Genomic DNA, 57,671 nt, shown 5'->3' on the forward strand with positions numbered 1-57,671 from the left:
CGAAGCGGCATAGACATAACCAAGGTCGGCATGGCCGTCGCCACGGCGGGAAGGAGTGCCGACAGCGATGAACACGACATCGGCTTCGGCAACAGCCGGCGCAAGCTCGGTCGTGAAGGAGAGGCGACCTGCCTTGACGTTGGTTTCGACCAGCGCATCGAGGCCCGGCTCGAAAATCGGGATGATGCCTTGCCTAAGCGCCTCGATCTTCTCTTCTGCCTTGTCGACGCAGATCACCTTGTGACCGAAATCGGCAAAGCAAGCTCCAGAAACAAGCCCGACATAACCCGAGCCAACCATGACGATGCGCATAAAGCTGCCTTCCTATCAAATTATGCCAATCGATCGGTAAGACTTTTCGCCGACAGATCGATGACATCGCGTCCGGCAACACAAATACCGGCTACGCTTCTTGTTAGGGCAGCTATTACCCGCGTCCGAACTCATCGACAATGCGGATGATGTCGTCTTCCCCCAGATAGGAACCGGTCTGCACCTCGATCATTTCGAGCATGATCTTGCCGGGATTGGCGAGGCGGTGGACTTCACCCTGCGGAATGTAAACCGACTCGTTTTCGCGCACGATCTTGATCTCGTCGCCGACAGTGACTTCCGCCGTACCCTTGACGCAGATCCAGTGTTCGGACCGGTGATGGTGCTTCTGCAACGACAGCTTCTTGCCCGGTGTGACGAACAGCCGCTTCACCTGGAACCGGTCACCGTTGAGGATCGACGTATATCCACCCCAGGGGCGATAGGAGGTCGGATGGGTCTGGGTCAGTGCTGCGGTGCCCTTGGTCGATCCCAGAAGCTTGACCAGCGAGCCGACACTCTGGCTCTCGTCCAGCTTGCCGACATAAACGGCGTCCTCGCTGGCGATAACGGCAACGCCATCCAATCCCTGAACTGCGAGATGGCTGGTGCGCGACATCACGAGCGAATTGCGGGTGTTGACGACCGTGGCATTGCCGAGCGCGACATTGCCGTCGGTATCCTGCTTGCCGAGCTTCCATACCGCATCCCAGCTTCCCATGTCGGACCAGGAGAAGGAGGAGGGGACGACCGCAGCATTGGCCGTCTTTTCCATGATCGCATAGTCGATGGAAATGTCGGTCGCCTTCCCAAAGGCCTCGGCATCGAGCCGCACGAAGTCGAGATCGTTCTGCGCCTTGGCAACGGATGCAGCCGCCGCATCGGCCACAGCCGGTGCATATTTCTGCATTTCGGAGAGAACCTGTGCGGCACCGAACATAAAGATGCCCGAGTTCCACAGGAAGCCGCCGGCGGAGAGCATGGCGGCGGCCTTGTCTGCATCCGGCTTCTCAACGAAGCGTTTTACAGCCTTGGCGCCGTCGCCAAGATCCTTGCCGACTTCGATATAACCGTAACCGGTTGCCGGCTCGGTCGGCATTATGCCGAAGGTGACGAGCTTGCCGGCCTTGGCAGTCTTGAATGCGATGTCGATCGCTTCCTGATAGCTTTCGCCGGAGACGATCTCATGATCGGAAGCAAGAACCTGGATGATGGCGTCATCTCCGAATTTCTTCATCACGAATGCGGCAGCAGCAGCGACGGCCGGTGCCGTATTGCGCGCCGTCGGCTCCAGCAGCACGCCGGAGAGCTTTATGTCCAGTTCCCGGGCCTGTTCGGCCACGAGAAAGCGAAAATCCTCGTTGGTGATGACGACAGGAGCTTCATAGTAGCTGCTGTCGGAAATGCGCTCCAACGTCTTCTGGAACAGGCTGAGATCATCGGTGAACTGGATGAACTGTTTTGGCGCGCTCGCACGCGAAAGCGGCCAAAGACGTGTTCCCTTGCCACCCGCCATGATTACCGGAATGATCTTGTCAGTCATGCTTGCCCCGCCTTGTGCCGTTCTGTGTTCAGTGCCGGAATTGTCTTTAAATCTTGCGTTCGGTCGCAAAGCGCCGGATCAGCGCCAGGCCATCTTCAAGCAGCGCCGCAGCAGCCTCTTCCGTCCGCGCCTCGACATAGCAACGCATTTCGGGTGCATTGCCCGATGGACGCAGATGGATGATGCGGCCGTCCTCAAGGGTGACCCTCAAACCGTCGATATCGCTTTGCTTTGAAACTTTGCCGAGCGACGACAGGAAAGTCTCAAGGTTTTTGTCCGATTGCCTGAGATATTCCATCAGTGCGGAACTCGTCTCGATCGGAAAATTTTCCAGCCGGTCCGCCATGGCAACCGGCATCCGGAAATCCTCTGCCAGTTGCGAAAGGCGCAGTTTCTTTTGCGCGGCAAGCCAGAGAGGCCCCAATATGGGAAGAAAGCTGTCGCGTGTCGGCAGCGGGCGGATTGATCCGCTCGACAGGGAGAAGGTGGAGGCGGTCAGCAGGCCGCCATTGGCCTCGAACCCCATGACCTTCTCGCGCCCCGCGGCCAGTGCCTCGCTCATGCCGGCAATGACGAAGGGAGAGCCCACCCGCGTGCGAACCACGCGGAAGCTGCCGTTCGCCTCGATGCCGGAATTGGACGTGACCGGTGTCACGACAACGTCTGCGCCGAGGAAGAGGGAGGAGATCAGTCCGAGCAGGTCGCCGCGCACCGGCTCGCCGGTTTCATCGGACAGGAGAGGGCGGTCTCCGTCGCCATCGGCTGAAACGATCGCGTCCAGACCATGTTCCCGAACCCATTGGCGCAGCGACGCGATCGTCTCAGGTGAAACCGCCTCGGTATCGACCGGAATGAAATCCTCCGAAAACCCGAGTTCGACAACCTCGGCTCCGTAGTGCCGGATCGCTTCGACCAGCAGGTCGCGTGCGACGGTCGAATGCTGATAGACGCCGATTTTTAGTCCGGTGAGCGCGCCGGCCGGCAGGATGGATAAGACACGCTTGGCAAACAGCGCATTCGCAGCTTCGCTTCTGTCGGCTGCCGTGCCAGGCGTTGCATCGATCTCGGCATCACCCAGTTCGGCGGCGATCGCCGAGATCTGCAATTCGTCCTGTTTGTCGATTTCGCCGTCGGCGCGATAGAACTTGATGCCGTTACGATCGGCCGGAATATGGGAACCGGTGATCATCAGCGAAGCAGCGCCGATCTCAAGTCCGTAAAGGGCAAGTGCCGGTGTCGGCAGCGCTCCGCAATCGAGTGGGACCAGTCCCGCGCGCTCCAGCGCACCTATGCAGGTTGCGGCGATGGACGGGCTGGAAGGGCGGAAGTCACGTCCAACCAGAATATGATCTCCGGTCTTCGCAAGCCCGCTTCTGATCAGATGGGTCGCGAATGCCTGCGCATAAAGTGCTGATGCACGACCTTCGAGATCGGTAACCAGGCCTCTCAGTCCGCTCGTGCCGAATTTCATTGCCAATCCATCATATTGTAAGCTTCGTATACTTAGACGATACGCTAAGATTTTGCCCGACTTTCAGAAAATATATTTAACGCCTGAACTCTGCGACGGTTATCAGCAGAATACCCACCGTCAGCCGATTCAGCCTGAAACTTGCTTCGCAAAGCGGATGATAATGCGCATGGGGCGATTATGGCTTAGCACAGTTGCGCGCCAGGCCATGCTCAAAACCCGTTGCCGCCTTTGATTTCGGAGTAGACCGTTCCCGCCATGATTGAGATATCCATCCACAGAGAGAAATTCTGGACATAGTGGAGGTCGCAGGCAATGCGCGCCCTTGCCTTGGAGGCACGATCGGTCGGTCCTCTGAGGCCGCGCATCTGGGCAAGGCCGGTCATGCCGGGGCGCATTGTGTGCCGATCGTGATAGTCCGGCACGAGTTCTTCATAGGGTATGCCGGCCGCAAGCATCCCGACAGCGTGGCAGCGAGGGCCGACAAGCGACATGTCCCCCTTCAGCACGTTCAGCAATTGTGGCAGTTCGTCGATATTCAGGCGCCGGATGACCCGCCCCACTCTGGTGATGCGTGGATCATCCCGAACGGTCTGCGCAACTCCTGAGTGGTCGCATTGTTCGATATACATGGAGCGGAATTTATAGATTCTGATAAGCTTGCAATCTTTGCCCCATCGGTTCTGCCTGAAGGAAACCGGACCTTTGCTCTCAATCTTGATGAGTAGGCAGACAGTCAGCAGCACAGGTGCCAGAATTACCAGAGCATTGGCCGAAACTATGATGTCGATGAGCCTTTTGGCCACGAAATGCCAGTAAATCCTGGTCCGTAGCTGGTTCAACCCCAATTGCGATGCCGCGCTATTGGGAGATAATGTTTCGGGTCCGTCCAACTGTAGGATATTCACCGGATTCACCGCAAAAGTATATTATGGATCAACTTTATATTGATCTAATAGCGCACAACTATCGCGCTGTCAGCGAAGAAATTAAAAAAAGGTTAAATACGATGCCCGTTGCGATGTATATGCACGCGTGTGGGCTGCACTTAAGTGAACAATCCCAAGTAATATCGGTTGATCCGTGCCTGTTTATAGTGGGTCAGGGCGCATCCATCTCTCTCCTGGATGCGCGGTTTGCGTGCGCCTATGCCGTCCGTACGCCTTTGTTTTCGGGAGTTGTTGTGTGAATTTGCAATAACGCTGGGCGGGAAATGGTGCAACTTTGGCGTTATTGTCCGGAAGGTGTCTCGTTACCACATGTAAAATATGAACCCGATGACGAGTGCCCACATCGCCAGCGAGATACTGAAAACCAGGAGATAGTTTTTAAAACGCCTTGTCATGATTCTGATCATGCCTCGGCTTTGGCGATGGTTAAAACGCTGTCAAATTATATGGTTGATGTTCCTTTAATTGCGGCTGGCGCCAGACGCGCCGTTTCGGGAATGTGCATTGAAACAATACTACCTGCCTGTGGATGAGCGTTCCTGATCGACCCTTTCGACTGGCAGCTCGGGCGGGAGGGCGAGTTCGGCGACAGGTCGGCATGTTTCGTCGGCGAGTTCTTGAGGCTGAGCAGATCGGGCAGTCTCACTCGGCCGGCCGAATTTCTTACAGGAGGATCGCAAAGGACTGCGTGGTGCTTTTATCACCATCACCAAGATGGCTCGTTGCAGCTGCTTTCGGCTTGCATGGTGATGCGCACGGGTTTTTTAAGTGTATAAAAAATGCTTTGCTCTACTGTCGTCTATGCTTTCGTTACATCGACGTATTCGATACAAGCTCACGTCTGTAGCCGTGGCCGACAGTATGGATGCTGATTTCGACACTGCTGGCGGGTGCGGGAGCTTATGAGCTGTCTTGATGTCTATTGCGAAAGCGACCGGGCACAGGGCGAAGGGGCCTGAAGGGGATGATGTCGGAACTTTCGCTGGAACGAACCGGCATCAAGGGGCTGCGCTACATGCTGGTCTTGCTATTCTGGGGGCCGATCGTGATCGGGCTCCTGAATTACGGTGCCGTCGAGATCCAGACGGTCGCGCTAATGGTCGTGCCAGTCTTCTCGATGATCGCCGTTGTGTCGATCATAAACGGCATATCGGAGCGAACCAGGGTTGCCTTGGTTTCGGCTCTGGTTCTCATCATCATGGCTTTTGCGTGGGTTGCGCTACAGGTGACGCCCCTGCCTTCAGTTCTGTTCGCACAGCCTGCGTGGCAGGATGTTGCCGGCATTTCGCCCTCCGTCAGCGCCAGCATATCGCTTACGCCGGGAGACGACTGGCCATCTGCCTTGCGGATCGCTCTGCCGCTCGGGATATTTGTGCTCGCCTTACTGTTGTTCGACACTGATGATCGTGCAGTCGGAGCTGTCAAAGCCCTTGCGGTATCGGGTGGGATCGTTTCTGTCCTGTCTATCCTCCAATTCGAGATTGCGCCGGGTGCCTTGCTTTTCTGGCCCAAGATTGCCTATCTGGATAGCCTCACCGGCTTTTTCGTCAATCGAAATACCGCCGCCACCTACTTTGGTCTGATCCTCCTGCTGAACCTCGCCTTGCTTCTTCACGCGCTAGGTGATCCGGGGATCGGTTTTGCCGATTTGCGGCGCTGGTGGTACCGCGACAGCAAGTGGCGAGCGCTTGGTTATGGGCTGTGGTTTTCGACCTCGCTGATTGCGCTCATGTTGACTAAATCTCGCGCTGGTCTTCTTTCCTGCCTCGTTGCAATAACCTGCCTCCTTGTACTCCGGCTGTTCCGCCGGTCTAAAAGACAAAGAGTAGGACGGCCGTTTTCCGCACCGCGCATCGCGCCGTGGCTGAAGCGCAGCCTCCAATTGGTCGCCATCTTGCTGATCTTGTTGTTCGTACTTCAGATTTTCGGCGGCAGAACATTGTTGCGGGCCGAGACGCAAGGGGTTGGCGATAGCCGTTACTGCGTCATGCCGGGCATCTTGTCTGCAGTCGCCAACCAATTTCCCTGGGGGGCGGGCCTTGCAAGCTTTGAGGATGTTTTTCCCGGTTACCGCGATCCGGCTTGTGGCCTCTATGGTATCTGGAGCCGGGCGCATAACTTCTATCTGGAGGGAATTTTTACATTCGGCCTGATGTTTGTGATGATGGCGATGGTGGCATTTCTGATGTTGCTCCGCTTTTTCTGGATCGGCTTGCGGCAGCGGCGTGGGCTGCGCTTTGGGCCAGAGATCGGCCTTTCTGCTCTTTTACTTGTCGCCATCCATTCAGCCTTCGACTTTTCACTGCAGATCTCGGGAATGGCTGTCATTGTCGCGGTCCTGCTGGCGCCACTCGTAACAATCAGCCTGAACCCGCCAGGAAAATCATCATCGGCATGATGTCCGCGATGGTTGTGAAGGGTGGAAATGTCAATCCTTGTTTTTTTTGTCGAAAATTGAGGACTGTTATTTCGCTGTGTTTTTCCCGCTGAGTTACTGGCAGAAAATCGGTTGCTGCTGCGATCAGGAATGAAGGTGATGCCTGTTAACTAAGCTTTTGAACATTTCATCGCCCAGTTGTTGTGCGGGATTAACTTAAGTGTAACCATTCGTTATTCGTGTATTTGTAATATGTTGCGAGGGCGCAACAGCTCGTCGGCAAGAACTACTTGTTTCAATTTGGTCGGGCAACCGGTCTGGCCAGAGCTGCTGGTTCATGCATATTGGCGACGGGTTCCAGGGGATAAAAAGTGAAAATCAAAGCCGCCGCTACTTTCTTCATCATGTCGACGACGGCATTGACGAGTTGCACATCCTTGCCGAGCTCCGGCCCGGCAGTGAAAGATGTCGAGGCGCAGGCGACGGCGAGGGTAACCTCTGCGAAAAAACCGCAGGCTGTTGGCATCGACTATGCTTTGGTCGATCTCAACAAGACCGTCCTGAATTTTGTCCAGTCGGCAACCACCACCTCGCTCGTTGGTGGCTTCGGTGGTGGGCGTGGTGGCGCTCCGAGCCTGCCTCTCGGTGTTGGTGACATCGTTCAGGTTTCCATTTTTGAATCGCAATCTGGCGGTTTGTTCATCCCCAACGACGCAGGCAGCCGTCCCGGCAATTATGTAACGCTTCCGCAGCAGACGATCGACCGCGATGGCACGTTGAGCGTTCCTTATGCTGGCCGTGTTCGTGCTTCTGGTCGTGCTGTTGAAGATGTCCAGCGTGACATTGAAGACGTTCTCGCTAACCGCGCGATCGAGCCACAGGTAGTCATAACGAAGGTTGAAAGCCGTTCGGCACAGGTTGCCGTTCTCGGCGACGTTCGCACTCCGTCGAAGATCGAGCTTACGGAAGCTGGCGAACGCATTCTCGACGTCCTTTCGGAAGCCGGTGGCTTGAGCGCGCCGGGCGTCGAAACATATGTGACGCTGCAGCGGCGTGGTAAATCTGCGACCGTACAGTACGATCATCTCGTGGCGACGCCGTCTGAAAATATCTATGTTGCTCCCGGCGACACGATCCTCGTTGATCGCGAGCGTCGTACCTATCTGGCCTTCGGTGCATCCGGCCTGAATGGTCGCTTCGATTTCGAGGAGTCGAATCTGACTTTGGGTGAAGCCCTCGGCAAGGCCGGCGGGCTTCTTGATGCACGGGCTAACCCGGCTCAGTTGATGCTCTATCGCACTGTGGAAAAGAGCTTCCTGTCCAAGCTCGGTGTAGATACGGCGAAGTTTGCGGGGGACACCGTTCCTGTCATCTTCCGCGCCAATCTTCGTGATCCCGCTGCGTTCTTCGCGGTACAGAAGTTCCCGATGCAGGACAAGGACGTCATCTACGTATCGAACTCCGACTCCGTGGAAGTCCTGAAGTTCCTGGAAATCCTGAATTCTGTCACGTCGACTGCTTCCGGCGTAACGTCCGACGCAGTATCCACGCGTGATGCTATTCGGGACCTAAACTGACGTAAATATTGGGTTTCTATCGTTATTAACTTTGGCTTAACCTTTAACTTGATCGTGGCATGTATCCGTGCAAAAGCTGCAGTCGAAGTGCCTAAGGTGGAGAAGTATAATGCGTGCTCGTTATATCAATAACATCACTAAAGTCGCCGCTGCAGGTGCGATTATCTCGGTAGTATTTGGAGTCGCGGGCGCCAGCGCTCAGACAAGCGCTCCGGCTGCAGGTTGTTTCGTTGAGCCGGCCAAGCTGCCGAACGCCGATATTCAGGCCTTTCTCGATGCTCCTGATGCATTGCTGACCCAGTTTCCATCAGGTGGCCTCACCCTTTCCAGCCAGGTGCGCTCTCTTGCCGGTTCCAGCGCCGATGCGCTCGCGCCGCTTCTGGCTCTTGCCAAGCAGGCCAGCCCATCCCAGGCCGCCGCGATCGGCGCCGGTCTCGCGCGCGTGGCTCGTTCATGCGTTGCGGCCGATCCTGAATATGTTGCCCAGATCCAGGCCGCAATTGCCGATGTGGAAGTGGCCGGGCTTGAGACTGCATTTACTTCAGGTCTGAATGAAACACAGACCGCGGCGCTCGGCGGAGGCGCTGGTGGCGGTGCTGCGGCGGCCGGCGGCGCATCTGCGATCGGCGGAGGAGGGGCCTCCGACGGTGCTGCCGGCAGTTCCGGTGACGGCTCGACTTCAACGCCGACGACCGTGCAGACGTTCAGTCTGCGAAACGTTACTTATAACGGCGAGATAAGCTGCTCCACTCCGAACTGCTAAGCTATCCCACATCGAGGTCGTCAATTGCAGCTCCATAACCGGGACTTTCAGAGAAACTGGCGGGTTGACGACACGGATGACGATAATTCGCCCCGTGGCATAGACTTCGAGGCGATTTTCGCAATAGTCCGCCGGCAATGGTTGGTTGTTGCCGTCTGCATTGCTGTGGCGCTCGCTCTCGGCGTCGTGAACATCATCACCGCCGTGCCGCTTTACACTGCTAGCACGAAGATTCTGATCGACCGTGGTAACAGCGAGGTCGTCCAGCAGCTTTCCACCATCGGCGGTGTTACCGATGACGAGCCGACTGTCCTCAGCCAAGTTGAGTTGCTGATGTCGGATACCGTGGCTCTGACCGTGGTGGACAAGCTCGATCTGTCGAATGATCCGACATTCATGACCGCAAGACCCTCGTTGATACAGACGATCATGGGAACAGTGCGGTCGCTGGTAACGGTGACCGGTTGGCTTGGGTCCAAACCGGCTGAAATCCCGACAAGCGAGGAAAAGCGCCGTGCGGCCGCTGATGCGGTCCTTGCCAATATGAGTGTGATGAGGGTGGATCGCACCTACGTTCTGGAAGTAAGCTACAGGTCTCCATCTGCGGATATGGCAGCGCGCGTCGCGAACGCGATCGGTGACTCTTATCTCGTAGACAAGCTGAATTCGAAATATGATGCGACGCGTCGTGCAAGTGATTGGTTGCAGGATCGCATTGCGGAACTGCGCCAGAAGGCACTGGACTCCGATCTCGCGGTTCAGAAATTCCGTGGCGAGCATGGACTCGTTGCTGCTGGCAGCGTGCTGATGTCCGATCAGCAGTTGTCGGAATTGAACAGCGCATTGATCGTCGCTCAGTCCGATACGTCCAAGGCGCAGGCACGCCTTGAGCGCATCGAGAGTATCATTGCATCGGGCCAGTCCGATGCAATGGTGACCGACCTGCTCGACAATCCCGTCGCCAATGAACTGCGGCAGAAATATCTTGCTGCATCCAAGCGTGAGACGGAAATTTCCGACCGGCTGGGTTCGAACCACATTCAGGCTGCTCGCCTGCGTAGCGAAATGGCCGAATATCAGCGGCAGATGTTCGCTGAACTCAATCGTATCGCCGAGAGCTACAAGAGCGATCTCGACGTTGCCGTTGCGCGCGAGAAAAGCCTGACGCAATCAGTCAGCCAGGCCACGGGCGTGAGCGCGACCGCCAACCTGACCCAGGTTCAGCTGCGTGAACTCGAGCGCGAGGCAGAGACCTACAAGAATCTGTATCAGACTTTCCTTCAGCGGTATCAGGAAGCAATCCAGCAACAGTCTTTCCCTGTTACCGAAGCGCGCATTATTACCAATGCAGTGCCGCCGCCAGGCCCCAGCCATCCGAAGAAGCCTCTCACTCTTGCACTTTTCTTCCTTCTGGGGGCCGCTGCAGGTGCGGGCGTCGGAGGCTGGAGGGAATATCGGGACCGGTTTTTCCGTACCGGAAAACAGGTCCAGGATTACCTGGGCCTTGAATTCCTAGGTATGACGCCGCTTGTTCCGAATGCAGCAAACCCTGCCAAGAGCGGCGTCCAGCAAAAGCCGGGGCTCATTCAGAAAACAAGCCCGCTCGTGACTTATGTGGTTGAGCACCCGTTGTCACCGTTTGCCGAAACTCTCAGAAGCGCAAAGATTGCCGCTGATCTTCGTTTTTCGGATAAGCCCTGCAAGGTGATCGGCATCGTGTCGTCACTGCCGGCCGAAGGAAAGTCTGCGATCTCGATCAACTTCGCCGAACTTCTTGCTCGCCAGGGCAGCAAAACGCTTCTGATCGATGCTGACCTTCGCAATCCGGGTACTACGCGAGCCATTGCACGGCATGCCGAAGCAGGCTTGCTGGAAGCGCTGCTGGACGGTCAGGACCTCGATCGCCTGCTCTTGAGCGACGATGCAACCGGCCTGTCGGTATTGCCGGCCGTAGTGCGCCAGAGAACGCCGCACTCTTCCGAACTGCTGGCTTCGTCAGGCATGCGAGGGCTGCTGAAGAAGGTGAGCGAACAGTACGATTATATTGTTGTCGATTTGCCGCCGCTCGGCCCTGTCGTGGATGCGCGCGCAATTGCAGATCGCATCGATGGCTTCATCTTCGTGGCGGAATGGGGCGCGACGGCGCGCCGGGTTGCGATCGAAGTCCTAAATGCAAATCCGCAGGTACGGGACAAATGCATCGGTGTGATCCTCAACAAAGTCGATCAGGATCGATTGAAGCTGTACCACGACTATGGCTCCAACGATTACTACTACTCCCGCTACTCCCGCTATTATCACGAGTCTAATTAAACCACATGCATCGTGGAAGAAGCCCTGCGCTTGTCGGCATCCTCCTCGCGCTGTCGATCTTTGTCTTGTGGCTTTCCGCGACACAGATCTCGCGTTTTGTCCGCTTCGGTGCGCTTTTGCCGATGGCTCACCGCCTTGAAAGCGGCACGCCAACGGCAACACAGGCGGTCAGGGAGCTGGTTCCTGTTGCGGAGGGTGTAAGGGAAGCCGGCATCTGTCAGGGGATATTCGTCAAAAGCGGTTACACCATTTTGCTGGCGGAGCTTGATACTGAAAACCAGGATACCGGTTATGATAGCTGGGTGATGGCCATGGAGCGCGCCGAAGCCTTTGGTCGCCACGCACTGGGTTGTTTACCTACGAATGGGGACTTCTGGCTTAAGTTGGCCAGATTGCATCAGGCGACCGGCGAACAGCCGGGCGAAATGCTTCAGTTTCTGAACAATTCCCAGCTATACGCACCGGCGGAGCCACAGGTTCTGGCTGCGCGTTACGCTTTTTATGGACATCTCACGGAGGCAAGCCTGCAACTCGTCGGCGAAATTATTGCCAATGATGTCCGGGCGATATGTTCTGCCAGTGGCAACGATATGCGTCGTTTTCTGGCTCCGCCTTCACAGGCGGTTCAGCGCGTCATCAACGACGTGCAGCCCCAGTGTGTTATTCCGAGGAAGCCGGTCTGAAGCCTGCTCAGCAGGCGCGACTGGGTCAAAAACTGAAGGGCCTGCCCGAAACTTGCAATCCGTTACGAGATGAGTGCAGGCGTGAAAACAGCCCGCCAAGACCTTGCGAGCGAATCCGAATGGACGTTGAAGGCGTCAGATGTCGTACCACAGGCGAGGATTGTCACCGGACTGGATCTTGATCCATTTCAGATCCGTCTGGTTCCAGGCCCTGACCGCCGAGCTCCGGTTGTCGAGCACCAGATCCCCCTCTGATGTGCGAACGACAAGTACGGCATGGCCTTCTCCGGCACGGGTTTTCGCAACTGCGATACGAAGGCTTCTGGTCGGCCATCCGGCCTTGATCAGCTGATGACGTTTTGTCAGCGCAAAGTCTTCGCAGTCGCCCGCCGTGACGTCCTGTGCCCACACGTCGTCGCCGTCATCGTCATTCTGCGCGATGATCGTTCTGTTCACCGTGGAGTTGATGCGCAGCAGTTCGGCCCGTAACGCAGGGGTCAATGTGACTTCCGCATCGCCGCGGCCTGCATCGCAGCTTCCACTATTGTCCTTGCAGAAGCGCACAAAAGCGAAGGGTGCCAGGGTAAACTTTGTCGCAGTGATAAACTGGCTGGGAGGCGCGCTGCGCAAAGGGCGCGCAAGTCCCGCGGCAGGGCCGGCGAAAGCGCTACCCACACCGAGGGCCGATGATATCAGCAAAGCAGCCAGAACAGTCTTGGCAAGCATGATGCTCTCCGACGAAAAGTACCTGGGATCGTTATCTGATCCCGCCTTCTCAAGGGTGTACCACCTGCGATTTTCTGTCTGTTTAAGTGCAATGCTCGAATTTTAGCGAACGGTTGCTAATGGTATCAATTCGGACCGGGCCAATACGTGGAGCCGAATTTGCGAGATGCTACTCGTCTGGCTCAAACCATGTCGGCTTCAATATAATAAGCCCAATGACAAGGGGAACCATGATCGCCGCACTAAGCCGCTGTGGCCACCCGTGCAAATTCGATCCTGCTTTCTTTTTATTGCCGTTAGCGGATGCTCTTTCGAGGTGAAACACCGCCATTGATGCCTCCCGTATTTTTATTAGTAAGTCATAATGTAATTGACGGTCACAATCAATGGATGCGCGTTTGTTCCGCGCTTGCAATATATTGATGGTAAACAACGACCTGTTCCTGCCCGGTATATGGTATGCCAGAGACAGGCATCTCGTTGGGCAAACCCGTTCAGGATTTGCGGCAGAGTGCTATGTAATCGTCGGCGATAGTATCCCAGCGAAGCGTGTCAGCGACCTTGATGGCGCCATCTTCGGCTTTCCGTCGCCATGCGCTGAGGTCTTCGCGGCGGAACTCGATGATAGCCGCGGCAATGCTTTCGGGTGTCACCGCATCCTGTATCAGCTGGCCGGCGAGCCCTCGCTCGAAAAGCTCATCGAGACCGCCTGATCTCGTGCCGATCACTGGTCTTGCCGCAAGTGCGGCCAGAACTCCGACGCCGCTCTGGGAGTTGAAATTCTGATAGGCGAGCATGAAGCAGTCGACTGTCGCGATGAGATTGGGAAGCGCTTCATCCGGCAGGAAACCTTCTCGGACATCGAAGCCAGCAGGGTCTTCGGCGATGGCCGCAAGGCATTCGTCCCAGTAGCCAGGCTCCTGTTTAAGCGGCTCGCCTGCAAGCACAAGGGTTACATCCGATCCGGCACGACGCGCCAGAGCGACCCCCCGAATGACCTCAAGCACGCTTTTGTTCCGCCTCAGCGAACCGAAGATGAGCAACCTGCCGGAGCCGGGAAGCGGTGTTGCCTTGCCGACGGTAAATGGACCGTGCGGGATCACGTGAATTTTGCTGTCGCGAATGCCGAAATCTTGGATTAGCGCGTCTCTTGCCGCCGGCGTCAGAGTAACCAGCATCGTCGACAGACGATATGATAGCGCATGGGCGCCGCGTTCGATCCCGCGAAGTGCTTTGGGAAGTGCCCAGGCGTGTGGTTGCGCATCGTGCACAATGAAGATCACTTTCGCGCCCGTCAGGCGCAGGATTGCAAGCATCGGCAGCGTGAAGAGCAGCGGCTCAGGAATTGTGAAGATGAAATTGCGTGTGGTGAACCTGAGCTTCAGGACGGAAAAGACGCTGAGCCCGATGCGGGAGAGGGACGCGACGATCCTCTTGATCTTCGGGTGATCTCCCACTAGTTCGCGTGGCTGGGCGATGCGGGTAAGATTAGGGTGTCTGGGATCACGTTCAGCGGGATCTGCAAGTGGCGCGACGAAGGCGATGGTTGCACCTTGCTCGGCAATCGCTTGAGCCAGCATCTGGGCAACCCATGCGGCACCTGATCTCCAGGCCTTGGTCATCAGGCAAATCTCAGGCATGCAGGTCCTCGGCAATAGGGTTCAATTCGACTTGGGTTTATATCGCTGCGATCTTCAATGTCTTGAAATTAGGGCAGGGTGGGAAGGAGAAACCCGTGCGGCGCCTGATCAGCTTGGGCTCGCGGCAGAACTCGTCTGCACGGAAGTCTGGAGGCGTGACGGTGTGGCCTCCACCGGAGCGATCCGATGTCCGAACCGCTTGCGAAGCCCCATGATGGGCTTCTCGAGCAGATAATAGGACAGGATGGCAAAAACGAAGGCGATCGCGAATTCAACCCAAGAAATGATTGCGTGGGGTAGCAATTCGAGCCAGGCCGAAAAGAAGAAAACGACGGCTCCATGCCACACATAAAGCGAATAGCTCAAAGCCCCGACCCAGATCATAACCGGAAGATTGAGGACGCGGTTGAAAAGCGGAACCGGCTTGGCGAAGATAACCGATGCCAGGATCGGCATGAGCGCAAGGCCTTGGAAGGTAAACCGCCACGTATTCTGGAAATAGCTGTCGCGAAGGGCAAAGGTTGCCAGCATGATGGCCACCGAGACGAAGAACACGGACCTTCTGGTCATGAACGTGATCAGGCGGCGGCCCCAGTCAAACTCCGGCAGGCAGGCAAGGATCGCGCCGAAGGCGATGGAATCGAACCTTGTTTCTGAGCGCTGGTATAGTTCGAGCGTATTGACGATGCCCGGCTCGTTATAGGCATAGATGAGCCGCAAGCAGAGCGCGATCACGCAGATCGCCAAAGCCAGCATCAGCATTTTCCTGGCCTCACCCCGCATCAGAACCAGTGCGAGCGGAGCAAAAAGATAGAAGTGCTCTTCCACCGATAGCGACCAGAGTATTCCGACGGGCAGCGTCAGCGGGTAACCCATATGATCGTAGTGGATAATCAGATAGTTCACGAAGTAGAAAAAGACCGATGCGACTTCGACTGGAACGACAGGCTGTCCGCGAAGCATCATGGTGGTCGCGGTGACGCAGACATAGACGATGAGGACGGGATAGAGGCGCAGCACTCGGCGGATGTAGAAGTTTTTGAGGCTGATACCGCCCGAATTCTTGTTCTCGGCCAGCAGCAGTCTTGTGATCAAAAAGCCGCTGAGCACAAAGAAGACCTTCAGACCGATCGCGCTTATTCCGACAAGGCTTGAAGGAAGCAGCATGTGGCCAATCAGGACCAGCAATATGCTGCATCCACGTACGCCGTCGAGAGAGGGGACATTTCCGGAGCGTGCTGGCCATTCCGCAGGTGAAAGATGCAGTCTGCCAGTCATATTTGGCGTGCCCCGAGATTAAAATCGTGAATATATTTCGATGGTCCCAATAACACGGAAAGGATGAGGCACCCTCTTCAGTCTTCAGGCTCGCATATCACGACTACACTAAATCATAATGCGGGGATACGACAGTAGTGTCGTCGAAGGCGTTAAATATATGGTTAGCGGTGGAAAAGACCTCATCAGCATAACCGGCCTCCGCGAAAGAGAATGTTTCGTCGCCGAAATTCGCCCCGGCTTGATCGTCGAGCGCAAAGGCATATGTGTGGGGGGAGGTTTCGTCGCCCGCCGCTGAGCTTTCGAAATAGGCGGCATCGACGCTGTCGCCGGCCACCAGGAAGCTCATTGAACCAGAACCGTCATTGGAATGACTGTCGAACTTGGTGTACGCGACGAGCTTCCAGGAGGCATCATAGAGGCTGGTCGATGACGGATGACCCTGCTGCTCGGCTGTGAAAACCTGAACCTCGTGCGTTCCGTCATGGTTAGCCATCTGGATCTTCGAAATCTTGCCATCCGAGTCATAATCGGTGCGGGACTGCAGCTTCCAATCGACATAGACTTCGACCTGTTTGATGTCGTCGGTACCTGGAACGAAACTCGTGAGGGTGTTGAGGCCGTTCTCGCCAGCGACGTTCACAGCAGTCGTCCGTCCGAGGTCATCGAAGTAGCTGACGCTGACGAGCTTCCATGAGGCATCATAGAGGGTCGTGGATGTCGGATGATCCTGCTGTTCGGGCGTGAAGGTCTGAACCTCATGCGTGCCTTGGTTATGATCCGTCTGGATTTTCGAAATCGAACCGTTCTCGTCGTAGTTGGTGCGGGACTGTAGCTTCCAGTCGACATAGACCTCGACTTGCGAAACGGCATTGGTGCCGGCAACGAAACTCGTCAGCGTATTGACGCCATTGTCTCCGGCAGCGTTGATGACGCTCACCCGACCATTATCGTCGAAATAGGTGACGCTGATCAGCTTCCATGATTCATCGTAAGCGGTGGTGGAAACGGGGCTGGTCTGGTGCGTGTCGTCATAGTTCTCGATCGTCCGGCTGCCGTCTGCCTCAACATGCTCGACCGTGGTGATGAGCCCCATGGCGTCATAGGCATATTGGACCGATGAAACCACCACGCCATTTTCGATGACGACGGTGGAATCCACGAGCGCAGAACCCGGTGGCGCATATGTACTCGTCGTCTGTCCGGCCTCGCTATAGGTCGTGAGCGAGGCGAGCTTTCCTTCCGCAGTCAGATGTTGCGACTGCGACAGCGCATCGCTTCCGCTCTTGTAGGAGGTAATCGTCTGGCCGCCATCCGCTTCGTAGGAAACCTGCCGCGTTGGATATCCCTTGGAATCGTAGCTCGTCGTACCCGAAACCGTCCAGTTCGCCGCATATTCCGTCACGGATTGGATAATGCCAGTCTTGGCGTTGAAGGTTGAAAGGTCGTGGCTGCCGTCTGCATTGTCGACCTGCCGCCCGGTCAGGTTTCCGGAGGCATCGAAACTGTCGCGACTGACGAGCGTCCATGAGCTGTTATAGACCTCGATCTTGGCCAGAACGCCATTTTCGTAAGTCTCGCTGATATGCTGCCCGTCGATATGCTCGGTTACATAATTCAGGCTACCATCCGCGTGATAGCTGGTCTCCTGATAGGTTTCATGGGCGCCTGGCTCATAGAGCTTTTCGATCGTGATGCCGGTCGCATCGGTGACGCTTTCCTGAATGCGTTCGTGATCGGAATTGTAGACCGTTTCGGTCGCCGGGTAGGACTTGCCAGCCTCGCCGTAAACGGTAACGGTTATGCCTCCATCGACCGCGATGACCGCTTTTGAGCTCAGGTTGCCATCGGCATCGAAAATGCTGCGAGACAAAAGCTGGCCGCCCTTGGTGAGGACGTCGCTGAGCGTGACTGTTTTGCCATCCTGGGCATAGACATCGTGACGGACGGTCCCATCCTTGAGGACCGTCTCTGTAACGACCGCACCGGTATATTTTTCCAGCACGTCCATTTGAGGTACGTCCAGAACACCGAGGTCAGGCTGTACAGTGTAGATATATGTCGGGTTCGCCGTTCCCGCGACCCAGTAGGATGCGGAGGTCCAGACGTCGTCATTGGCCTGCAGATAAGCCATCATCTTGTCGAGTGCTTCGAGCGCCTGCGGATTGTCCGCTACGCCGAATTCGCCGAGATAAAGCGAAACGCCGTTTGCACGTGCCCATTCGGTAATGGCAGTCAGTCGTTCCACGCCGATATCTGCCGAAACGACCCACTCATGCTGGCCGGAAGTGTCGTCGAGATACTGATGGACCTCGATTGCGTAGTTGTTGGCGGGGTCGACGATGGCGCCCTCGGCGCCGATGATCTTGGCGTTGTCGCCGCTCGTCCAGCTCCACGCTCCGGTCCAGCCGATGCCCGGCACCAGCACTTGCTGGGTGGCGCCGGTCTCGCGAATGGCGGAGATCGCAGCGTTGCTGATGGAAAGCCAGTCGCTGGCATTCTCCTGTTGCGGCTCGTTCATCAGCCCGAAGCGAACGTTGCTGTCATCCGCAAATTCGCTGGCGATCTTGCTCCACAGGTTGACGAATGACGAGACCGGGACCTCCGGGCTGCCAATCAGCTGGTCGTTGTATTTTCCGTAATTATGAACGTCCAGGATGACGCTGATGCCTTGGGAGGCCGCATAGTCGACGACCTGATGGATGCTTTTGAGAAGATCGGCGTTGAGAGGTCCGCCGAGCGAATTCTGCATCGTCTCCCAATTGAAGGGCAGTCGGATGTTTGTGAAACCCTTAGAAGCGAAATAATCGATCTGCGATGTGGTTGGCACCATGTAGGTGCCATCGAAGACCCAGTCTGCTCCCCAAAGATTAATACCAAGATCCATCATCGATACCCCTTTTAAGTATGGGGGTGTTTTACGGATCCGCTTTCACTTTCAGGCAAAAATAAAATTTAGAATTTTATCTATCTGGTCTTTATTTGGGAATTTACGGGGTTTTATGTCGGGAAACTCCCGGAGATGGTAAATATATACTACCTATCCTTATTGTATATTTGTGAGGGGCGGTCGCATTTGGACGAGTGTATCAATTTAATATTGCAGCCAATTGAAACAGGCAAACGGCTTGAACAACTGCCTCAGACCGTAGCCATTTTGCGCTTCCGCTCAATGTTCCGACCTCCGGAAAGTTGCTTGAGTACAAATCGCCCTGCAGGCTTTTCCAGCAACATATAGGAAAGATAGCTGATGATTACGGAAGTGACTATTGCGGTCAGGGCGAAGGTGATGGCCAAGATCATGCTATCCGATCCCAGATAGTTTTGCAGCCAACGCTGAAAGATGATGTGAACTGCGCTCAGTATGAATGGGTGCACCAGATAAAGCGAATATGATGCATCGCCTGTTGCGACCAGCCAGGGTAGGGGCCGTTTTGCCAGGGACGTTTCCATGTTCAGCAATCCCAGCAGGAAAAAAGCAGCGGGAATACCAAAGACGATGAAGTTGATGCCGGAATTCTGCAGTCTGATCTCTGCGTAGAGAAGAGCTGCTACGCTGAGCAGCAAGATTGTCAATGCAGCCGAAAAGCTGATCTTCCAGCGCTGCCATATCGCTGAAACTGCCATTCCCATGACGAATTCGAGAAGAATTGTACTGGTAAAGCGGCTGACGGCCGCCCATGAACTGTCAGCGAAAAGACCGATCAGTATTGCAATCGCGAAGAAGGCCGAAACGGCGAGAAAGCGTGCTCGGCGATCTGCAAGAAATAGGCTGAACGCGAAAGCGATGTAGAAATACATTTCGAGATTGAGCGTCCATCCCTGCAGCAGGATTGGGTTCATCAAGCCACGGTGATCCGTATACGGAATGAAGAAATAGCTGCCGAGCAATGCCTTCGTGCTCAGTTCTATATTCGGCGTGAATGCTGGAGCAGCAAGCGCCATGAGCACAAGCAGTGTCGTATAGAACCAATAGGGTGGGACGATCCTCGCTATGCGTCGACGGAGGAAATCAGCTGGGGACTGATCCTTCGATGTCTCCCACATGATGAAGCCGCTGATGACAAAGAATATATCGACACCAACGCCGCCGAAATGGGTCGTGGAAGCAGCCTGAAATGCCGAAAAACCGGAAACATGCCCGGTAACCACAAGTAGAGCGGCTACTGCGCGAGCATATTGCACCGATATGAGCATGGCAGAATTCCGTTCTGTGTTGAATTACTTGTCTATAAAATAGCGCTTGGCGCAACCGGGAAAGGAAATCGCAAGTTCTCGTTTCGGTTCATGATGATGGTATCTGGCGGCCTTCGGCAAGGCATATAAGCATAAGAAGGCTGTGAGAGACACCGCCTATAAGGTTTAATTACCCGAGCAAGCGCGTTTTAGCGTCTTTTGGAAAACCTATCCACGTTTATCGCATCCATTGATGCCGTTCGGAATTAACAATCACGGGACTTATTTCGAGACAATTTATTCTCTCATGGTAATACTGGGGAATAGCTCAATGGATATCTTATGACAAAACTTGCTGTCGTCGTTTTGAACTGGAATGGTTGGTCCGATACGAATGCTTGCATCGAGAGCCTGATCGGACTTGAGAACGAGAATTTGCACATCTACGTCTGTGATAATGCATCCTCCGATAATTCGGTGCGCCAGATACGGGATTGGATTGGTCTGTCCCTCGATCGCTTGAACATGCTTCGCGAAGCATCTGGCAGAACGGCTTTTGAGCTGCGTGATCTGTTCGACCTGCCGTCCAGCGTCGATACCGGCAGCATTCCCGAAGTCGACGGCAAAAACAGTTTGACGCTCCTTCAGACTGGGCGAAACGGCGGATACGCTTTCGGCAACAATGTCGGCATGCGCTGCGCGTTGAAGGACGGCTGCGATTATTTCTGGGTTATCAACAATGACACGGAAGTCGAGCCGGACGCTCTGACCTGGTTGTGCAAGCGGATGGAGGCTGACCCCGAGATCGGTATCTGCGGGTCGACGCTCGTTTATGCGGGACAGCGCGATACGATCCAGACATGGGGCGGATCCAAATTCAGGCCACTGCGTGGCTGGGCCTTTGCACTGGGCGCTTTCGCCAAACGCGACGATCCCATCGATGCCACAGCCGTCGAGGCGGATATGACCTATGTGAACGGCGCTTCAATGTTCGTCAGCAGGGTTTTTCTCGAGCAGGTTGGTCTGATGAAGGAAGACTATTTCCTCTATTGGGAGGAAATCGAGTGGGCGACGCGTGCCAAAGGGCGGTTCCGGTTGGGGTATGCACCCAGGTCCGTGGTTTATCACAAGGTCGGCGCATCGATAGGCACGCACGACACCGAAGGGCAATCATCGCCTTTGTCCGAATATTACATGATCCGTAACCAGCTTCGGTTTTGCGCGCGATATTCCAGGATTTCGCTGCCCTTCGTGGTCCTCGATATCGGTCGTAATGTCATTCGTTCTTTGCGTAGAAAACAGACCAAACGACTGGTCACGCTGATGCGCGCCCTTTTTGGCCTGCCGTTTGTTCCCGCGAAATAAGTGGATCGCCTGCCGACACGGATCCGACAGCATGTCTCCTGAAAGTGTCGCAGCTTTCGGGATAAAGACATGCGCAAGTAAAGAGTTAAAGCACGGCACGCGAATCTGAAAGATCGCGACGTGTTTTAGCGTTTCTCCGCGCCGACCGTGAGCGCACGGAGTGTCGAGGCTATCGTCGAAACATAGCCCTCACAGCTATGGCGCTCCTGTGCCAGACTTCTCGCCTGGCCGGAGATGGAAGGGGCGTTCGCTGCCTCTGCTATCAGGTCGGTGATCGCTTTCTTCATTGCGATGGCATCACCCGGCGCGACAAGACGAACAGGCCCGCCATCCTCCAGATAGCCCTCCAGTCCCTCTGTCCCGGTAACGACAACTGGACGTCCGGAAGACAGGGCCTCCATAAACCCCTGTACCCCTGCGGCATAGGTATTCGGGAATAGGCTGACCACCACGACATCGGCATCGCGATAAAGCTGGCGTAACTCCGGCCAGGAGTAGAATTTGCGCGTCATGTTCTCCGGCAGCGTCGCCGGAAATGCGCGAGAGAGCACGCGCGTGTCGGCCGAATAGCCGCTGATCTTGACGTCGATATCAAGGTCGGCAGTGGCAGCGGCAAGTGTGCTGTAATCGCGTCTTTCCAGGCCGACGCTCATCACCAGGGGGCGTGCCTTGTCGGGCGAAACCGGACCGGGGGTAAAAAACTGCGTATCCGTCTGGTCCCAGACGAATTTGACCCGGTCCTCGCCCAGTTGCAGATAGCGGCGGAGAAACGAGACCTGGGGTTTGGAGACGGCGAAAAACACCGAAACCCTGTTGCGCGCCCTCAAAAGCGTGAGAGCAAGCTGCTTTTTTCTGCTGTCGACCGAATGGTTCATGATCGTCACATGCACATCGGGCGCGCCGCCGCAAAGTGCTGCAACGGGAAGGCCGACATCTTCACCGGTGCAGAATATTGCGTCACCGGGGCGCACTTCGCGGCGTAGCTTGCGCGCGATCGCCCACCAGAGGGGAGACATGCGTGTCAGTTTGCCGACGCTCTTGTCGAGCCAGTCCGGCCTGACGTCCGAGCCGTCATGGACGCGTGCACCAAGTTCACGCTGCAGCTCCGCCATGGAGTTGCCGGGGTTCAAACCTTCTTCGGCACTTTTCGCAATCGCGGCGAGGTCCATGGGGCGGTTGAGGACGATGTGAAAAGCCATAGTGAAAAAAGTCCTGATCTGGTCGGTGGTTTTCAGGCAGCCAGCAGCTTTCCGTAAAGCGCGATCATGCGCTGCATGTAGCCGTCGATGTCGAAATGCTGGGCATAGAGCGCCTTGCCATTTTCCTTCAGGCGGTCGCGCAAGGCCGCGTCGGTCGCCATCGTCAACAGTGCGGCAGTCAGCCCGTCGACATCGCCGGGTTGAACGAGCAGGCAGTCGTCACCGTTCTTCATCATTTCGCCGATCGAGCCGACGGGTGTCGCGATAACCGGCAGGCCGGCACTAAGGGATTCGATGATCGCCATCGGAAACCCTTCCTGATAGCTCGGCAGCACGAGCGCGCTGCGAGAGCGTAAAAGCCCGTGTACATCCTTGCCGGATACCCAGCCGGTGAAGTCGACACGCCCGGTAATGCCAAGTTCCTCGGCCTCTGCCTTATAGCGGTCGATCTGCCCGCCGCCGGCAAGAGTGAGGCGGATCGGATGACCGTCAGCCTTCAGTCGTGCCACAGCCTGCAGCAACTCGCCCACGCCTTTGCGGGGGGAGAGGTTCGCAACGATCAGGAAATGCCATGGGTCGACGGTATCCGCTCCCACCCCGACATTCTCCGCCGCGTTGAAGCGCACGGTCACCTTTTTAGGGTCGAGATCCATCTCGTCTGTCAGCAGGTTGCGCCAGACTTCTCCGAGCACGATGTTGATATCGGCTCCATGAACCATCCGGCGTACGAGGGATTTCATCCGTGGCGAGGCCTCACGATAAAACGGCACCAGTTCCGCGCCGTGATGGTGAAGCACAACACGCATGCCGATCAGTCGACCGAATATCTGGAAGATCCCCTTGCGAGGAAAACTCATCCGCTCCGAGACCTGGAGATGAAGTATGTCGGCTCTTCCCGAAAGCCTGAGCGCAAGGATTTTGACAAGTCCAGCGGCAATGTAGAGCGGTGACCACGCGATCGAACCTTCTCCCCGCGGGTCGATGGGTTCTACGTGAATATCCCGGCGATTGTCCCTTATCCATCGGGTCATCATACGTGTGACGGAACCGATGCCGCCTCCACCTTTCACGCCGCCGGTCGAGACGATCACCACGCCGCGGGGTGCTGGTCCGACACGAGTAACCTCGGCGTCCTGAAGCGATGCTTCGAGCATCCCTTTATACTTCATATCTTGAAGCCCCGAAATAAAGGTGATCCCGGTTTGGGCCGAGAAGTGGAAGGGATGGTTATGAAACGGGATATACTATCCGTTCGCCTTAGCGGAAAGTCTATTATTCTTTGTGCAGGGGAAACGACTATTCTCAGTTAACGCACGAGGTCCCGGCATCTAGTAACGCTGACGAATTCAGTTTTCCCGCATTGCCCGTTCCATCTGGTCGCTGATTGGCTTGATAATATAGGCGAGGGCAGTTCGCGGCTCCGCTTTGATATAAGCTTCTACCGGCATGCCGGGAATGAGCGCCAGCTCGCCAAGCTTCGCTCGTTCCTGTGGCGAGATCGCGATCCTTGCGGAATACCAGGTCTCGCCGGTCTGCTCGTTGACGCTGACATCTGGCGACAGGCTTTCAACCCGGCCCTCGATCTCGGACGTGGTTCTCTGGTTGAACGCCGAGAAGCGCAACCGTGCAGCCTGTCCGATTGAAACCTGGTCGACATCGTTCGGCTTGATCCGCATGTCGACAGTCAGCATGTCCCGGGTCGGAACGATATTCATTGCGGTTTCGCCGGGGCTGAGAAGTCCGCCGATCGTATGTGTCGCCAACTGATGGACGATGCCATCGACCGGAGCGCGAATATCGAGATGTTCTATCTGGTCTTCGAGTGCCAGCCGCTGCTCGGCGAGTTTTGCAAGTTTACCGTTCATGTCGAGTAGATCGGTAAGGACTTCGGCACGGCGATCCTTGTCGAGCTGCCCGATCTGCAGCTCGATTTCAGTGATCCGTTTTCCGGCCGTGGCCTCATCCGACAGAAGCTGGCTGCGCTCGCCGCTGAGTTGTGCGACCATGCGCTTGGAATCCGCCAGCCGTGAGAACTGTACCAGCCCTTCCTTGGCAAGATTTTCGATCTTCTGCGCCTGCTGCTCACTCCACGAAGCTTCTTCCGCATTGGAAATAAGCCGTTGGCGTGTGCCATCCCGCTGCTGTTCTATCTGTGCAATCTGCTCTTTCAGCTGCGCCGTCTTGCTATCGATCTGTTCGCGTCGCGCCTTGAACAGCGAGGTCTCGGATTTCAAGCCTTCGATGAACTGCCTGTCTTCCAGTCGGGCGATCTGTTGCATCGGGTCGATAAGTTCTTCGACACCGTCGCGCTCGGCAATCAACCGCAAGCGTCGTGCGTCCAGCTGATCGATTTCCTTGATCGTCGCAGCCAGAGTGGTGGAGACCTCCACGCCGTCGAGGCGCAAAACTATGTCGCCGGCGCGAACCAGTGCGCCGTTGCTGACGCGTATCTCGCGAACGATGCCACCCTTACCATGCTGGATCTTCTTCGTGTTGCCTTCGACGCCGATCACACCGCTGCCGATCACCGCGGCACTGATGTTCATTGTCGCGGCCCACCCGCCCGCGCCAGCCACCAAGCCGCCAAGCGTCACCCCGGCGAGCAGCATATATCGTCTGATAGCTTTGTTGGCCGGGCTCTGCGATACCGCTCCCATTACGCGATCCTCCGGGTCTCGTCTGGCCTGGTCTTCAGCTTTCCCAGAACCTCGTCGCGCGGTCCGAACGCGGTCATGGTACCGTTGTTGACCACAAGCACATGGTCGACGACCTTCAGCATGTTGGCGCGGTGGGCGATCACGATGACGATTGCCCCTTTCTGCCGCGCAGCCATCACTGCGGATGTCAGCGATTCCTCGCCTTCAGCGTCCAGATTGGAATTTGGTTCGTCGAGCACGATGAGGAATGGATTGCCATAGAGCGCGCGCGCCAACCCTATGCGCTGGCGCTGTCCGCCCGAAAGCGTGCTGGCGCCAGTGCCGACCTGCGTATCGTAGCCGTTTGGCAGCGAAAGGATCAGCTCATGGACATTGGCGAGCTTGGCAGCCTCCATGATCTTTTCCGGCGTTGCCGAGGGCGAAAATCGCCCGATATTGTCGGCGACTGTGCCGGCGAAAAGCTCGACATTCTGTGCCAGATATCCGATCGAAGGTCCGAGCCTATCGCTATCCCACTGCGTGAGTTCGGCGCCATCCAGCCGGATCGTGCCTTTATGGGCAGGCCAGGCGCCGGTCAGCGCACGGCCGAGGCTGGACTTTCCGCTGCCGCTCGGCCCGATTATTCCGACGGCCTGGCCGGAAAACAGGCTGATGGAGACATTCTGGACAAGCATTTTTCCATCGCCCGGTGCCGCGACGGCAAGGCCTGCCACCGAAAGCGACCTGCTTGGCACGGGCAATCGCATTTCTGTGGCTTCCGGCCTGATCCGGTTGAAAGTGTCCTGCAGACGTCGAGCGGACTGGCGAGCCGAGATGAAGTTGCGCCATTGTCCGGTCGCCATTTCGATCGGGGCAAGCGCCTTGGAGGTCAAAACGGATGCAGCGATGATCGCGCCGGCCGAGGCGAGCTGGTCGATGACCAGGAGCGCACCGAGCGCCAGCATGCCTGATTGAAGCGCGAGCCGGAAGATTTTCGCGATGGCGGTGAAGGTGGCAGTCAGATTGCTGCTGCGGAGGTTTTCCGCTGAATATTGCTCATGGGCCGTTTCAACCCGCTTCGCAAATCCGGTCTGCATGCCCATTGCACGCAGACTGTCTGCGTTACGGCGGCCCGCTTCGGAAAGCTCCCAGCGACTGGCCAACCGCTGCGCCGCCTGCCTGCTCGGTTTTCTCAGCAGCAACTCGCTGCAAAGCGTCAGGCTTAACAGGACGATTGCACCGCCGACGACGGCAAGGCCGAATAGCGGATGGAAGAGGTAAAGCAGGAAGACGAATATCGGCATCCATGGCAGATCGGCGATCGCGATCGGGCCGGGACCGCTCATGAACTGCCGGATCTGGTCCAGATCACGAAGCGGAGCAGATTGAGCGCCTTCCTGGCCGGCGACAGGTACGGCAAGCGTCGCCATGATCGACGGCATGTTCAACTGCTCGTCGAGGCGGCGCCCTATCTGCAGCAGGATTTTCGAGCGCAGGATCTCGATGATTGCCAGAACGGCATAGATACCGGCAGCGAGAAGCGAAAGAGCTGCAAGCGTGGGTATGCTATGGCTTGTCAGGACCCGGTCATAGACCTGCATCATGAATAGCGGGCTGACCAGCATCAGGATGTTGCTGACGGCGCTCAAGATGGCAACGCCGACAAATGCCTGCCGTGTTGCGGCAAGGGCCGATCGGATTGAGGGATGCCCGTTATTCGTAGCCAAGCAATGCCTCATTAACGTGCCAATACCAGGGATGAGTGAGCAACGTTACGAGAGGTGGGGTTCACATTTGATGAATCATGCCAAATTGGTTGGATTGGTCGAACTTCTGAAGCTGCTTCACGGGTTTGCTGATTGAGCTTGTCTCGGGAGTAGAGGCGTCCGGAACGCTCGTGGCAGAAAAACCACATCATCAGCGTTAATAATAAATTAAAAAAGCATGTAAGTGAGTTTCAATTGCGTTGCTGTAGACATAGTTCGATGGCAAATAATGTTATCGGTTCGTTATTGTAAGAACTGAGTTGAATATAGGGGCGTTCAATTTTGACTAGGGTACTCGCAATAACCTCTGGCGGGGGCCATTGGGATGAGATGATGGTCTTGCGGGAGGACCTGACCGGAGTCGAAATGATCTATGCAAACACCTTTCCGGGGCTGGCAGAAAACGCCGGATTGGAGAAATGTTACATCATTGAAGATTGTAACCGGGATACCCCCATGTCTGTGGTCAGGTGTGCCCGAGATATCTTCTTGCTGATACGCAGGGAGCGGCCGGATCTTGTCATCTCGACGGGCGCAGCACCTGGGCTTATCGCGATAATGATCGGAAAGATGTTCGGCTGCAGGACCATATGGGTGGAGAGCGTCGCGAATTCGATCGAGCTTTCCATGAGTGGTCGCATTGCAGGCAAGTTTGCTGATCTGTGGCTCACGCAATGGCAGCATCTGTCCCGTCCGAAAGGACCTCTTTATTGGGGTAGTATCCTGTGATCTTGCTGACTGTGGGTACGCAGTTGCCCTTCGATCGCCTGGTGCAAATCATGGATACGATCGCGCCGGATCTTTCCGAAACGATATTTGCCCAGATCGGTCACGGTCAATATATCCCGCGCAATTTCGAATTTTGCCGTATGGCTCTGCCTGAAGAGCTTGCCGAGAGGTTCGCCAGTGCCAGCCGTATCGTTTCTCATGCCGGGACGGGTAGTGTCCTGACTGCGCGTCGGTATAACAAGCCGATCATTCTTTTTCCTCGCAGGGCATCCTTGGGCGAGCACCGCAATGACCACCAACTTGCGACCTGCCAGCAGCTGGATGGCGCGCCGGGTCTTTCCGTTGCCTATGACGAAACTGAATTGAGAGATCTTTTGCGTACCGATCTGGACGCTGTCGCCGCCGAACCGGCGTCGACTGGAACGGGGTCCAAGCTCGGCCGCGGTATTGCTAACTATATCCGTCGGATTGACAATGACGAGCATTGATAAGGGAAGGCGGGACTGGCACTCGAAATGCCGGTCACTCCCTGCAGCGGCGATGTGCCGAAGCTCACTTTAAATTTGAGGATTGTCGGACGAAATGAATTTCGCAAAGCTTGCTATCCCTGACGTCTTGCTGATTGAACCGAAGAAGTTCGGCGACAGCCGCGGCTATTTCATGGAGACGTTCCGCCAGTCGCTGTTTGCCGAGCATGTCGGTGACTTCGAGTTCGTGCAGGACAACCAGTCGCTTTCGGCTGAAGTCGGCACGGTACGCGGGCTGCATTTCCAGCTGGATCCGATGGCGCAGGGTAAGCTGGTGCGCTGCATCGCAGGCGCATTGCTCGACGTTGCGGTCGACATCCGAACCGGTTCACCGACCTATGGAAAGCATGTCGCGGTCGAACTGACGGCCGAGAACGGCAGGCAGCTCTGGGTACCGCCCGGTTTTGCCCATGGTTTCTGCACGCTCGCACCCAATACCGAGATCAGCTACAAGGTGACCAACTATTACAGCGCCGAACATGATCGTGGCCTGTTGTGGAACGATCCGGCGCTCGGCATCGATTGGCCGGTCGATGCGGATAAGGCAGCGCTTTCCGAGAAGGACAGGAAGCAGCCGTCGCTGGCCGACCTTGGCACCGTCTTCACCTATTGAGGCATACCTGATCTTGCCCGGACGGCAGCTTTTCGGTTGCCTTCCTCGACTTTCCTGCCGCGGCCGTGATCCGCGATGATGTACGGAGAATTGTTCAGATGCGCGTAGTGGTGACAGGTGGAGCAGGTTTCATCGGATCGGCAGTCGTCAGGCATCTCGTCCTTAACAAGGGCTATGAGGTCCTCAACATCGACAAGCTGACCTATGCGGGCACCGAAACCTCGGTGAAGGCCATCGGCAACCGTCCCGGTTACCGGTTCCTGCAGGCGGATATTTGTGACCGGGCCGCGATCGAACAGGCGATAACCAGCTTCCGGCCCGACCGAATCATGCATCTCGCCGCCGAAAGCCATGTCGACCGCTCGATCACCGGCGCCAAGGACTTTATCGACACCAACGTCATCGGCACGTTCACCATGCTCGAATGCGCCCGCCAGTATTGGCTGACGCTTGATGCGGCCGAGAAGCAGGCATTTCGCTTTCTGCATGTTTCGACCGACGAGGTTTACGGCTCGCTCGGCGATGACGGCCTGTTTACCGAAGAAACCCCCTACGATCCGAGCTCTCCCTATTCGGCTTCGAAAGCGGCATCCGATCACCTGGCCAAGGCCTGGGCGCGCACCTATGGTTTCCCGGTCGTGGTGTCGAACTGCTCGAACAATTACGGTCCCTATCATTTCCCGGAAAAGCTGATCCCGCTGATCATCCTCAACGCTCTCGATGGCAAGCCGCTGCCGGTTTACGGCAATGGCGCCAACATTCGCGACTGGCTCTACGTCGAGGATCACGCCCGGGCTCTCGATATCATCGCCGAACGGGGCCGGATCGGCGAGACCTACAATGTCGGCGGCCGCAACGAGCGCCGTAATATCGATGTCGTCACCCGCATCTGCGAGCTGATGGATGGCTTGCGTCCGCAGGCCAAATCCCATGCCAGCCTGATCACCTATGTCACCGACCGTCCGGGCCATGATGCCCGCTACGCGATCGACGCGACCAAGCTGGAAACCGAACTTTGGTGGAAGGCTGAAGAGAATTTCGACACCGGCATCGAAAAGACGGTGCGCTGGTATCTGGAAAACGAGTGGTGGTGGGCACCGCTACGCAAAGGCTATGAAGGCAACCGTCTCGGTCTGCTCGATGCCGGCAAGCAGGCTGCCGCCAAGGAAGCCTCCGCATGAGCACTCTCAAACGCATGGTCGTCACAGGCCGGGAAGGGCAGGTCGTTCTGTCCCTGCTGGAGCGTGGCGCAAAGGACGGACGTTTCGAGGTGATCGCACTCGGTCGCCCGGAACTCGACCTTTCCGCACCGGAGACGATCGAGGCTGCATTGCAAAAGGCCCGGCCGGACTTGATCGTCTCGGCTGCGGCCTATACGGCCGTTGATCAGGCGGAAGGCGATGAGGAGGCGGCAACCGTCGTCAACGGTGTCGCCGCCGGCAAGATCGCTGAAGCGGCGGCTGCACTTGGCGTACCGGTCATCCACATCTCTACCGACTATGTTTTCGACGGCTCCAAGGCCGCTCCCTATGTCGAAAGCGATCCCGTGGCGCCGATCGGTGCCTATGGCCGCTCCAAACTGGCCGGTGAGAACGCCGTCACGGCTGCAACCCCGAACCACGCCATCCTGCGCACCGCCTGGGTCTACAGCCCGTTCGGCAAGAATTTCCTGAAGACCATGCTCAAGCTCGCCGAAACGCGCGACAGTCTGAATGTGGTCGACGATCAGGTCGGCAACCCGACCTCGGCGCTCGATATCGCCGATGCAGTCTTGGTCATCGCGGCCAATCTTCTCGACAGTGACGATCCGGCCCTGCGCGGCACCTTCCACCTGACCGGAACGGGTGAGGGCAGCTGGGCGGATTTCGCCATCGAGATTTTCGCACGATCCGCCGACATGGGAGGCCCGACCGCTGAAGTCGGCCGCATCCCGTCGAGCGCCTATCCGACCCCGGCGAAACGGCCCGCCAACTCACGGCTCGACTGCAGCCTGCTTGAGGCCCGCCACGGCATACGACTTCCCGACTGGAAACAGTCCACTTCCATCATCGTCGAGCGACTGGCTCGAGCTTAAGGATCAGGGGCGATACATATGAAGGGCATTATTCTCGCCGGCGGCAGCGGCACGCGGCTTCACCCGATGACCCGGGTCGTCTCCAAGCAACTCATGCCGATCTACGACAAGCCGATGATCTTTTATCCGTTGTCGACGCTGATGCTGGCCGGGATCCGCGAGATCCTGATCATCTCGACCCCGGCCGACATGCCGCTGTTCGAACGCCTCCTCGGTGACGGTTCGCAATGGGGGATCTCGCTCAGCTACGCGGTCCAGCCGTCACCGGATGGTCTGGCGCAGGCTTATATCATCGGCGCCGATTTCATCGGTGACAGCCCGTCCTGCCTGATCCTCGGCGACAACATCTTCTACGGCCACGGCATCACCGATCTTCTGACAAACGCGATGAAGCGGCCCGACGGAGCAACCGTCTTCGCCTATCACGTCAACGATCCGGAACGGTACGGCGTCGTCGAATTCGACAAGTCGATGCGGGCCGTCTCGATCGAGGAAAAGCCGGCAGCTCCGCGCTCCAGCTGGGCCGTGACCGGGCTCTACTTCTACGACAAGGACGTGGTCGAAATCGCTGCCAACCTCAAGCCTTCGCCGCGCGGCGAACTCGAGATCACCGACGTCAACCGCGCTTATCTCGAGCGCGGTGCTCTCAATGTCGAACAGATGGGCCGCGGTTACGCCTGGCTCGACACCGGAACTCCGGACAGCCTGCTCGAAGCCTCCGAATTCGTCGCGACACTCGAACGCCGCCAGGGCTTCAAGATCTGCTGCCCCGAGGAAATCGCATACAGAATGGGATTCATCGACGCGGCCGGCCTTACAAAGCTGGCCGAAGCTTATGGCAAGAGCGCCTATGGAAAATACCTGCGGGCAAAGGTGCTCGAGGGCTGATTGTCGATCTTATCCGGCGCGGTGCCAATGCCGCGTCGGTTCACTAACTGCATCGCGGGGCGCGTGTGTTCAATCTAAGGCATATTGCCGTCAATCTTCTAGGGTCGGCTCTCCCGATACTCATCATCCTCATTACCGTACCGCTTTATCTTCACGCCATTGGGGCTGAGAAATACGGTGCGCTGTCGCTTGTCTGGATCGTCTTCGGATATTTCGGCATTCTCGATTTCGGCATTTCGAGATCGGTAACGACAGCGATCAGCCGAGCCGAGGGCAGGCAGGCGAAGGCCGATATCATCTGGTCGGCCGCTGCGCTGAATATGGCCTGGGGGGCCTTGATCGCGATTGTCGGGGGAGGAGCCTTTTTCCTCTATGCCGGCCACAGTGAAAGCGAGATGGTCAAGGACGTTGCGACCGCGCTCCCCTGGATGATGTTTGGCATTCCGGTGCTGATGATCACGTCCACCTTGAACGGTGCTCTCGATGGCGAGGAGCGCTTCAAGATGGCCAACAGCCTGCAGCTGGTCGGGTCGATACTCTATCAGCTCGTGCCGCTGTTCACGGCCTATTATGTCTCCGATCATCTGCCCGATCTGATCATCGCCGTCATCCTGTGCCGCTTCGTGCTGCTGGTATTGTACGCCATTGTGGTCGGCCGCCTGTTCGATCTAGTGGCGCTGTTTTCCGTGTCGAAGTCCACCATGATTTCGCTGCTGAAATTCGGCTCTTCGATCGCCGCCGTAAATATCCTCGATCCGATCTTCACCCGCATCGATCAGGTCATCATTGCCCGTTTCGCCGGTGCCTCGGATGTTGCCGCCTACAGTATCGCGGTAAATTCGATTGGCCGGTTGGGGATATTGCCTATGGCGATGTCCAGATCGATCTTTCCGAAACTCTCGACCGGAACCGCCGATGACCACCGCGAAGCGCTGTTTTCCTCAAAGAGCAAGATCATCTGGATCTGGTTCGGCATTTGCGGTGCAGCCATCGTGGCGAGCGATCTCGTCTATTACCTGTGGCTCAAGGACCCCATCTATGTCGAAGTCAGCGCGGTCGCAAAAATCTATGCGGTCGGGCTTTGGGCCAATTGCCTCGGCATACTTCCCTACACCGCATTGCAAGCCTGGGGGCGCTCCACCACGATCCTGAAAGTGCATCTTCTCGAAATGCCCTTCTACCTGGTAGCGCTGGTGCTGCTGACATACCATTACGGCACGCTCGGTGCAGCCGTCGCCTATGGTCTGCGCAGTTATGCGGATTACATCATCCTCTGGAAAATGTGCGGTTATCCCGTTCGCCGCCAGGGCATGTTTACGATTCTGCTGATCGCTCTTTCGGTCCTGGCGTTTGCTATGCACCAATTCGTTTAACGGCTGGCCAGCCAGCCTTCGATAACGTCCGCCCATTTTAGCGAAATCTGGATCTTTTCCCATGCCTCCGGGGCATTGGCCGAGAGCCTGGAGTAGAGAGCGGCATCGGTCAGCGCCCCGTCGATCTTTGTCGCGAGCGCACTCGCGTTGCCGCCAGGAAACATGACGCAGCTGAAACCGTCCTCGATATTCTCCAGAAACATCGGATGGTCGGAGGCCACCAGCGGAGTTCGGGAACAAAGCGCTTCATAAATCGTAAGCGGCAGCCCTTCCGAATAATCGTGGCGGCTTGGCACGACGATGATATCTGCGGCGGACATGGCCGGAACCATCTCGCTGTTGGCAACAAGTCCCCTGAAGGTTACTTCAGCCTCTATCCCGAGCGTCTTCGCCAGTTGCGTCAGCCTGTCGGTTTCCCCTTTGCCATAAAGATCGACCGTGATCGGTTTGCCGTCCCGCTTCAGGCTGGCCGTCGCATGCAAAAGATCATCTACACCCTTCGCTGCACTCAGTAGACCGGCATACAGGATTTTGCGGCCTTGCGCCGAAAGCTTCGCCTCTCTGTCGTGAGGCGTATCCTGTGCCGGAAAATCCCATGCGACGACCTTATTTGCAGGCACGCCGATATCGACCAGCTGGCGCGCAGCCCTTCTTCCGTGATTCGCCACAAGCGTAACGTTGGGAGACTTGAGATAGTGCGCGATAACACGGCGCTTGAAGCGCTCTTTGAGGGTTTTGGCAGGAAACGAGTCGGCAAGAAGTGCCAGTGTCGGTACCCCTTTGCGGGCTGCCCATCTCAGCAGAATCGGGTTGGGCAGACGCAGGATCAGGCGATCGGGATTGGTCTTTCGAACGAGATCGAGAATTGTCGGGGCGTGGAAGCGGTCAGTGAAACCGGCACCGATGGCACGTGCGCCGCTTGGAAGAATGATGTCATAAGGCTCGGCGGTAAAGCCGGTAATCGTGGTCACATGATAGCGGCTCGCAAGAGACTGCACATAGTCGACCGTGTAGCGCTGTGCCCGGTAGGTTTCTGCCCCACCCTCGGAAAGCCGTAATGCCGCCTCACGAAAATCGCCCGCATATTGGACTATAACAAGGTTTTCCTTTGGAAGAGACATCGTCGGATCGATCTTTCGTCTTTGTACTTTGAATATGCAATAAGTCTTTCCAGCATAGTCTTCTATATAACTGATGAATGCCGGAGAGTACCGCTGCCCTTTTCCATTGATTTCTCACTCTTGGCATCGGCATGAAAGTTGTATCAAGTCATCGTCGCATTGCCTGGAATCTTGAAATGGCAATCGCGTTAAAAAGAATCCCGCTCCAATGGAGCGGGATGATCGGGTGACGCAGGGCTGTATTCAAGCCGCCAGCAGGTCCAGCAGCGCTGGTCCCTTGTTGTTGACGATCATTTCTGCCCCGAGCCATTCTGCATGCAGGCCATCTCTTGTCGTGTAACCCGCGGTCGTGAAACTTGTCCCGGCGGCGAGGGCAGGTTTGTTCGGGAACCCGTTATGGGCGCGATTGACTTCATAGGTGCCGACAGTTCCCGCTGTGCCGCTCAACTGCCTTACGATCCAAAGGCTGGGCGCAGCGCCGGTGGCATTGATCGGCACGCCCACACCTAGTGCAGGGCCGGATGTTACGGATGAAACTGTCAGCGTCGTGCCGGAAAGCCCCGCGGTGAAAAGTGTCGGCGTATAAGATGCGTCGTTGGGATTGCGTGTAACCGGGTATTTCCCCTCGCGAGTCGGGTCGAGCCCGTCAGCGGCATCCCAGCAGTAGTCCTCGCCGGAAATCCCGGTGCGTACCAGATTGTTGAATTCCGCGATCGGCTGGCTCGAAATCGTCTGGTTTGCCTTGCTGGCATAGCCATCCGTGCTGCTGGTCCGTGGATAGAGCGTTTCGCCGATAACGACGATATCCGAACGAAGTCCCTTCACCCAGCTGGCAAAGGTTGTTCGGCGCCCGGCAAGGGCAGCGGCGGTGTCACCGGTATCGTTGATGCCATATTCGTTGATCACATGTGTCCAGTAGCCCGCTGTGATCAACTGCCCGAGATAGGTATGCGTGCCGGCATTCCAGCTTGCCAGAAGCGTGGCTGCGATGGCGTGGTTGGTGTAGCCGTGGTTTCTGCCCAGGATGACGCACTCGATTCCGGCGTTACCGTTGCTGTCATTGATATAGGTGCCGCCGGCAGCACGGCTGGTGCCGAAGATGATCGGCGCGGCCTCCCTATGCTCCGTGGCGATGACCATGGGAAGATAGAGACTGCCGTTAGCCGCGCCTACGCTTCCGCCCCCGGTGTGGTCGGCAACGGCGCTCGTGCTGATGTCCATGAAATCGCCGGATGCAATGCCGTAATTGGACTCGTTGCCGCCTGCCATCTGTGTCCAGTTGACGCCTGAGGGAATGTTGACGAGCGGCCTCAGCCAGAATTTTGCCCCGCGTGGAACCGTGACGTTGAATGTAAGCGCTAGATTGCCGACGGGAAATGCGACAGCCGAGCCGCCTACCGCAATACACTCATTTGCGAGCGTGAAGACACCGGCTGGATATTCAAGCGATACTTTCAGCGTCCCGGCACCGCTCGATGCTTCGGACGAACCGCTCATCCTCCAGTTCGGATAGACGACGCGCGGATTGATCAGCCTTCTACGTGCAGTATGGACAGTAATGGCTCTCAGCCAGGGAAGTGTCGCATTCCAGTTGAGTGACGGAAAGCAGCGGGTGGCGGCTTGGCGCATCGCGGCTGGACGAATGGAAAGAAGTTCGCTCATGCCGCGGTCCTTACAAGTTCGATAACGGATTGATTCTTTTCGCGCACGACGGCACCGCTCTCGGTGACTGTTTTCCAGCGATAGCCCGAAGGCGCCGGGTAGGGCGGTACGATGGCTACCTTGTTCCCCAGGATTGTCGCCAGACTTGTGGTGGAGAGGCAAAGGTCAAGCATGACTGCCACCTCGCACTGGTCTGCAAGGCTTGTGTCGTGGGGTAATTCTTCTCTTCATCCTGCCGTTCCTTCTGGTCACTGCGCTGTTGGCGCGGGCCTTGATTCTAGAAGGTGTTGGGATGGCGGGGATAAAGCGTCCGGCAAAAGCGAAGTCTTCGGCGATGTGAAAAAGTCGGGATGTTGATTCTGAAAGGTTTTGAAGGCGAACATGTGCGTGAAGCGCTTCGTCGCTTCCCCGTTTTGCACGAGGCGGAGCAGTTTGCTCCGCGAATCTTTTCAGATCGGCGCCTGTGGAGAGATTATTGTGCCGAAGCCGTCGCAAAACGGTCGATCGATGTGCAATGTCAGATCTTTAAGGGCGTGGCTGAATTCGCGCCTCTGCCGCACTCCGTTCGAATCAATTCAGGAAGTTGCGATTTCCACGGCGATCGATCGTCTCAAGCCGCTTACCGTCGGTATAGACCGTGACGCATTCGCTTTTGCGCTGCTGGAGCACGCAGATCTTCCCGTTGTCGATCCTGTAGCCGATCTTGCCGCCTTCCCGATACTGGTAGCCATTTGGGGCATCTTTTAGATTGGACGTCTTTGTCAGCGTCTGCCGAATTTCCGTTGCCGTTGCGGGACGAAGCTTTGCTGTGTCCTTTGCCGCGGCTGGCGAAACGCAGAATGTTGCGGCGAAGAGAAGGGGGAGGCAGGCGAAGCGCATCGGGTCGGCTCTCTCACAAATTTGATGTGGCTGCAGAAAGAACACGGTTCGCAGCCTGTTGCTCACGCCTTGCATATCACAGGCTTGGGGGAGCGGCAGCGCGGATTTTGCAACGAGTAGGCAGATCTGTGCGAGCACGGCTCAAATACCCGCGAAATCAAATCGCTTATCAGTCCATAATAAAGGAGAAGAAAAGAATGGTGGGCGATGAGAGACTCGAACTCCCGACATCCTCGGTGTAAACGAGGCGCTCTACCAACTGAGCTAATCGCCCTTCGCGAGACCGGATCGTGTCCGCCGCGTCGGTGGCCGTGATCTATGCGGATCGGAAAAAAACCGCAAGAGCCTTCGTGATGTTTTTTTGAATTTTTCGTCGGATATGCGCAAAAAAGAGCGGCTGTGGATAAAACATTGAAGGCGTCATCCTTTTGTCTTGAAACCTGCTTGACACCCGATCCCGAACCTCTTAGACAGCCGCCAACCGAGCGATTGAGGTCGCCCGGCCAAGAGGTTTCCCTTCCAGGAGGTGGATTTCTTGAAGAAAGTGCGGGTGTAGCTCAGTCGGTTAGAGTGCCGGCCTGTCACGCCGGAGGTCGCGGGTTCGAGCCCCGTCACTCGCGCCATTCTTCTCTCATTGATTAATCGGTTGACCCCGGTTAATCCGCCGTAAAAGGCAAATGCGCGGGTGTAGCTCAGTCGGTTAGAGTGCCGGCCTGTCACGCCGGAGGTCGCGGGTTCGAGCCCCGTCACTCGCGCCATTCTCTCTATCCTCCATATTTCTATTCACCTATGCGGTTTCAAACACCGCATGACGGTCGCTTTTAGACTTACGTCGCCCTGTTCCTTCCATCCTGCATTTCGCGGCCCTGCTGATCGCTCGGCTGCTGTTTCCTCTCTTTATCTTCGGGGGAGGGTGGTTGCCCGTTCGCAATTGCGTGATCGACCTTTTTCGTGTGGGCAGTTTTGTGTCGGTTTCGGTTATGCTGTCCGGGGTGGCGCGGATTTCCCGTAATGCGCGAGATGGCTTTCCGGTGCGGAGGGTTTTGCCTGTGTTTTCGGAGTTGCCTGCAACCGCTGCGACTGTTTTTGTGGGGCTCGTGCCGTGCGGACAATTGTCGCAGGGGTGATTTTTCGTGCGTAGACTTGGCAAAGCGCAAGTTCACTGCAAACGTTGATATTTTTGCTCCTGTTAATAACTTTTTGCGATGCTCCCGGCTCTATCGCTTTGTCGTTTTTCAATCGTTTCAGGCTTTCCGTCACCCTCCGCGACATTTTGTCGTCTTTCGCACCTCTATGCGTGTGGGGTGGCTTGTTAAAGCACTTGCGTGGGAAACGCGGCTGCGATAGTCACGGCTTGTTGCAATGCACGTTCGCTTGCCCGCGCATTGCCTAAAAATGCGTCGTTCGGCGCTTCTTGCAGGCAGGGGTTGGATATCATGAGTGAACTTCTCGCTTCTTACATCCCGATCGCGATCTTTATCGGAATCTCCATGGTTATCGGCCTGGCGCTTTTGATCGCGCCGTTTGCCGTCGCCTATAAGGCTCCCGATTCCGAGAAGCTGTCGGCATATGAATGCGGCTTCAACGCATTCGATGACGCGCGCATGAAGTTCGATATTCGATTCTATCTCGTGTCGATTCTCTTCATCATCTTCGACCTTGAAGTGGCGTTCCTCTTCCCCTGGGCTGTGTCCTTCGGGGAAATTGGCTGGTTCGGCTTCTGGTCGATGATGGTCTTCCTTGCTGTTTTGACAGTCGGCTTTATCTACGAATGGAAAAAAGGAGCTCTGGAATGGGAGTAGTCGATAGCGGCAGCACCCTCGTTGCACCTCAGCCGAAAGGCATCATTGATCCCAATACCGGTAAGCCGATCGGCAGCGATGACGCATTTTTCGGCGAGATCAACAATGAGCTCGCCGACAAGGGGTTTCTCGTCACGTCGACGGACGAGCTGATCAATTGGGCCCGTACCGGTTCGCTGATGTGGATGACCTTCGGTCTTGCCTGTTGCGCCGTCGAGATGATGCAGCTTTCCATGCCGCGTTATGACGTAGAGCGCTTCGGTTTTGCACCGCGCGCCTCTCCGCGCCAGTCCGATGTGATGATCGTCGCCGGCACGCTGACCAACAAGATGGCGCCGGCGCTCCGCAAGGTCTATGATCAGATGCCGGAACCGCGTTACGTCATCTCGATGGGCTCCTGCGCCAATGGCGGCGGTTATTATCACTATTCCTATTCGGTGGTGCGCGGATGTGACCGCGTTGTGCCGGTCGACATCTATGTGCCAGGCTGTCCCCCCACGGCAGAGGCGCTGCTTTACGGCGTGCTTTTGCTGCAGAAAAAGATCCGCCGCACCGGCACGATCGAACGCTGAGGCTTCAAGGAGGATATCATGACTGAAGCCTTGAGCGAACTTTCCAACTATATCCGCGAAGCGCGCCCCACGCTGGTCGAGGACGCATTGATTGCCTATGGCGAACTGACGCTCCTCACAACCGGTGCAAATGTCGTCGATCTTCTGACTTTCCTGCGCGACGATCCCCGCTGTGCCTTCGTCAATTTCATCGATGCCTGTGGTGTAGACTATCCGGCGCGCGTCAAGCGCTTCGATGTCGTCTATCACTTGATGTCGCCGAAGCAGAACCAGCGCATCCGCGTGAAGCTTGCAACGGCTGAGGAAGAGCCCGTTCCGTCTGTCACTTCCGTTTATCCGGGTGCCGACTGGGCCGAGCGCGAAGCCTGGGACATGTACGGTATCCTGTTTACAGGCCATCCGGATCTTCGCCGCATCCTCACCGATTACGGCTTTGAAGGTCATCCGCTGCGCAAGGATTTCCCGACCACCGGTTTCGTCGAGGTTCGCTATGACGACAGCCTCAAGCGCGTCGTCTACGAACCGGTTGAGCTCCGCCAGGAATTTCGCAGCTTCGACTTCCTGAGTCCGTGGGAGGGACCGGAATACGTCCTTCCCGGGGACGAGAAGGCTAATACCTGACGCCGAAATCTGAAACTGGCGCATAAGCGCCGGTTTGACGCCAAGTTTTTCCCGCCCGGTACGCTTGAGTACTGGCATGGAGCCGCAGATGACCGAGCACAACGTTCGTAACTTCAACATCAATTTCGGGCCGCAGCATCCTGCAGCGCACGGCGTTCTGCGTCTTGTGCTGGAACTCGACGGCGAAATTGTGGAGCGCGTGGACCCGCATATCGGTCTTCTGCACCGCGGCACCGAAAAGCTCATCGAGACGAAGACTTATCTCCAGGCCGTTCCCTATTTCGACCGCCTCGATTACGTCGCGCCGATGAATCAGGAGCATGCCTTTGCTCTGGCCGTCGAAAAGATGCTCGGTCTGGAAATTCCGATCCGCGGCCAGCTCATCCGCGTCCTTTATTCCGAGATCGGCCGTATCCTGTCGCATCTCTTGAACGTCACCACCCAGGCCATGGACGTCGGCGCGCTCACCCCGCCGCTCTGGGGTTTCGAAGAGCGCGAAAAGCTGATGGTGTTTTACGAGCGTGCATGTGGCGCGCGCATGCACGCAGCCTATTTCCGTCCCGGCGGCGTCCATCAGGATCTGCCGCATGAGCTGGTCGAGGATATCGGCGCGTGGTGCGACCAGTTCCCGTCCAAGCTGGATGATATCGACGATCTTCTGACCGGCAACCGCATCTTCAAGCAGCGTAACGTCGATATCGGCGTCATCGATATCAACGATGCCTGGGCACGCGGCTTCTCCGGTGTCATGGTCCGCGGTTCGGGCGCTGCCTGGGACCTGCGCCGTGCGCAGCCATACGAATGTTATTCCGACCTCGAATTCGACATCCCGATCGGTAAGAACGGCGACTGTTACGATCGCTACCTCATCCGCATGATCGAGATGCGCGAGAGCTGCAAGATCATGAAGCAGTGCGTCAACCGCCTGCTCGGCGATGCCAAGGCCGGCCCGTTCTCGGCTACCGATGGCAAGGTTGTGCCACCCAAGCGCGGTGAGATGAAGCGCTCGATGGAAGCGCTCATCCACCACTTCAAGCTTTATACCGAAGGCTACCACGTGCCCGCCGGCGAAGTTTATGCCGCCGTCGAAGCTCCCAAGGGCGAGTTTGGCGTGTTTCTCGTGGCCGATGGCACCAACAAGCCCTACCGCTGCAAGATCCGTGCTCCGGGCTATGCGCACCTTCAGGCGATGGATTTCGCCTGTCGCGGGCACCAACTGGCGGACGTCTCGGCGGTGCTGGGCTCGTTCGATATCGTGTTCGGTGAGGTAGACCGCTGATGGTATCCGTCGCTGCGATCATCCCTGCCAAAGCCTGCGAAGCCGCTTTTGCGGTGGTCTCGCGGCGTGTGTCAATAAACTGATAAGGCGTGAGAAAGAATGTCCGTTCGTCGACTAGCCGAAGAACAGTTCCAGCCCGCTAACTTCGCCTTCAACGAAGAGAATGCGGCCTGGGCCGAGGCAACGATCAGGAAATACCCGGAAGGCCGGCAGCAGTCGGCCGTCATCCCGCTTCTGATGCGAGCGCAGGAGCAGGAAGGCTGGGTCACCCGCGCCACGATCGAGCATGTCGCGGCCCGTCTCGACATGCCCTATATCCGCGTCATGGAAGTGGCTACTTTCTACACCCAGTTCCAGCTGAAGCCGATCGGCACCCGCGCCCATATCCAGGTCTGCGGCACCACGCCCTGCATGCTGCGCGGCGCCGAAGAGCTGATCAAGGTCTGTCAGCACAAGATCCATCACGATCCGCTGCAGCCGAATGCCGACGGCACGCTGTCCTGGGAAGAAGTCGAGTGTCAGGGCGCCTGCGTCAACGCACCGATGGTCATCATCTTCAAGGATGCCTACGAAGACCTCACGCCCGCGCGTCTCGAAGAAATCATCGATGCGTTCGAAGCAGGCAAGGGTGACGAAATCAAGCCCGGCCCGCAGATCGAACGCCATCTCTCCGCGCCTGAAGGCGGCGCGGTCACGCTGAACGACGAGATCAAGCCGGTCCGCACCAATCTCGAGCCGCAGCCGGAGCCGGCTGTCGACGCAGCCCCGGTTCCTCCGGCAGAGGCTGCAAAGCCGAAGGATACGGCACCCGAAACCGATCCCAAGCTGAAAACGCCGGTTACTGCGCCGAAGGCCGCCGAAGCAAATGCCAAGGCAACGGTAGATAAGTCGGCTGCAGAGGTCCCAAAGGCTGAAGCCGTCAAGGCTGCTCCCGGCGCAAAGTCCGAAAAGCCGTCGCTGGAAGACAAGAACCGCCCTAAGGGCATCGAAAAGCCGGCTGAGGTTGATGACCTGAAGCTGATTTCCGGCGTCGGTCCGAAGATCGAAGCAACCCTTCACGAACTCGGTATATTCACCTTCGCGCAAGTCGCATCGTGGAAGAAGGCCGAGCGCGAATGGGTGGACGGCTACCTGAATTTCAAGGGCCGTATTGAACGTGACGACTGGCTCAACCAGGCCAAGGCGCTCGCCAAGGGTGGCGAAGCCGAATACATTAAAGTCTTCGGCAAGAAGCCACGGTAAGGGGTGAGATATGCTTAACGATCAGGATCGCATCTTCACCAATATCTACGGCCTCAAGGACAAGTCCTTGAAGGGAGCGATGAGCCGTGGCCACTGGGATGGTACTAAGATCATCATCGAAAAGGGCAGGGACTGGATCATCAACGAGATGAAGGCATCCGGCCTTCGTGGTCGTGGTGGTGCTGGCTTCCCGACCGGCCTCAAATGGTCCTTCATGCCGAAGGAATCTGACGGCCGTCCGCATTATCTTGTCGTCAACGCCGACGAATCTGAGCCCGGCACGTGCAAGGACCGCGAAATCCTCCGCAACGATCCGCATACCCTGATCGAAGGCTGTGTGATTGCCGGTTTCGCCATGGGCGCCCATACGGCCTTCATCTATGTTCGCGGCGAATACATGCGCGAGCGTGAAGCCCTGCAGGCAGCGATCGACGAATGTTACGAGGCAGGCCTACTCGGCAAGAACACGGTCCATGGCTGGGATTACGACATCGTCGTCCATCACGGCGCCGGTGCCTATATCTGCGGCGAAGAAACGGCATTGCTCGAAAGCCTCGAAGGCAAGAAGGGCCAGCCGCGCATGAAGCCGCCATTCCCGGCGAACATGGGTCTCTATGGCTGCCCGACCACGGTCAACAATGTCGAATCGATCTCAGTCGCCCCGACGATCCTGCGTCGCGGCGCGTCCTGGTTTTCCTCGATCGGCCGTGCCAACAATGTCGGCACCAAGCTGTTCATGGTTTCGGGCCACGTCAACAAGCCCTGCACCTTCGAAGAGGCAATGGGGCTCTCCTTCCGCGAGATCATCGAACATCACTGCGGCGGCATCCGCGGCGGCTGGGACAATCTGCTAGCTGTCATTCCTGGCGGCGCATCCTGCCCCATCGTGCGTGGCGAAGACATGGCCGACGCGATCATGGACTTTGACGGCATGCGCGAGGTCAAGTCTTCCTTCGGCACCGGCGGCATGATCGTCATGGACAAGTCGACGGATGTCATCAAGGCGATCTGGCGCATCGCGGCCTTCTTCAAGCATGAAAGCTGCGGCCAGTGCACGCCGTGCCGCGAAGGCACCGGCTGGATGATGCGCCTGATGGAACGCATGGTGCGCGGTAACGCCCAGAAGCGTGAGATCGACATGCTGTTCCAGGTTTCCAAACAGGTTGAAGGCCATACGATCTGCGCGCTCGGCGACGCAGCCGCTTGGCCGATCCAGGGTCTGATCCGCAATTTCCGCTCCGAGATCGAAGCTCGGATCGACCAGTATACATACAATGCGACGTCTGAAGGCGCCGTCATGGAGGCGGCCGAATAAGGCCTGCGACACGCAGGGTTTCGGTTGTTGAAATGAACTATTTCCGGGCCTTGGATGCTCGGGTTGAACACAGGACGTAAGTGATACGATGGCAAAGCTGAAGGTTGACGGCAACGAAATCGAAGTTCCTGACCATTTCACGCTGCTCCAGGCATGCGAGGAAGCGGGAGCCGAGATTCCGCGCTTTTGTTTCCATGAGCGTCTGTCTGTGGCAGGCAACTGCCGCATGTGTCTGATTGAGGTGAAGGGCGGCCCGCCAAAGCCGACGGCCTCCTGCGCCATGGGCGTGCGCGATATCCGCGGCGGCCCGAACGGCGAACTGCCGGAAATCTTCACCAATACGCCTATGGTCAAGAAGGCCCGCGAAGGCGTGATGGAATTCCTGCTGATCAACCATCCGCTGGATTGCCCGATCTGCGACCAGGGCGGCGAATGCGACCTGCAGGACCAGGCGATGGCCTTCGGTATCGACTCGTCTCGTTATGGTGAAAACAAGCGCGCTGTCGAAGACAAGTATATCGGCCCGCTGGTCAAGACCGTAATGAACCGCTGCATCCACTGCACGCGCTGCGTCCGCTTCACCACAGAAGTCGGCGGCATTTCCGAACTCGGCCTGATCGGCCGCGGCGAAGATGCCGAAATCACCACCTATCTCGAACAGGCCATGACCTCCGAGCTTCAGGGCAACGTCGTTGACCTCTGCCCGGTCGGCGCTCTAACCTCGAAACCTTTCGCCTTCACCGCCCGTCCGTGGGAACTCGGCAAGACGGAATCGATCGACGTCATGGATGCCGTCGGCTCCGCCATCCGCGTCGACACCCGTGGCCGCGAAGTCATGCGCATCATGCCGCGCGTCAACGAACAGGTGAACGAGGAGTGGATTTCTGACAAGACCCGCTTCATCTGGGATGGCCTGAAGACCCAGCGTCTCGACCGTCCTTACGTCCGCAAAGATGGCCGCCTGCAGCCCGCAAGCTGGGGTGAAGCCTTCGCGGCCGTCAAGGCTGCCGTTTCCGCAACCTCGGGCGACAAGATCGGCGCAATTGCCGGTGACCTCGCTTCCGTCGAGGAAATGTATGCGTTGAAGCAGATTCTGTCTTCGCTCGGATCGGAAAACCTCGACTGTCGCCAGGACGGGACGGCGCTTGATCCGTCGCTTGGCCGCGCAAGCTACCTCTTCAATCCGACCATCGAAGGCATCGAACAGGCCGGCGCTCTGCTCATCATCGGTGCCAACCCGCGCCTCGAAGCCGCCGTCCTCAACGCCCGCATCCGCAAGCGCTTCCGCCGCGGCAACTTCCCGATCGGCGTGATCGGCGAAGTCAACGAGCTGCGTTACCCTTACGACTATCTTGGTGCAGGTCCGGAAACGCTTTCCGATCTGGCCTCGGGTGTAAACAGCTTTGCCGAAAAGCTGCGTGGCGCAAAGAACCCGATGATTATCGTAGGGCAGGGGGCTCTCACCCGTCCGGATGGTCTGGCTGTTCTTCAGGCTGCAGCGCAGCTCGCAGGCTCGGTCGGTGCCCTGACGGAAGAGTGGAACGGTTTTGCCGTCCTCCACACCGCAGCCTCCCGCGTCGGCGGTCTCGACCTCGGTTTCGTTCCGGGTGCGAAGGGCGCAGATGCTGCGACCATGCTGCGCTCGATGGACGTTCTCTTCCTGCTCGGCGCTGACGAGATGAACTTCTCGGCCAAGTACGCCAAGACGACGATCTATATCGGCAGCCACGGCGATCATGGCGCAATGAACGCCGATATCATCCTGCCGGGTGCGGCCTATACCGAAAAGTCCGGTACCTGGGTCAATACCGAAGGCCGCGTCCAGATGGGCAACCGCGCCGGCTTCGCGCCGGGCGAAGCCCGCGAGGAATGGGCGATCCTGCGTGCGCTCTCCGATGTGCTCGGCAAGAAACTGCCCTTCGACAGTCTCCAGGCTCTACGCGCCAAGCTTTATCAGGACCACCCGCATTTTGCGCAGATCGATGAGATCGCTGCAGGCTCGGTCAACGATGTAGCAGCGCTCGGCCAAAAGGCCGGCGAAATGACCAAGGGCGGCTTCTCTTCGCCGATCAAGGATTTTTACCTGACCAACCCGATTGCCCGTTCCTCTGCCGTCATGGCTGAGTGCTCGGCATTGGCCCGCAACAACTTCCAGGCTGCGGCGGAGTGATATGAATATGGATTCGTTCTTCTGGACCTACGTTTGGCCGGCGCTCATCATGCTGGGGCAGTCGCTTCTGCTGCTGGTCTGCCTTCTGGTCTTCATTGCCTATATCCTTCTGGCCGACCGCAAGATCTGGGCCGCCGTACAGCTGCGCCGCGGCCCCAACATCGTTGGTCCGTTCGGCCTGTTCCAGTCCTTCGCCGACCTTTTGAAGTTCGTCTTCAAGGAGCCGATCATCCCGGCTGGTGCCAACAAGGCCGTCTTCCTTCTGGCGCCGCTCGTTTCCGTGACGCTGGCGCTCGCCACTTGGGCAGTCATTCCGCTCAATGAAGGCTGGGCCATCGCCGATATCAATGTCGGCATTCTCTACATCTTCGCGATCTCCTCGCTGGAGGTCTACGGGATCATCATGGCGGGTTGGGCATCCAACTCCAAATACCCGTTCCTCGGTGCGCTCCGTTCCGCGGCCCAGATGGTGTCCTACGAAGTCTCGATCGGTTTCGTCATCGTTGCCGTCCTTCTCTGCGTTGGCTCGCTGAACCTGACGGATATCGTCATGTCGCAGCAGGACGGCCTTGGCACCAAGCTCGGCCTGCCGAACTCCTTCCTCGACTGGCACTGGCTGTCGCTCTTCCCGATGTTCGTGATCTTCTTCATCTCGGGTCTTGCCGAAACCAACCGTCCGCCCTTCGATCTTCCGGAAGCGGAATCCGAACTGGTCGCCGGCTACATGGTCGAATACGGCTCGGCTCCGTACATGATGCTGATGCTGTCGGAATATGCCGCCATCCTGATGGTCTGCTCGCTGACGACCATTCTCTTCCTTGGCGGCTGGCTGCCCCCGGTCGATATCGCCATCCTCAACTGGGTGCCGGGCGTCATCTGGTTCGTGCTCAAGGGCACAATGGTCTTCTTCATGATCGCCATGGTGAAGGCATTCGTACCGCGCTACCGCTATGACCAGCTCATGCGCCTCGGCTGGAAAGTCTTCCTTCCGCTGTCGCTCATCATGTTGATCATCGTTGCATTCGTGCTGAAACTGACGGGATGGGCTTGATTATGACCGGTCCGTTCCTCGGCATCATTGGAGAATAAGATGGCTATTGCACAGGCTATCAACTCGCTGTTCCTGAAGGAGTTCGTCGGCGCCTTCTTCCTGTCGATGAAGTATTTCTTCAAGCAGAAGGCCACGATTAACTACCCGTTCGAAAAGGGGCCGGTTTCACCGCGCTTCCGTGGCGAGCATGCGCTGCGCCGTTATCCGAACGGGGAGGAGCGCTGCATCGCCTGCAAGCTGTGCGAGGCGATCTGTCCCGCTCAGGCGATCACCATCGAAGCCGGTCCGCGCCGCAATGACGGCACCCGTCGCACGGTGCGTTACGATATCGACATGGTGAAGTGCATCTATTGCGGCTTCTGCCAGGAGGCATGCCCGGTCGACGCGATCGTCGAAGGCCCGAATTTCGAGTTCTCGACGGAAACCCGCGAAGAGCTTTATTTCGATAAGGCACGGCTTCTGGAAAATGGCGATCGCTGGGAACGGGAGATCGCCCGCAATATCGCAATGGATGCGCCTTACCGGTAAGGCGCATTCGCCGGATGGCTTGATGCTTCCGGCTCATTCAAATTCATACCGGCGCTTAAATGGCACCGGTCGGGCGGGTAGGGCGGAAAGCCCGATCTCGACGAGGGACGAGAAGGCACCACGATGGGTCTGCAGGCACTATTCTTCTATCTGTTCGCGTTCATCGCCGTCGCGTCGGCGTTCATGGTCATTTCGTCCAGGAACCCGGTCCACTCGGTTCTCTTTCTCATCGTGGTCTTCTTCAATGCGGCCGGTCTCTTCCTTTTGACCGGCGCTGAATTCCTCGCGATGATCCTGCTGGTTGTCTATATCGGCGCGGTGGCGGTTCTCTTCCTCTTCGTCGTGATGATGCTCGACATCGATTTCGCCGAGCTGAAATCCGGCGTCCTGCAATATGCCCCGATCGGCATGCTGGTCGGTCTGGTGGTCGCGGCCGAGCTGATCCTCGTCATCGGCTCGAGCGTGCTGTCGCCGGAAGCCGCGCAGTCGATAACAATGCCTATCCCGAACCCGGCAGAGCGCACGAATACTGCCGCTCTCGGGGACGTGCTCTACACCCACTATGTCTATTTCTTCCAGATCGCCGGCATGGTTCTGCTGGTGGCGATGATCGGCGCGATCGTGCTGACCCTGCGCCACCGCCAGAACATCAAGCGTCAGGATGTTTCGCGCCAGGTCGCCCGCACGCCGGAAACCGCCGTCGAGGTGGTCAAGGTCAAGCCGGGCCAAGGGCTCTGAGGAAGCGGGAAAAAGGAACAGTAAAATGGAAATCGGTCTTTCCCACTATCTCACGGTCAGCGCCATCCTCTTCACGCTTGGCGTTTTCGGCATCTTCCTGAACCGCAAGAACGTCATCATCATCCTGATGTCGATCGAGCTCATCCTGCTCGCGGTCAATCTCAACATGGTCGCCTTCTCGTCGTTCCTGAACGACATCGTCGGCCAGGTCTTTGCTTTGTTCATTCTGACTGTCGCGGCTGCGGAGGCCGCCATCGGTCTTGCAATTCTTGTCGTCTTCTACCGCAACCGCGGCTCGATCGCCGTCGACGACGTCAATGTGATGAAGGGCTGATCGGGTCATGATCTACAAGCTTATCGTCTTCCTTCCTCTGGTCGGCTTCCTGATCGCGGGCCTGTTCGGTCGCCAGATCGGCACCAAGGCCTCGGAATTCGTCACCTGCGGCCTGATGGCCGTGGTCGCGGTTCTCTCCTGGGTCGTCTTCTTCCAGGTGGCGCTCGGTTCCCAGGAAACCATGAGCGTCGAGGTCTTGCGCTGGATCCAATCCGGCAATATCGACGTCTTCTGGGCGCTTCGCATCGACACGCTGACTTCGGTCATGTTCGTCGTCGTCAACACGGTGTCTTTCCTCGTGCATGTCTATTCCGTTGGTTACATGCACACCGATCCGCATCGTCCGCGCTTCTTCGCCTATCTGTCGCTCTTCACCTTCACGATGCTGATGCTCATCACGTCGGATAACCTGCTGCAGATGTTCTTCGGCTGGGAAGGCGTCGGTCTCGCATCCTATCTGCTGATCGGCTTCTGGTACGATCGCCCGTCGGCCAATGCGGCTGCCATGAAGGCCTTCATCGTCAACCGCGTCGGTGACTTCGGCTTCATGCTCGGCATCGCCGCCGTCTTCGTCATGTTCGGCTCGATCAACTTCGAGACCATCTTCGCCAATGCCGGCACTTATCTGCCGGCCGAAGGGTCTCCGGAAGCAGCTCGCGTCATCTTCGACGTCTTCGGCCTGACGCTGACCCGCGAAGGCGCGCTGACTGCCGCCTGCCTGCTGCTCTTCATGGGCGCGATGGGCAAGTCGGCGCAGTTCCTGCTGCACACCTGGCTGCCGGACGCCATGGAAGGCCCGACCCCGGTCTCGGCCCTCATCCATGCCGCAACCATGGTCACCGCCGGCGTCTTCCTCGTTGCCCGCATGTCGCCTTTGTTCGAACAGTCGCCGGATGCACTGACCGTTGTCACGATCATCGGCGCGATCACGGCTTTCTTCGCAGCGACCGTCGGTCTCGTGCAGAACGATATCAAGCGTGTCATCGCCTATTCGACCTGCTCGCAGCTCGGCTACATGTTCGTGGCTCTCGGCATCGGCGCTTATGGCGCGGCGATCTTCCACCTCTTCACCCACGCCTTCTTCAAGGCTCTGTTGTTCCTGTGCGCCGGCTCGGTCATCCATGCCGTTGATGGCGAGCAGGACATGCGCAAGATGGGTGGTCTGAGAAAGCACATCCCGGTCACCTTCTGGATGATGACGATCGGCACGCTGGCATTGACCGGCGTCGGCATCCCCTTCACGCCGATCGGTTTTGCGGGCTTCTTCTCCAAGGACGTCATCATCGAGGCATCCTATGCCTCGCATTCGGCGGTCTCGGGCTTTGCCTTCACGTTGCTCGTCATCGCAGCGCTGTTCACCAGCTTCTACTCCTGGCGTCTGGCATTCCTAACCTTCTTCGGCAAGGAGCGCGCCAGCCACGAGGTCATGCATCACGTGCATGAAAGCCCGAACGTCATGCTGATCCCGCTCTATGTACTGGCCATCGGCGCGGTGCTCGCCGGCGTGATCTTCCAGGGAATGTTCTACGGTGACGCCTACGAGGGCTTCTGGAAGGGCGCGCTCTTCACCTCCGAGCACAACGAACTGCTGCACGAATTCCATCACGTGCCGTTCCTCGTCGTCCTGTCGCCCTTCATCGCCATGCTGATCGGCTTCGTCACCGCCTGGTACTTCTACATCAAGTCGCCAGAGACACCGAAGAAACTAGCGGCCGCACAGCCGGGCCTCTACCAGTTCCTGCTCAACAAGTGGTATTTCGACGAACTCTACGACTTCCTGTTCGTCCGTTCCGCCAAGGCTCTCGGCCGCTTCTTCTGGCAGAAGGTCGATGTCGGTACGATCGACCACTTCGGACCCAACGGCGTTGCTGCTCGGGTGGTTGACACCGCCAACCGCGTCGTGCGCCTGCAGACCGGTTACCTCTATCACTATGCCTTCACGATGCTGCTTGGCGTCGCTGCCCTGATTACCTGGATGATGCTCGGGAGTTCTGTCTGATGACCGATTGGCCTATTCTTTCCACGGTCACCTTCCTCCCGATGGTGGGCGTGCTGTTGCTGGTGTTCACCCGCGACGACACCGACGACGGTCGCCAGAACGTCATGATCATCTCGTTGATCACGACGATCATCACATTCCTCCTGTCGCTGGTCGTCTGGTACGGCTTTGACGGCTCCAGCGCCGATTACCAGATGGTCGAGCAGTATTACTGGCTCGGCAAGGGCATCAGTTACCATATCGGCGTCGATGGCTTGTCCGTCATGTTCGTCGTGCTGGCGACCTTCCTCATGCCGTTCGGCGTGTTGACCAGCTGGAAGGCGATCACGCTGCATGCGCGTGAATACATGATCGCCTTCCTGGTTCTGGAAGTGCTGATCGTCGGCGTCTTCGTGTCGATGGACCTCGTGCTCTTCTACGTCTTCTTCGAAGCGAGCTTGATTCCGATGTTCCTCATCATCGGCGTCTGGGGCGGACCGCGTCGCATCTACGCGTCGATGAAGTTCTTCCTTTATACGCTGGCCGGTTCGGTCTTCATGCTGGTCGGCATCCTTGTCATGTATGCGGAAGTCGGCACCACCTCCATTCCAGTCCTGCTTGCCTACAAGTTCTCGCCGGAAATGCAGTTCTGGCTGTTCCTGGCCTTCTTCTTGTCGTTCGCCGTCAAGGTGCCGATGTGGCCGTTCCACACCTGGTTGCCGGATGCGCACGTAGAAGCCCCGACGGCCGGCTCGGTCGACCTTGCGGCTCTGCTGCTGAAGTTCGGCGGTTACGGCTTCCTGCGCTTCTCGCTGCCGATGTTCCCCTTGGCGTCCGACTATTTCACGCCGATGATCCTCACCCTGTCGGTCATCGCCATTATCTACGCCTCGCTCGTGGCTCTGATGCAGTCCGACATCAAGAAGATGATCGCCTATTCCTCCGTCGCCCACATGGGTTACGTGACGATGGCCATCTTCGCGGTCAACCAGCAGGGTCTGCACGGCGCTATCTTCCAGATGCTGTCGCACGGCGTCATCTCCGGCGCGCTCTTCCTCTGCGTCGGCATTGTCTACGAACGTACCCATACGCGTAACATCGGCGATTACGGTGGTCTCGTGCACCGCATGCCGAAATACGCGCTGGCCTTCCTGATCTTCACCATGGCCAATGTCGGCCTGCCGGGCACTTCCGCCTTCGTCGGCGAATTCCTGGCGACGGTCGGCGTCTTCCGTGTCAGCGTCTGGACGGCGTTCTTCGCCACCACGGGTGTCGTTCTTTCCGCCGCCTACATGCTGTGGCTCTACCGCCGCATGATCTTCGGTCAGGCAAAATCGCCGCTGATGCAGGGCCTTGTGGACATTTCTTTCCGCGAGCACTGCATCGTCTGGCCGCTGATCGTTGTGACCATCTTCTTCGGCATCTATCCTGCGCCGGTCTTCGATGCCTCCGCAGCGACAGTCGACAGAATCGTAACCAATTACCATGCGGCCATCCAGGCCGTGGCGACCGCCGCTCAGGCTGCGAATTGATGACGGGACAGATAAGACTATGACTCCTGAACTCTTCTCTCAAAGTCTGCAGTTTGCTCTGCCCGAAATCATTCTGGCGGTCGGCGCGCTCGTGCTGCTCATGATGGGTGTTTTCATCGGCGAAAAGGCGAACCAGCTGATTTCCGGGCTGGCAATCGCGCTTCTCGCCGTCGTCGGACTGCTGATCACGGTGTCTTCCGGCAATGGCGAAGCCTTCGGCGGTGCCTTCATCGTCGATCCGTTCGCCCGCTTCATGAAGGTCGCGGCAATCGCCGGCTCGATTTTCGCGCTAGCCATGTCAGCCGTTCAGGGCAAGGCCATGCAGCTCGACAAGATCGAATATCCGGTCCTGCTGGTTCTCTCGACGCTCGGCATGCTGCTCTTGATCTCGGCCAATGACCTGATCGCCTTCTATCTCGGCCTCGAGCTGATGTCGCTGGCGCTTTATGTCGTTGCCGCCTTCAACCGCGACAGCCTGCGCTCGACCGAAGCTGGCCTGAAATATTTCGTCCTCGGTGCGCTGTCTTCCGGGATGCTGCTCTACGGCATGTCGCTGGTCTACGGCTTCACCGGCAACACCGGATTCCAGGAAATCGCGTCCGTCCTTTCTTCGGAAACCCGTGGCCTCGGCCTGATTTTCGGCATGGTCTTCATCCTCGCCGGCGCCTGCTTCAAGATTTCCGCGGTTCCTTTCCACATGTGGACGCCGGACGTTTATGAAGGTGCACCGACCCCGGTTACCGCCTTCTTCGCAGCCGGCCCGAAGATCGCTGCCATGGCGATCCTCATCCGTCTGACCTCGGAGACCTTCCTGCCGCTCATCGGCGACTGGCGCCAGATCATCGTCTTCGTGGCGATTGCCTCCATGGCGCTCGGCTCCTTTGCCGCCGTCGGCCAGAAGAACATCAAGCGCCTGATGGCCTATTCCTCCATTGGCCACATGGGCTTCGCGCTTGTCGGCCTGTCGGCAGGCAGCGAAAGCGGCGTTTCCGGTGTCGCCCTCTACATGCTCATCTACATGATGATGTCCTTCGGCACCTTTGCCTGCATCATGTCGATGCGCCGCCCGGATGGCACCTATGTCGAGGAGATCGACGAGCTTGCTGGCCTCTTTGCCAGAAAGCCGTTCATGGCGGTGGTACTGACCGCGCAGATGTTCTCCATGGCAGGCATTCCGCCGCTCGCAGGCTTCTTCGCCAAATATTACGTATTCCTGGCGGCCGTCGAAGCAGGTCTCTTCACGCTTGCCGTCATCGGCTTCCTGATGTCTGTCGTCGCAGCCTACTACTACCTGCGCATCGTCAAGCTGATGTGGTTCGATGATCCGAAGGGCGAATTCGAGCGCACACCCGGAGAACTACGCTTCATCTTCGGCATTTCCGGCCTGCTGATCACCACCTACATCCTCTATGGCGGCCCGATCGGCTCCGCGGCGGATGCGGCTGCACGGTCGTTCTTCTGAGAATGGCGGGAGAGAAGAGCCGCTTCTCGCTCGAAGCTTTCCGTCATGTCGCCTTCGACGACATAGGATCCACCAATAGCGAATGTCTCGCCCGCGCTCGCGCGGGCGATCCCGGTTTGTTGTGGGTGACGTCTGCCCGTCAGACCGAAGGGCGTGGCCGACGCGGCCGCGCCTGGACCTCCGAGCCGGGCAATCTCTACGCCTCGCTGCTGCTGATCGATCCTGCCCCCATGGAGCGCGTGGCCTCCTTGCCGCTCGCGGTGGCGGTCGCTGTCCATGACGCCGTCAAGGCGATCCTGCCGCCCGGCGACGCCGCCCTGCAGGTCAAATGGCCGAATGACATCCTGATCAATCGCAGAAAGACCTGTGGTATCCTGCTTGAGGGCGAGCCGCTTGCCGGCGGAAAGCGGGCTCTGGTCATTGGCATTGGTGTCAATATCCGCCATATGCCCGACAGCGCGCCTTATGGCGTCACCCGTCTTTCCGATCACGGTGCGGCGATTTCGCCGGATGAACTTTTCGCCCATCTTTATCAGTCCATGGCTTTGGCGCTCGATTTGTGGGATGAGGGAAGGGGCACCGCCGAAATCGTGCGCCGCTGGCGGGAGGTCGCCTGCGGCGTCGGCGAGCGTATTACCGTCAATCTTCCCGACAGGTCGCTGGAGGGCAGATTTGCCGGAATCGACGACGGCGGCCTGCTGTTACTCGACATGGGGGGTGGACAAGTCCTGCCGATCGCGGCAGGTGATGTATTCTTTATGAAAACGGAATAAGAAGAAGAATGGCTAATCAAGACGAACTGGTGTTTCTGCCGCTGGGCGGCGTGGGCGAGATCGGCATGAACCTCGCTCTCTATGGCTACGGACCGCCACAGAAGCGTCAGTGGATCATGGTCGATGCGGGCGTGACCTTCCCGGGTCCCGATCTTCCGGGCGTAGATCTCGTTCTTCCCGACATCCGTTTCCTTGCCTCGCAGCGCAACAATCTCAAGGGCATGATCATCACCCATGCGCATGAGGACCATTACGGCGCGCTGAACGATCTTTGGCCGGGCCTCAACGTACCGGTCTATGCCTCGCCCTTTACCGCCGGCATGCTGGAAGCCAAGCGCAAATATGAAGGCGATCGCGCCGAGATCCCGATCACCATCTTCAAGGCCGGCGACCGCATCAATGTCGGACCATTCGAGATCGAGGCCGTCGGCGTCAACCACTCCATCCCCGAGCCGATGTCGCTGGTCATCCGCACCCCGCTCGGCAATGTCGTCCACACCGGCGACTGGAAGATCGATGCCAAGCCGACACTCGGTCCGCTCACAGACGAGGCGCGTTTCCGCGCCATAGGCGACGAGGGCGTGCTGGCGCTGATGTGCGACAGCACCAACGCACTGCGCGAAGGCGTTTCGCCATCTGAAGAAGAAGTCTCCGCCGGCCTGCAGAAGGTGATCGAGGAAGCCGAGGGCAGGGTAGCTGTCACCACCTTCTCGTCCAATGTCGGCCGTATCCGCTCGATCGCGGAAGCAGCAAACGCAGCTGGTCGCGAAGTCCTGTTGCTCGGTTCGTCGCTGAAACGCGTCGTCAATGTTGCGCAGGATATCGGCATCATGGAAGGCCTTAAACCCTTCCTCGCCGAAGACGAATACGGCTACATCCCGCGCGATAAGGTCGTCGTCATCCTGACCGGCAGCCAGGGCGAGTCCCGCGCGGCGCTGGCGAAGATTTCCCGCGATGAGATGCGCCATGTGGCGCTCACCAAGGGCGATACGGTCGTCTTTTCCTCACGCACCATCCCGGGCAATGAAAAGCCGATTATCGAGATCAAGAACGCGCTGATCGAACAGGGCATCAAGATCGTCACCGATTCCGATGCGCTCGTGCACGTTTCCGGCCACCCGCGCCGCAACGAACTTTTGAAAATGTACGAGTGGACAAGGCCTCAGATCCTCGTTCCCGTTCATGGCGAGGCGGCCCACCTGACGGCCCAGGCCGAACTTGGTGCATCCGCCGGCATTGGCGAGATCCCGCGCGTCCGCAACGGCAACATCCTGCGCCTTGCGCCCGGTCCGGCGGAAGTCATCGACGACGCTCCCTTCGGCCGCATCTACAAGGATGGCAAGCTGATCGGCGATCTGGACGAAATGGGCATCAGCGATCGCCGCAAGCTCTCCTTTGTCGGCCATGTCTCGGTCAATATCCTGCTCGACCAGCGCTATGAATTCCTCGCCGACCCCGATCTCGTCTCCTTCGGCCTGCCGGAATTCGACGACGAGGGCGAGGATATGGACGACGGTCTTTATGATGCTGTTCTTGGAGCCGTCGAAAGCATCCCGCGCGCCCGCCGCAAGGATCTCGATACCGTACGCGAATCCGTTCGCCGCGCCGTCCGCTCGGCCGCCAATATCGCCTGGGGCAAGAAGCCTGTGGTCACGGTGTTCGTAACAAGGGTTCAGTAGGGGAGCTTGCTTATGCGGAGTGTAGCGAGCTGCACTCCGCATCTCCCCCGGAGAGGTATGTCACGTCGCTAGCGATGACGCTTTCCCGGCGCGCTTAAATCGAGCCTGTTGCGCAAAAAATGTGCAGCAGTTTTGCGCAACAGACATGCTATAAAACAAAGTCTAAAACTCCGCGAGCGAATCCGCAGGATCGCGATATGCTTTAGCGCTTCACTCGGTCATGGGCGTCAGTCATAGTGGAACTCGGCAGACGTGCTTTGCCCCGTCAGCCTCCAAGGAGGAGATGAGCACGATGAGAAAAACGTTAATTTCCTTGGCCGTTGCAACGCTGACCGCGTGCAGTGCTACTGCCGATCCCGAATTGGTCGCGCGCGACTACGGATCCGACATTGCGCCAATCTCGGGTAGCATCACATACGGAGGCCAACCTAGAAGCCGTCTTACCAAGGCGCCCGTCGGCAGCAGCTTCGATCATGAATTTTACAATAGTTTCGGTAACCGGGTTGTTGAACGCTACCGGATACAGCCAGATCGAAGCCTGAAAATCGTCAGCCGTCAGATATTCAACCTGCCATCGGGCGATTGAGACGTTTGCGGGCATGGCGGCCAGAGTGCAGGTCCCGCCACTCAGCCCCGCACCGTCCCGACGTCAAGCCGGGCGTCGTGCTCTAAATTGTCTAAGGGGAGAAGGTGCCGGCAGGCGAATGAGGAGCGGCTGCCTGCCGAAAGCAGGCGCCCGAAAGAGGAGGAACACATGCTCGGCCGAGTAAACCACATCGCCATCGCCGTCCCGATCCTGGACGAAGCCGCCGCGATCTATCGCGATACACTCGGTGCAAAGGTCTCCGAACCGCAAACCCTTCCCGAACACGGCGTCACTGTTATTTTTGTCGAGCTTCCAAATACCAAGATCGAGCTGCTCGAACCGCTCGATGATACATCCCCGATCGCCGCTTTCCTCGAACGCAATCCCTCGGGCGGCATCCACCACATCTGCTACGAAACGCCTGATATCCTCTCTGCCGCCGAAAAGTTGAGTGCCGCCGGCGCGCGTATTCTCGGCGATGGAAAGTCGAAGATCGGCGCCCACGGAAAGCCGGTTCTCTTCCTCCACCCAAAGGATTTCAATGGCACGCTGATCGAGCTGGAGGAAGTCTGATGCGGCGTGCAATGGCGAATAAAATCAATGACTCTGCCGAAAGATCGGAATCATTTTATCAGCGGCTTCAACCGCCTGTTCCGATGATCAAACGCGAGGATGGAGTGTCCGCATGCCAATCCTGACAGTCGTCGCGATCTATTTCATCCTATGGTGGACTGTCCTCTTCTTGGTTCTGCCGCTCGGCTACCGTAGCCAACGTGACGAGGGCGAGGTGACGCTCGGAACTGTCGAGAGTGCGCCTGCGAAATTCCGTGGCGGGCGCGTCATTCTGCTCACCACCGTCATCTCGGCAGCGATCTATCTCGCCTATCATTTTGCATCGGTTTATTTCGGCTTCGGTATCGGCAGCATCCCGAACATCATGCCGAGCTTCAAATAATCCTGCGGTACCAAGTAAGGATCGATGCCGATGCGGGTGGGAGAGTTTCGGGATACCAGGGAGCGGCGGATCGTTCTGGGTATGGTCTACACTGTCGCGGCACTTGCCTTTGCGATGCTTTTTGGCATTCAGGCCTATCGCCGCCACACGCTTCCCCATTCGGTTGCGACGATCCTTGAAATAAGGGAGGAAGAACGAGATGGCGGGCGATCCGGGCATACATCGCGATCATCGGTCTTCTTGAATTTACCCGTGAGGCAAACGGCCAGATCGTCACATGCAGGACGGAAAAGGAGATCGATCGCGGGCGTCACCGCCATGAAATTGGCCAAAAGCTGGATGTGATACCTGCAACCGGCACCTGCGATCGCGTCGATATCATCGGAAAACTGTAATCTGAAAGGCGCTCTGGA

General features: G+C 57.5%; 49 protein-coding genes and 3 tRNA genes (1 of these 52 cut by a window edge). 34 read left to right on the plus strand and 18 right to left on the minus strand.

From position 1 onward, the window contains the following. The 4 genes from ACI3K0_RS09385 to ACI3K0_RS09400 all read right to left on the minus strand — a co-directional run. On the minus strand, positions 1-312 hold the beginning of the coding sequence (locus tag ACI3K0_RS09385) for a UDP-glucose/GDP-mannose dehydrogenase family protein (RefSeq protein WP_183827003.1). It extends 996 nt beyond the left edge of the window; the window shows 312 of its 1,308 coding nt (coding positions 1-312); it begins with the start codon at positions 310-312; its stop codon lies off the left edge, out of view. Positions 313-427: 115 nt separating this feature from the next. Next, the gene (locus ACI3K0_RS09390) at positions 428-1,855 is read right to left on the minus strand and encodes a mannose-1-phosphate guanylyltransferase/mannose-6-phosphate isomerase (RefSeq protein ID WP_404945268.1); all 1,428 of its coding nucleotides are present in this window, start codon (positions 1,853-1,855) and stop codon (positions 428-430) included. Positions 1,856-1,901: 46 nt separating this feature from the next. Further along, positions 1,902-3,326, minus strand: coding sequence for a phosphomannomutase (locus ACI3K0_RS09395; protein ID WP_183826997.1), 1,425 nt, complete (start codon positions 3,324-3,326; stop codon positions 1,902-1,904). A gap of 212 nt (positions 3,327-3,538) precedes the next feature. Beyond that, a complete protein-coding gene (locus tag ACI3K0_RS09400) occupies positions 3,539-4,174 on the minus strand; it encodes a sugar transferase (RefSeq protein ID WP_246436328.1) in 636 nt (211 codons plus the stop codon). 1,069 nt (positions 4,175-5,243) lie between these two features. Between ACI3K0_RS09400 and ACI3K0_RS09405 the strand changes: the two genes are divergently transcribed. From ACI3K0_RS09405 to ACI3K0_RS09425, 5 genes are all read left to right on the plus strand, one after another. After that, a complete protein-coding gene (locus ACI3K0_RS09405; RefSeq protein ID WP_404945269.1) occupies positions 5,244-6,674 on the plus strand; it encodes an O-antigen ligase family protein in 1,431 nt (476 codons plus the stop codon). Between the two features lie 383 nt (positions 6,675-7,057). Next, entirely contained in the window at positions 7,058-8,230 is a 1,173-nt protein-coding gene (locus tag ACI3K0_RS09410; protein ID WP_183827490.1) for a polysaccharide biosynthesis/export family protein, read from the plus strand. Between the two features lie 109 nt (positions 8,231-8,339). Next, the gene (locus ACI3K0_RS09415) at positions 8,340-8,993 is read left to right on the plus strand and encodes a hypothetical protein (RefSeq protein WP_404945270.1); all 654 of its coding nucleotides are present in this window, start codon (positions 8,340-8,342) and stop codon (positions 8,991-8,993) included. A 99-nt stretch (positions 8,994-9,092) separates the two neighbouring features. After that, positions 9,093-11,306, plus strand: coding sequence for a polysaccharide biosynthesis tyrosine autokinase (locus ACI3K0_RS09420; protein ID WP_183827487.1), 2,214 nt, complete (start codon positions 9,093-9,095; stop codon positions 11,304-11,306). Positions 11,307-11,371: 65 nt separating this feature from the next. Further along, positions 11,372-11,989 (plus strand): hypothetical protein, encoded by a 618-nt coding sequence (locus ACI3K0_RS09425; RefSeq protein ID WP_404945271.1) that lies wholly within the window; start codon positions 11,372-11,374, stop codon positions 11,987-11,989. A gap of 135 nt (positions 11,990-12,124) precedes the next feature. Here the strand turns inward: ACI3K0_RS09425 and ACI3K0_RS09430 are convergent, their stop codons facing one another. The 5 genes from ACI3K0_RS09430 to ACI3K0_RS09450 form a co-directional block, all read right to left on the minus strand. After that, a complete protein-coding gene (locus ACI3K0_RS09430; RefSeq protein ID WP_148147943.1) occupies positions 12,125-12,715 on the minus strand; it encodes a transglutaminase-like cysteine peptidase in 591 nt (196 codons plus the stop codon). A 494-nt stretch (positions 12,716-13,209) separates the two neighbouring features. After that, positions 13,210-14,355, minus strand: coding sequence for a glycosyltransferase family 4 protein (locus tag ACI3K0_RS09435; RefSeq protein WP_183826985.1), 1,146 nt, complete (start codon positions 14,353-14,355; stop codon positions 13,210-13,212). 108 nt (positions 14,356-14,463) lie between these two features. Then, positions 14,464-15,633, minus strand: a complete 1,170-nt coding sequence (locus ACI3K0_RS09440) for an acyltransferase (RefSeq protein WP_148147945.1) — start codon at positions 15,631-15,633, stop codon at positions 14,464-14,466. Positions 15,634-15,736: 103 nt separating this feature from the next. Beyond that, the gene (locus tag ACI3K0_RS09445; protein WP_404945272.1) at positions 15,737-18,520 is read right to left on the minus strand and encodes a glycoside hydrolase family 5 protein; all 2,784 of its coding nucleotides are present in this window, start codon (positions 18,518-18,520) and stop codon (positions 15,737-15,739) included. Positions 18,521-18,774: 254 nt separating this feature from the next. Beyond that, the gene (locus tag ACI3K0_RS09450) at positions 18,775-19,830 is read right to left on the minus strand and encodes an acyltransferase (protein ID WP_183826976.1); all 1,056 of its coding nucleotides are present in this window, start codon (positions 19,828-19,830) and stop codon (positions 18,775-18,777) included. Between the two features lie 321 nt (positions 19,831-20,151). On the opposite strand from ACI3K0_RS09450, the gene ACI3K0_RS09455 reads away from it, so the two are divergent. Further along, on the plus strand, positions 20,152-21,174 hold the full coding sequence (locus tag ACI3K0_RS09455) for a glycosyltransferase family 2 protein (protein WP_404945273.1): 1,023 nt from the start codon (positions 20,152-20,154) through the stop codon (positions 21,172-21,174). 125 nt (positions 21,175-21,299) lie between these two features. On the opposite strand, the gene ACI3K0_RS09460 is transcribed toward ACI3K0_RS09455, so the two are convergent. From ACI3K0_RS09460 to ACI3K0_RS09475, 4 genes are all read right to left on the minus strand, one after another. Further along, positions 21,300-22,373 carry a glycosyltransferase family 4 protein gene (locus tag ACI3K0_RS09460; RefSeq protein WP_404945274.1) on the minus strand — a complete coding sequence of 358 codons (1,074 nt, stop codon included), beginning with the start codon at positions 22,371-22,373 and terminating at the stop codon, positions 21,300-21,302. Positions 22,374-22,405: 32 nt separating this feature from the next. Continuing rightward, entirely contained in the window at positions 22,406-23,527 is a 1,122-nt protein-coding gene (locus ACI3K0_RS09465) for a glycosyltransferase family 4 protein (protein WP_404945275.1), read from the minus strand. Between the two features lie 192 nt (positions 23,528-23,719). Beyond that, a complete protein-coding gene (locus tag ACI3K0_RS09470; protein WP_404945276.1) occupies positions 23,720-25,030 on the minus strand; it encodes an HlyD family type I secretion periplasmic adaptor subunit in 1,311 nt (436 codons plus the stop codon). Beyond that, positions 25,030-26,736, minus strand: coding sequence for a type I secretion system permease/ATPase (locus ACI3K0_RS09475; protein ID WP_246436294.1), 1,707 nt, complete (start codon positions 26,734-26,736; stop codon positions 25,030-25,032). Before ACI3K0_RS09475 ends, ACI3K0_RS09470 begins: the two co-directional genes overlap by 1 nt. A gap of 405 nt (positions 26,737-27,141) precedes the next feature. On the opposite strand from ACI3K0_RS09475, the gene ACI3K0_RS09480 reads away from it, so the two are divergent. The 7 genes from ACI3K0_RS09480 (at position 27,142) to ACI3K0_RS09510 (ending at position 32,979) form a co-directional block, all read left to right on the plus strand. After that, complete coding sequence (locus ACI3K0_RS09480; RefSeq protein WP_206829484.1) at positions 27,142-27,504, plus strand: hypothetical protein; 363 nt, start codon at positions 27,142-27,144, stop codon at positions 27,502-27,504. After that, the gene (locus ACI3K0_RS09485) at positions 27,501-27,992 is read left to right on the plus strand and encodes a glycosyltransferase (RefSeq protein ID WP_183685038.1); all 492 of its coding nucleotides are present in this window, start codon (positions 27,501-27,503) and stop codon (positions 27,990-27,992) included. The genes ACI3K0_RS09480 and ACI3K0_RS09485 overlap by 4 nt, the downstream gene beginning before the upstream one ends. A gap of 94 nt (positions 27,993-28,086) precedes the next feature. Further along, complete coding sequence (gene rfbC, locus ACI3K0_RS09490) at positions 28,087-28,644, plus strand: dTDP-4-dehydrorhamnose 3,5-epimerase (protein ID WP_183826961.1); 558 nt, start codon at positions 28,087-28,089, stop codon at positions 28,642-28,644. 98 nt (positions 28,645-28,742) lie between these two features. Next, positions 28,743-29,825, plus strand: coding sequence for a dTDP-glucose 4,6-dehydratase (gene rfbB, locus ACI3K0_RS09495; protein WP_183826958.1), 1,083 nt, complete (start codon positions 28,743-28,745; stop codon positions 29,823-29,825). Beyond that, the gene (gene rfbD, locus ACI3K0_RS09500; protein WP_183826955.1) at positions 29,822-30,718 is read left to right on the plus strand and encodes a dTDP-4-dehydrorhamnose reductase; all 897 of its coding nucleotides are present in this window, start codon (positions 29,822-29,824) and stop codon (positions 30,716-30,718) included. Before rfbB ends, rfbD begins: the two co-directional genes overlap by 4 nt. Before the next feature lie 18 nt (positions 30,719-30,736). Further along, positions 30,737-31,606, plus strand: coding sequence for a glucose-1-phosphate thymidylyltransferase RfbA (gene rfbA / locus ACI3K0_RS09505; RefSeq protein WP_183826951.1), 870 nt, complete (start codon positions 30,737-30,739; stop codon positions 31,604-31,606). Between the two features lie 65 nt (positions 31,607-31,671). Then, the gene (locus ACI3K0_RS09510) at positions 31,672-32,979 is read left to right on the plus strand and encodes an oligosaccharide flippase family protein (RefSeq protein ID WP_183826948.1); all 1,308 of its coding nucleotides are present in this window, start codon (positions 31,672-31,674) and stop codon (positions 32,977-32,979) included. Here ACI3K0_RS09510 and ACI3K0_RS09515 read toward each other — a convergent pair. The 5 genes from ACI3K0_RS09515 to ACI3K0_RS09535 form a co-directional block, all read right to left on the minus strand. Next, entirely contained in the window at positions 32,976-34,100 is a 1,125-nt protein-coding gene (locus ACI3K0_RS09515) for a glycosyltransferase family 4 protein (protein ID WP_183826943.1), read from the minus strand. The genes ACI3K0_RS09510 and ACI3K0_RS09515 overlap by 4 nt on opposite strands. A 243-nt stretch (positions 34,101-34,343) precedes the next feature. Next, a complete protein-coding gene (locus tag ACI3K0_RS09520; protein ID WP_183826940.1) occupies positions 34,344-35,762 on the minus strand; it encodes a hypothetical protein in 1,419 nt (472 codons plus the stop codon). After that, positions 35,759-35,935, minus strand: a complete 177-nt coding sequence (locus ACI3K0_RS09525) for a hypothetical protein (protein ID WP_183685040.1) — start codon at positions 35,933-35,935, stop codon at positions 35,759-35,761. Before ACI3K0_RS09525 ends, ACI3K0_RS09520 begins: the two co-directional genes overlap by 4 nt. 397 nt (positions 35,936-36,332) lie before the next feature. Continuing rightward, on the minus strand, positions 36,333-36,641 hold the full coding sequence (locus ACI3K0_RS09530) for a hypothetical protein (protein ID WP_183826937.1): 309 nt from the start codon (positions 36,639-36,641) through the stop codon (positions 36,333-36,335). A gap of 198 nt (positions 36,642-36,839) precedes the next feature. After that, positions 36,840-36,915, minus strand: a tRNA-Val gene (locus ACI3K0_RS09535). 272 nt (positions 36,916-37,187) lie between these two features. Between ACI3K0_RS09535 and ACI3K0_RS09540 the strand changes: the two genes are divergently transcribed. The 21 genes from ACI3K0_RS09540 to ACI3K0_RS09640 all read left to right on the plus strand — a co-directional run bounded on the left by ACI3K0_RS09540 (position 37,188) and on the right by ACI3K0_RS09640 (position 57,258). Continuing rightward, positions 37,188-37,264: transfer RNA gene (locus ACI3K0_RS09540), tRNA-Asp, on the plus strand. 58 nt (positions 37,265-37,322) lie between these two features. Beyond that, positions 37,323-37,399, plus strand: a tRNA-Asp gene (locus ACI3K0_RS09545). Positions 37,400-38,077: 678 nt separating this feature from the next. Then, positions 38,078-38,443 carry an NADH-quinone oxidoreductase subunit A gene (locus ACI3K0_RS09550; RefSeq protein ID WP_112457281.1) on the plus strand — a complete coding sequence of 122 codons (366 nt, stop codon included), beginning with the start codon at positions 38,078-38,080 and terminating at the stop codon, positions 38,441-38,443. Then, positions 38,434-39,015: an NADH-quinone oxidoreductase subunit B family protein gene (locus ACI3K0_RS09555; protein WP_148147961.1), complete on the plus strand. Its 582-nt coding sequence runs from the start codon at positions 38,434-38,436 to the stop codon at positions 39,013-39,015. The genes ACI3K0_RS09550 and ACI3K0_RS09555 overlap by 10 nt, the downstream gene beginning before the upstream one ends. 18 nt (positions 39,016-39,033) lie before the next feature. Next, on the plus strand, positions 39,034-39,636 hold the full coding sequence (locus tag ACI3K0_RS09560; protein ID WP_183826934.1) for an NADH-quinone oxidoreductase subunit C: 603 nt from the start codon (positions 39,034-39,036) through the stop codon (positions 39,634-39,636). 88 nt (positions 39,637-39,724) lie between these two features. Further along, a complete protein-coding gene (locus tag ACI3K0_RS09565) occupies positions 39,725-40,915 on the plus strand; it encodes an NADH-quinone oxidoreductase subunit D (protein WP_148147963.1) in 1,191 nt (396 codons plus the stop codon). A 99-nt stretch (positions 40,916-41,014) separates the two neighbouring features. Then, positions 41,015-42,157, plus strand: a complete 1,143-nt coding sequence (locus tag ACI3K0_RS09570) for an NADH-quinone oxidoreductase subunit E (protein WP_404945277.1) — start codon at positions 41,015-41,017, stop codon at positions 42,155-42,157. A 10-nt stretch (positions 42,158-42,167) separates the two neighbouring features. Continuing rightward, the gene (gene nuoF, locus ACI3K0_RS09575; protein WP_183826928.1) at positions 42,168-43,472 is read left to right on the plus strand and encodes an NADH-quinone oxidoreductase subunit NuoF; all 1,305 of its coding nucleotides are present in this window, start codon (positions 42,168-42,170) and stop codon (positions 43,470-43,472) included. 88 nt (positions 43,473-43,560) lie between these two features. Further along, positions 43,561-45,642, plus strand: coding sequence for an NADH-quinone oxidoreductase subunit NuoG (gene nuoG, locus ACI3K0_RS09580; protein ID WP_183826926.1), 2,082 nt, complete (start codon positions 43,561-43,563; stop codon positions 45,640-45,642). A gap of 7 nt (positions 45,643-45,649) precedes the next feature. Beyond that, the gene (gene nuoH, locus ACI3K0_RS09585) at positions 45,650-46,693 is read left to right on the plus strand and encodes an NADH-quinone oxidoreductase subunit NuoH (RefSeq protein ID WP_148148033.1); all 1,044 of its coding nucleotides are present in this window, start codon (positions 45,650-45,652) and stop codon (positions 46,691-46,693) included. A gap of 39 nt (positions 46,694-46,732) precedes the next feature. Then, a complete protein-coding gene (gene nuoI, locus ACI3K0_RS09590; RefSeq protein ID WP_139672471.1) occupies positions 46,733-47,221 on the plus strand; it encodes an NADH-quinone oxidoreductase subunit NuoI in 489 nt (162 codons plus the stop codon). Positions 47,222-47,344: 123 nt separating this feature from the next. Continuing rightward, a complete protein-coding gene (locus ACI3K0_RS09595; RefSeq protein ID WP_148147967.1) occupies positions 47,345-47,959 on the plus strand; it encodes an NADH-quinone oxidoreductase subunit J in 615 nt (204 codons plus the stop codon). Positions 47,960-47,984: 25 nt separating this feature from the next. Further along, positions 47,985-48,293: an NADH-quinone oxidoreductase subunit NuoK gene (gene nuoK, locus ACI3K0_RS09600; protein WP_112511603.1), complete on the plus strand. Its 309-nt coding sequence runs from the start codon at positions 47,985-47,987 to the stop codon at positions 48,291-48,293. A 7-nt stretch (positions 48,294-48,300) separates the two neighbouring features. Continuing rightward, the gene (nuoL, locus tag ACI3K0_RS09605) at positions 48,301-50,292 is read left to right on the plus strand and encodes an NADH-quinone oxidoreductase subunit L (RefSeq protein WP_183826923.1); all 1,992 of its coding nucleotides are present in this window, start codon (positions 48,301-48,303) and stop codon (positions 50,290-50,292) included. Continuing rightward, entirely contained in the window at positions 50,292-51,803 is a 1,512-nt protein-coding gene (locus ACI3K0_RS09610; RefSeq protein WP_206825143.1) for an NADH-quinone oxidoreductase subunit M, read from the plus strand. The genes nuoL and ACI3K0_RS09610 overlap by 1 nt, the downstream gene beginning before the upstream one ends. 19 nt (positions 51,804-51,822) lie before the next feature. Then, a complete protein-coding gene (gene nuoN / locus ACI3K0_RS09615; RefSeq protein WP_148147970.1) occupies positions 51,823-53,265 on the plus strand; it encodes an NADH-quinone oxidoreductase subunit NuoN in 1,443 nt (480 codons plus the stop codon). Positions 53,266-53,267: 2 nt separating this feature from the next. Then, complete coding sequence (locus ACI3K0_RS09620; RefSeq protein WP_404945278.1) at positions 53,268-54,038, plus strand: biotin--[acetyl-CoA-carboxylase] ligase; 771 nt, start codon at positions 53,268-53,270, stop codon at positions 54,036-54,038. 8 nt (positions 54,039-54,046) lie between these two features. Continuing rightward, the gene (locus tag ACI3K0_RS09625; protein ID WP_404945279.1) at positions 54,047-55,717 is read left to right on the plus strand and encodes a ribonuclease J; all 1,671 of its coding nucleotides are present in this window, start codon (positions 54,047-54,049) and stop codon (positions 55,715-55,717) included. Between the two features lie 292 nt (positions 55,718-56,009). Next, positions 56,010-56,303, plus strand: coding sequence for a hypothetical protein (locus tag ACI3K0_RS09630; RefSeq protein ID WP_148147973.1), 294 nt, complete (start codon positions 56,010-56,012; stop codon positions 56,301-56,303). 168 nt (positions 56,304-56,471) lie between these two features. Continuing rightward, positions 56,472-56,876: a methylmalonyl-CoA epimerase gene (gene mce, locus ACI3K0_RS09635; protein WP_404945280.1), complete on the plus strand. Its 405-nt coding sequence runs from the start codon at positions 56,472-56,474 to the stop codon at positions 56,874-56,876. A gap of 112 nt (positions 56,877-56,988) precedes the next feature. Then, entirely contained in the window at positions 56,989-57,258 is a 270-nt protein-coding gene (locus ACI3K0_RS09640) for a DUF1467 family protein (protein WP_404945281.1), read from the plus strand. Positions 57,259-57,671: the final 413 nt, after the last annotated feature.

This window comes from Rhizobium sp. ZW T2_16 (genome assembly GCF_044987325.1).
Taxonomy (GTDB): domain Bacteria; phylum Pseudomonadota; class Alphaproteobacteria; order Rhizobiales; family Rhizobiaceae; genus Neorhizobium; species Neorhizobium cellulosilyticum.

Excerpts from the sequence above, each read along its gene's own strand:
- ACI3K0_RS09620 (WP_404945278.1), top strand. The coding sequence starts at position 53,268 with ATGGCGGGAGAGAAGAGCCGCTTCTCGCTCGAAGCTTTCCGTCATGTC.
- rfbC (WP_183826961.1), top strand. The coding sequence starts at position 28,087 with ATGAATTTCGCAAAGCTTGCTATCCCTGACGTCTTGCTGATTGAACCG.
- ACI3K0_RS09395 (WP_183826997.1), bottom strand. The coding sequence starts at position 3,326 with ATGAAATTCGGCACGAGCGGACTGAGAGGCCTGGTTACCGATCTCGAA.
- ACI3K0_RS09415 (WP_404945270.1), top strand. The coding sequence starts at position 8,340 with ATGCGTGCTCGTTATATCAATAACATCACTAAAGTCGCCGCTGCAGGT.
- ACI3K0_RS09405 (WP_404945269.1), top strand. The coding sequence starts at position 5,244 with ATGTCGGAACTTTCGCTGGAACGAACCGGCATCAAGGGGCTGCGCTAC.
- ACI3K0_RS09455 (WP_404945273.1), top strand. The coding sequence starts at position 20,152 with ATGACAAAACTTGCTGTCGTCGTTTTGAACTGGAATGGTTGGTCCGAT.
- ACI3K0_RS09560 (WP_183826934.1), top strand. The coding sequence starts at position 39,034 with ATGACTGAAGCCTTGAGCGAACTTTCCAACTATATCCGCGAAGCGCGC.
- rfbA (WP_183826951.1), top strand. The coding sequence starts at position 30,737 with ATGAAGGGCATTATTCTCGCCGGCGGCAGCGGCACGCGGCTTCACCCG.
- mce (WP_404945280.1), top strand. The coding sequence starts at position 56,472 with ATGCTCGGCCGAGTAAACCACATCGCCATCGCCGTCCCGATCCTGGAC.
- ACI3K0_RS09435 (WP_183826985.1), bottom strand. The coding sequence starts at position 14,355 with ATGCCTGAGATTTGCCTGATGACCAAGGCCTGGAGATCAGGTGCCGCA.
- ACI3K0_RS09525 (WP_183685040.1), bottom strand. The coding sequence starts at position 35,935 with ATGCTTGACCTTTGCCTCTCCACCACAAGTCTGGCGACAATCCTGGGG.
- ACI3K0_RS09640 (WP_404945281.1), top strand. The coding sequence starts at position 56,989 with ATGCCAATCCTGACAGTCGTCGCGATCTATTTCATCCTATGGTGGACT.
- ACI3K0_RS09440 (WP_148147945.1), bottom strand. The coding sequence starts at position 15,633 with ATGACTGGCAGACTGCATCTTTCACCTGCGGAATGGCCAGCACGCTCC.
- rfbB (WP_183826958.1), top strand. The coding sequence starts at position 28,743 with ATGCGCGTAGTGGTGACAGGTGGAGCAGGTTTCATCGGATCGGCAGTC.
- ACI3K0_RS09610 (WP_206825143.1), top strand. The coding sequence starts at position 50,292 with ATGACCGATTGGCCTATTCTTTCCACGGTCACCTTCCTCCCGATGGTG.
- nuoG (WP_183826926.1), top strand. The coding sequence starts at position 43,561 with ATGGCAAAGCTGAAGGTTGACGGCAACGAAATCGAAGTTCCTGACCAT.
- ACI3K0_RS09565 (WP_148147963.1), top strand. The coding sequence starts at position 39,725 with ATGACCGAGCACAACGTTCGTAACTTCAACATCAATTTCGGGCCGCAG.
- ACI3K0_RS09450 (WP_183826976.1), bottom strand. The coding sequence starts at position 19,830 with ATGCTCATATCGGTGCAATATGCTCGCGCAGTAGCCGCTCTACTTGTG.
- nuoL (WP_183826923.1), top strand. The coding sequence starts at position 48,301 with ATGATCTACAAGCTTATCGTCTTCCTTCCTCTGGTCGGCTTCCTGATC.
- ACI3K0_RS09470 (WP_404945276.1), bottom strand. The coding sequence starts at position 25,030 with ATGGGAGCGGTATCGCAGAGCCCGGCCAACAAAGCTATCAGACGATAT.
- nuoH (WP_148148033.1), top strand. The coding sequence starts at position 45,650 with ATGGATTCGTTCTTCTGGACCTACGTTTGGCCGGCGCTCATCATGCTG.
- ACI3K0_RS09410 (WP_183827490.1), top strand. The coding sequence starts at position 7,058 with ATGTCGACGACGGCATTGACGAGTTGCACATCCTTGCCGAGCTCCGGC.
- rfbD (WP_183826955.1), top strand. The coding sequence starts at position 29,822 with ATGAGCACTCTCAAACGCATGGTCGTCACAGGCCGGGAAGGGCAGGTC.
- ACI3K0_RS09550 (WP_112457281.1), top strand. The coding sequence starts at position 38,078 with ATGAGTGAACTTCTCGCTTCTTACATCCCGATCGCGATCTTTATCGGA.
- ACI3K0_RS09465 (WP_404945275.1), bottom strand. The coding sequence starts at position 23,527 with ATGCTCGAAGCATCGCTTCAGGACGCCGAGGTTACTCGTGTCGGACCA.
- ACI3K0_RS09555 (WP_148147961.1), top strand. The coding sequence starts at position 38,434 with ATGGGAGTAGTCGATAGCGGCAGCACCCTCGTTGCACCTCAGCCGAAA.
- ACI3K0_RS09515 (WP_183826943.1), bottom strand. The coding sequence starts at position 34,100 with ATGTCTCTTCCAAAGGAAAACCTTGTTATAGTCCAATATGCGGGCGAT.
- ACI3K0_RS09630 (WP_148147973.1), top strand. The coding sequence starts at position 56,010 with ATGAGAAAAACGTTAATTTCCTTGGCCGTTGCAACGCTGACCGCGTGC.
- ACI3K0_RS09480 (WP_206829484.1), top strand. The coding sequence starts at position 27,142 with ATGATCTATGCAAACACCTTTCCGGGGCTGGCAGAAAACGCCGGATTG.
- ACI3K0_RS09530 (WP_183826937.1), bottom strand. The coding sequence starts at position 36,641 with ATGCGCTTCGCCTGCCTCCCCCTTCTCTTCGCCGCAACATTCTGCGTT.
- nuoI (WP_139672471.1), top strand. The coding sequence starts at position 46,733 with ATGGCTATTGCACAGGCTATCAACTCGCTGTTCCTGAAGGAGTTCGTC.
- ACI3K0_RS09430 (WP_148147943.1), bottom strand. The coding sequence starts at position 12,715 with ATGCTTGCCAAGACTGTTCTGGCTGCTTTGCTGATATCATCGGCCCTC.
- ACI3K0_RS09445 (WP_404945272.1), bottom strand. The coding sequence starts at position 18,520 with ATGGATCTTGGTATTAATCTTTGGGGAGCAGACTGGGTCTTCGATGGC.
- ACI3K0_RS09390 (WP_404945268.1), bottom strand. The coding sequence starts at position 1,855 with ATGACTGACAAGATCATTCCGGTAATCATGGCGGGTGGCAAGGGAACA.
- ACI3K0_RS09520 (WP_183826940.1), bottom strand. The coding sequence starts at position 35,762 with ATGAGCGAACTTCTTTCCATTCGTCCAGCCGCGATGCGCCAAGCCGCC.
- ACI3K0_RS09595 (WP_148147967.1), top strand. The coding sequence starts at position 47,345 with ATGGGTCTGCAGGCACTATTCTTCTATCTGTTCGCGTTCATCGCCGTC.
- nuoN (WP_148147970.1), top strand. The coding sequence starts at position 51,823 with ATGACTCCTGAACTCTTCTCTCAAAGTCTGCAGTTTGCTCTGCCCGAA.
- nuoK (WP_112511603.1), top strand. The coding sequence starts at position 47,985 with ATGGAAATCGGTCTTTCCCACTATCTCACGGTCAGCGCCATCCTCTTC.
- ACI3K0_RS09625 (WP_404945279.1), top strand. The coding sequence starts at position 54,047 with ATGGCTAATCAAGACGAACTGGTGTTTCTGCCGCTGGGCGGCGTGGGC.
- ACI3K0_RS09570 (WP_404945277.1), top strand. The coding sequence starts at position 41,015 with ATGTCCGTTCGTCGACTAGCCGAAGAACAGTTCCAGCCCGCTAACTTC.
- nuoF (WP_183826928.1), top strand. The coding sequence starts at position 42,168 with ATGCTTAACGATCAGGATCGCATCTTCACCAATATCTACGGCCTCAAG.
- ACI3K0_RS09460 (WP_404945274.1), bottom strand. The coding sequence starts at position 22,373 with ATGGCTTTTCACATCGTCCTCAACCGCCCCATGGACCTCGCCGCGATT.